This is a genomic window from Streptomyces sp. NPDC044704 (assembly GCF_056433525.1).
This window is the reverse complement of the sequence record NZ_JBWKGY010000022.1, coordinates 1-55598: the sequence shown is the minus strand read 5'-3', so window position 1 is coordinate 55598 and position 55598 is coordinate 1. Positions and strand designations below refer to the sequence as shown.

The window sequence follows — 55598 nt, the reverse complement described above, 5'->3', positions numbered from 1 at the left end:
GTACATCCGCAGCTCGGCCGACCGGTCCCTGCGCCACCTGGGCACCGACCACATCGACCTCTACTACCTCCACCGCATCGACCCGCAGGTCCCCGTGGAGGAGAGCGTCGGGGCCATGGCGGAGCTCGTCGCCGCCGGCAAGGTCCGCCACATCGGTCTGTGCGAGGCCGCGCCGGCGACCATCCGCCGCGCCCACGCCGTGCACCCCCTCGCCGCCGTGCAGACGGAGTACAGCCTCTTCGAGCGCGGCATCGAGCAGGACGGCGTCCGCGCCGCCCTCGACGAGCTGGGCATCGGACTCGTCGCCTACTCGCCGCTCGGCCGCGGCTTCCTCTCCGGCGCCGTCACCAGCCCCGAGGACTTCGCGGCCGACGACTTCCGCCGCACGGACCCCCGCTTCCAGGGTGAGAACTTCGACCGCAACCTGGCCGTGGTCGACCTGCTCCGCAGCCTCGCCGCCGAGAAGGGCGTCACCCCCTCGCAGCTCGCCCTGGCCTGGACGCTGCGCCAGGGCGCGGTGCCCATCCCGGGCACCAAGCGCCGCCGGTACCTGGAGGAGAACGTCGCCGCCACCGCCGTGGAGCTCTCCGACGCGGACCTCGCCCGCATCGACGCCGTGGCCCCGCTGGGCGTGGCCTCCGGCGACCGCTACGCCCCCGAGCTGATGAAGGGCCTGAACGGCTGACGGGTCCCGGGCGCACGGCGCGGACCGTACGGCCGATCAGGGGCGGAGCGGCACTCCTTCGAGGGAACCGCCCGCTCCGGGAGGGGCGGTGCGGCCGCATGCTGCCGATGAGAGGGAGACGGCCCCGGCTCGGGGCCGTGCGGCGCACCGGTGCGCCGTCACGGCAGTTGCGAGGAGATGTACGCGTGATGCGAGTGTGGAAGAGTGCGGGTCTCGCCCTGGTGGTCGGCATGGCGGTCCTGGGCGGTGCGTCGGCGGCGTCGGCCGACGCCAAGGCCGAGGGGATCGCGGCGGGCTCGCCCGGCGTCCTGTCGGGCAACCTGATCCAGATCCCGGTCCACGTACCGATCAACATCTGCGGCAACAGCGTGAACGTGATCGGCGCGCTGAACCCGGCGGCCGGCAACATCTGCTTCAACAGCTGAGACCCCCCGGCCCCGGCTCCTCCCGTCCGCCCCCGTCCGGGCGGGTCCGGGAGGAGCCGGGGCCTCCTCATGCCGTCACCCTTCCGTCATCCGGCCCGCCCGTAGCGGACGTTATTGCTCCAAATGCGTTCCAGTCGTACGCGGGTGCCCGGACGGGGCGCGTGCCAGATCTTGTCGTGGCCTGCGTAAATGCCCACGTGTTCCACGGTGGAGCCCTGCGGGAAGAACACCAGATCACCCAATGCGCGTTTGTCGCGGGAAACGTGTGAGGTGTGCTCGTACTGCTGCTCCGCGGTGCGTGGCAGCTTCTTTCCGGCTTTCCGGAAGGAATACAGCATCAGGCCCGAGCAGTCGAACCTTTTCGGTCCCGTCGCGCCGCGCGCATAAGGGGCACCTTCCTTGGAGGCGGCCACGGCCACGGCTTTCACGCCGTACGACGTGGCCGCTCCGGCCGGTGACACCGGGCCGGCGAGGGTGCCCGCGGTCAGCAGGCACAGGAGCAGAAAAAGGCGAGGGGGACGGAATCCGGCGGTGCGTCGGACAACTCGGAGAGCCTGTCGGGCTTTACGGGAGTCGTTCCTGCAGACGGACATCGTGATACCTCCGCGTTCGGATGGACTGACGGTCGATCGGATACCTGGGAAGGTCCTGCTTTCTCGGATGTGGATCCTGGCGCGCAACGGCCGACAGTTTTCTCCGAAGCCGTCCGGAATTCAGGTCCGGACATGGGTACAGATGTATCGGTTCTGCAACAAATTCGCGAACATATGGAAAAACAACTGGTGGCGGCTGTCATTCAGCCGCGCCGCGGCGGGGGAGCGGCGGGGCTTCGACGGCCGCTCGGCCGGGCCCGGACGGGGGTCTCGGCGACGCTCCGGGCGGCCCCGCCCGCCCCGCCCGACCCGCCCGCCCCGGCCCGGTCGACGTGCCCCGCCCTGCCCGATCCCGCATCCTTCTCGGGGAAGGTGCGGCCGCCCGGGACGAGCGCCCGCGCCCGGAAGGAGCCGCCACCGTGCCCGGACCGCGCTTCTCGGCCCGCCGCTTCGTGGTGCCGGGCTGGATGCGCACCTACACGCCGTTCCTCGGGCGGGTCCTGGAACAGTTCGCGCGGGTCAACGTCCTGGACTGCGCCACCCGGCTGGCCGCCCAGGCCTTCCTCGGGGCCATCCCCGCCCTCTTCGTCATCGGCGCGCTCGCCCCCGACTGGATGCGCCAGGAACTGATCAAGACGATCAGCACGACCCTGGGCATGACCGACACCGCCCTCGACCAGATCCGCGCGGTGTACGCCGCCGGCGACACGGCGGCCGTCGCCAGCACCGGCGGGATCGGGATCGTCGTCACGCTGCTGTCCGCCACCGCCTGCAGCCGCGCCCTGCAGACCACCTGCGAGCGGTCCTGGCACCTGCCCAAGGCCGGAGCGCGCCTCGCCGCCTGGCGGTGGCTCGCCTGGCTCGCGGTGTGGCTGACCGCCCTGCTCTTCCAGGGGCCGGTCCAGGAGGCGTTCGGCGCGGGCCGTGTCGTCGGCGCGCTCGTCGCCGTGATCAGCGGCACCCTGCTGTGGTGGTGGACCCAGCACCTGCTGCTCGGCGGCAGGGTGCCGTGGCTGCCCCTGCTGCCCGGCGCGGTCCTGGTCGGCGTCGCGGAGCAGATCGTCACCTGGGGATCGCGGTTCTACATGCCCCGCGCCATCGACCGCAGTCTGGAGCAGTTCGGCGGCCTGGGGCTGGTCTTCGCCATGCTGTCGTGGCTGATCGGGTTCTTCGTCGTCGTCACCGTCTGCATCGCCCTGGGCTACGTACTGGCCCACGAACGGGGCCCCGCCCGCAGGCTCGGGACCCCGGAAGACCCCCGGGGCGGAGCCGGGACCAGGCCCGGCCCCGCCCCGGGGGCCCGATGACGAGGGAAGGGTGCGAAGTCGTCAGTGCTTCCGGTGGCGGAAGATGTCCTTCATCTTCTCCTTGGCCTGACGGGCGTCGCCCTTCACCTGGTCCCTGCGGCCTTCCGCCGCCAGCCTGTCGTTGCCCACCGCACGGCCCGCCGCTTCCTTGAGCTTGCCGAGGGCCTGCTCGGCCTTGGCCCGGCTCTTCTGGTTGTCCGACACAGCTGATCACTCCCTAAGGGGGTGGGAACCACGTACGCCCCCTCGTGTGGCCAGGATCCCGGACCTCAAACCCCGCTGGAACCCGGAGGCCCCGCCGGTTGCGGCGGGGCCGTACGGGGGTACAGGGCGGATGGGTACAGGACCGGCCGGAGGAGGAACCGTGGAACGGGACGTCCAGGTGAGGCAGATCGTGGCCAGACGCAGCGGATGGGCGGCGGAGCGCCTGCGGCCCCAGACCGAGCTGGGGGAGGACCTCGGGCTCGACGACGCCGCCGTCATCGGCGTCCTCGCGGACCTGAAGGCCGCCGGGTTCCGCGTCCAGGAAGGGGTGGACCTCGGCAGCCTCACGACCGTGCAGGCACTGACCGACGCGGTGACCCGCGTGCCGTGACCCGTACGGGGTGATCCGTACGCGGTGACCGCGCACCGTGGTTCGCCCGCCGTGGTCCACGGGCCGCCGCAGCCCGCTCCGCGGGGGCGGGCCGGCGGACTCAGGTGATGTGATCATCGGGCCGCCGAAATATGATGAAGGCTGTTTTCGCGCCAGAGCCCTGGAGGCGGACGTACCCCGGAGCGGTCCATGACCCCCCATCGGTCCCCGCGGTCGGCGACCGCCGACGATTTGCTGACGAGGCTCGGGCGCCTGACGGCCCAGGCCCGGGAAGGGGCCGAACTCCAGCAGGCGCGGGTGGAACTGGCCGAGGCGCTCCAGCGCGAGATCCTCCCGGCCTCCCTCCCCGCCGTCCCCGGGCTGCGCACCGCCGCCCGGTACACGCCCGCCCGCCACGGTCTGAGCGTCGGCGGTGACTGGTACGACGGGTTCGCGCTGCCCGGGGGAGCCCTGGGGTTCTCCATCGGCGACGTGGAGGGCCACGACGTGGAGGCGGCCGCCTTCATGGGGCAGGTCCGCATCGCCGTACGGGCCGTCGCAGCGGCCGCCGCCGACCCGGGCGAGGTCCTCAGCCGGGCCAACGACCTGCTGCTCTCGGTGGACTGCGACCTGTTCGCGACCTGCACCTTCCTCCGCTTCGACCCGGTCACCTGGGAGATCCAGACGGCCCGCGCCGGCCACGTGCCCGGGGTGTGGGCCACCGTCGACGGCCGGTACGGAATCGTGGAGGACGAGGGGGGCCCGCCGCTCGGCATGCTGCCCGACGCCGAGTACCCCGTCACCCGGCGTCGGCTGACGACGGCGGGCTCGTACGTCCTGGTCACCGACGGGGTCGTCGAAGGACCCTCCTTCCCGATGGACGACGGACTCGCGCGGGTCGCCGGGGCCGCCCTGGCCGGCGCGGGCAGCGCCCCGGGGGACCTGGCCGCCGAGGTGATGAAGGTCGCCGACTCGACGGGCCACGAGGACGACGCCGCCGTCCTCGTCCTGCGCCACGAGGCCTTCGGAGCCGCCTCGGGCCACGACTCGCGCGACCCCTAGGCCGGCAGAGTCCTCTCTGCCCGGCGGGGTCCGGCACGCGGGACGACTTTGAGGACGCTTTCCAGCGCGTGTCACGCTCCGCCGACGGCCCCGGCTGTTGTCTGATGCAGTGATGCGCACCGAGGGCTTCCGACGTCCGTTCCTCGCCGTGCTCCGGATCCTCGCCGTCGCCGCCGCCTATTTCGCGGGCGGACGGATCGGGCTGCTCCAGCAGGTGGTGATCGACGGTGCGGTGGTCACCCCGCTGTGGCCGCCCACGGGCATCGCCCTCGCCTGCCTGATCTGGATGGGGCTCCGGGTCTGGCCCGGCATCGCGCTCGGCGCGTTCCTCGTCATCCAGTCGCTCAGCCCCTTCTCCGCGGTCGGGCTCGTGATCGTCGCGGGCAACACCCTCGCCCCCGTCCTCGCGGTCCTGATGCTCCGCCAGGTCGGATTCCGCCGGGAACTGGACCGGCTCCGCGACGGCGTGGCCCTGGTCGTCCTGGGCGGACTGGCACCGATGCTGATCAGCGCGACCGCCGGAACCTGGCTGCTGACCCTCACCGGCAGCCTGCCGGACAGCGGGTTCTGGACGGTGTGGTGGACGTGGTGGGCCGGCGACGCGATGGGCGTGCTCGTCCTGACGCCGCTGCTGCTGATCGTGCACAAGGTCCACGTGTCCCAGGACCCCTACCGGTGGGCCGAGGCCGCCGCCCTGCTGGTCGCGGCCGTCGCCGTGACCCTCCTGGCGACCAGGACCCACCTGGCCCTGCTCTTCCTCGTGTTCCCGCTCCTCATCTGGGCGGCACTGCGCTTCCAGCTGGCCGGGAGCGCGCCCTGCATGCTGCTCGTGTCCGTACTGGCGAACGCGGCGGCGATCGCCCAGGCCGGCCCCTTCGCCGGCCTCAGCATCGTCGAGGGCATGGTCAACCTCCAGGCGCTCAACGGCAGCGCGGCCCTGACCTCGCTGCTGCTGTCGGCGCTCGTCACCGAGCAGAACACCATCCGCCTGCGCATCGAACAGGCCTGCCTGGAACTGGCCGAGGTCGTGGACCAGCTCTCCTCCGGCAAGACGGCCCCCCGCTGGCCCGCCCCCGGCGCGGACGGATCCCGCGCGGACGGTCCGTAGCCCCGGCCCGTCCAAGGGCCTGGCCAAGGGCCCGGCCGGGAACGGCCCGGAACACGTTCAGAGCCCCCCGCCCAGTCGGGCGGGGGGCTCTGAACGTGAGAACGGTGCCCACGTGGAGGGTCCGGACCGGGGGATCCGGGGGTGGTACAAGCCGGGGCCCCGTGGGCACTCGCGCAGGCGTCGGAGGCCCCGGCTCGAAGATGGGGACCGGGTCAGCTGTTGGCCGACACGTTGCCCGAGAGGACCGGGATGTTGCTGAGGATGTGCGAGAGCGGCTCGTCACCCTTGGCCTGGGTGGAGTTCTCGGCGCACTGCTGGTTCTGCGGGTTGGCCAGGACATTGATGTCCTGGACACCGACGTTCAGCGCGGCGACGAGCGACTGGGCGTTGATCTTGGCCGGCAGGCCGATGCAGGGCTTGTTCAGCGTGCCCTGGACGAGGCCGAGCTGCGGGCTCTGGTCGCCGTGGGTCGCCTGGTTGCCGTAGATCTGGGAGGCACCGTTGCCGTTGACGGTGTTGATCCCGTTGTCGTTGCCGATGGCCATGGCCGGAGCGGCAACGGCGGCGCCCGCGCCGACGATGGATGCGGTGGCGGCGGCGGTGGCCATCATCTTCTTGATCATCATGGTCCTTCTGTTGCACGAGTGCACGGTGGTGAGCGCACTGATCAACGTCCGGACCTGCGGCAGGTTCCGGGGCTTCACCCGATCGGCCGCAGACCTCCCGCCGCGCCCCGGCCCGTACCGGAACCCGTACTCAAGCCGCCGGGACGACCGAAGCCCGTATCGCCGCGGCCCACTCCTCCAGCAGCGCCGCGTGGCGCACCCGCTCGTCGTCACGGAGGCGGCCCTCGGCGCGGGCGAACAGGCAGCGGATGTCCGCGTTGATCGCGGAGAGGGGGCGTCCAGGTGTCGCGGAGTCAGGGGTCGGGCTCATGTGATCAAGAGTAGGCGGGGGGTACGACAGCCGACGCCCGTGTCCGTCATGCGGACGCTCCCGTCCGGCCCGGTGATCCCCTTCCGGGCCGTGGCGCCCCGGGGCCGGGGCGCCACGGCCGCCGTCGGGCCTCCCGGCGCGCCGCGCCCGCGCCCGTACGCTGGGCCCATGAAGATCGTCGACCTCGAACCCGGCGACCCGCGGCTGACGCGGGACCTGCTGCCGGTCCTGCTCGAACTGCGGCCCCACCTCACCGAGGACCTGTTCCTGGCGGTCCTCGCCGAGGGGCGGGGCCAGGGGCTGCGCTTCACCGCCGCGTACGACGAGGACGGGGCGTGCGTGGGCGCGGCCGGCTGGCGGACCGTCGCCAACACCCACCTGATCCGCAAGCTCTACGTGGACGACCTCGTCACCGCCTCCGCCGCCCGCTCCACCGGGGTGGGCCACGCGCTCCTCGCCCACCTGGAGGAGCACGCGCGGGCCGCCTCCTGCACCGCGCTCACCCTCGACTCCGGCACCCAGCGGACCGACGCCCACCGCTTCTACTTCCGCGAGCGGCTGGCCGTGACCGCCTTCAGCTTCGAGAAGACGCTGCGCTGAGGTCCCCGCGGACTCCAGGGCCACCGGCCACCGGATCGGCCCCGAACCGGCTGAAAACCGTCAGCGCCGGGAGAGCGCGGGCGGGGAACCGGCGGGTTCCGCGCATCCCGACCCATCCGAATCCGGCCCGGCGGCGAAGCACAGGGTGACAGGCCGCGGCCGGGCGGCGCGACACCGCACACCGGCCGCGCACGCCCCAGCGACCGGAAGGCGCCACTCCGTGACCCTCTCGACGCCCCGTGCCACGCGTGAGGACCAAGCCGTCCCCGGCCCCCGCATCCCGGCCGACCCCGAGGCGTGGCCCGACGTGGCGCGCAGCCCCGACACCCCGGCCGCCCACACCGCCGTCGCACGCCACCTCCTCCGGCGCGCCTTCCCCCGCCTCCCGCTGCGCGTACGCCTCGGCGACCAGGCGCCGGCCGGCCACGGCCCCGGACTGACCGTGCACGACCCGGACGCCTTCTTCCGCCGGATCGCGGCGGACGGCCTCATCGGCTTCGGCGAGTCCTACATGGCCGGCGAATGGGACAGCGACGACCTGCCCGGCCTCCTGACCGTCCTCGCCGCCCACGTGGACGAGCTCGTCCCCGCCCCGCTGCGGCGCCTGCGCGCCGCCTGGGTGCGGCGCAGGCCCGACGCGCAGCTGGGCACCCCGGAAGGCGCCCGGGAGAACGTCCACCGCCACTACGACCTGTCGAACGAGCTCTTCGCCCTCTTCCTCGACCCGTCCATGACCTACTCCTCGGCCGTCTTCACCGCCTTCCCCGCCCGCCACGAATCCCTGGAGACCGCCCAGCACCGCAAGATCGACCGGCTCCTCGACCTGGCCGGCGTCGGTCCGGACCGGCGGGTCCTGGAGATCGGCACGGGCTGGGGCGAACTCGCCCTGCGCGCCGCCGCCCGGGGCGCCGAGGTGGTGACGCTCACCCTCTCCGCCGAACAACGGGACCTGGCCGAGCGGCGGATCGCCGAAGCCGGACTGGCCGACCGGGTCACCGTCCGGCTCCAGGACTACCGGGAGGCGGAGGGCACGTACGACGCCGTCGTCAGCGTGGAGATGGTCGAGGCGGTCGGCGCCGACTACTGGCCGGTCTACTTCCGCTCGCTGCGCGACGCCCTCGCACCGGGCGGACGCATCGCCCTCCAGGCCATCACCATGCCGCACACCCGGATGCTCCTCACCGCCCGCACCCACACCTGGATCAGCAAGTACGTCTTCCCCGGCGGCCTGATCCCCTCCCGGCGCGCCCTCACCGAACACGCCGCCCGCGCGGGCCTCGACACCGTCTCCGACGAGGGCTACGGCGAGCACTACGCGGAAACGCTCCGCCTGTGGCGCGAACGGTTCGCCTCCCGCGCCGACCAGGTGGCCGCCCTCGGCTTCGACCGAACCTTCCGCCGCATGTGGGAGCTCTACCTCGCCTACTCCGAAGCCGGGTTCCGCGCCCACTACCTCGACGTACGCCAGCTGCTCCTCATCGAAGGAGCCCGGTGAGCCCCGTGACCGGCAGCCCGGCCGGTCACACCCCGGGCACCCTCGGCGGCCGGCGCCGCCCGGCCGCCGCCGGCGGCACCCCGGCCGCGCTGCGCGTCCGGCGGGCACCGCCCCGGCCCGCCTGCGCGGTCCTCCTCCTCCACGGCGGCCGGGCGGACGGCATGGCGCCGCCCCCGCGCTTCGGCCTGCCGCGGCTGCGCATGCGGCCCTTCGGCACCGCCGTCCTGCGCGCCGCCCCCGCCGGCCGGATCCTGGTGGCCGACGTGCGCTACCGCCACCAGGGGTGGAACGGGGACCGGGCGGACCCCGTCCGGGACGCCCGGCGGGCCCTGCGGGAGCTGCGGCGCGCCGCCGGGCCCGTACCCGTCGTCCTGATCGGGCACTCCATGGGCGCCCGCGCCGCGCTCCGGGTCGCGGACGAGCCGCACGTCCGGGGCGTCGTCGCCCTCGCCCCGTGGTGTCCGCCGGGCGAACCGGTTGTCCACCTCCAGGACACCCGGATCGTCCTGCTCCACGACGAGCGGGACCGCGTCACCCGCGCCGAGGACACCTGGGAGTACCTGCGCCGCGCCCGCGCGTACGGCGTCAGGGCCGAGGGCGTCGCCATGTCCGGCGGAGGGCACGCCATGCTCCGCGGCGCCCGCGCCTGGCACCGCACCGCCACCACCGCGGCCCTCGCGTTCCTCGGCCCGGACGCCGCGCCGGTCACCGGCCGGTGACGAGCCCCGCCCATCCGTCCGGCGGTCAGGGCCGGATGCGTCCGGGCGGATCCGGCCCGGGCGCATCCGGTCGGCGGGCCAGCGCGGAAGTAGGGGCGGAAGCAGCCGTGCGGGCGGTCCCGCCGGAGGGACGGCGGAGCGGACGGAAGGACGGCGGCGCATGCGCGGAAACCGTGGAGGAAGCCGCTCCGTGATCGTGGTCGGCGCGGGGGCGGCGGGCCTCGCCTGCGCCGCGGACCTCGTCCGCGCCGGAGCCGAGGTGTCCGTGCTGGAGGCCTCCGACCGGGTCGGGGGCCGGATGCGCACCGACGTACGCGGCGGGTTCCTCCTGGACCGCGGCTTCCAGGTGTTCAACACCTCCTACCCCCAGGTGAAGCGCCGGCTCCGGCTCCGCGACCTGCGGCTGAGGCCGTTCACCCCCGGCGTGCTGGTCCACACCGGCACGAGACGCATCCGCTTCGGCGACCCGACCAGGCGGCCCGGCGAAGCCCTCGCCCTGCTGCGGGACGGCCGGCTGTCCCCGGCCGGCGCGGCCGCCGCGGGCGCGCTCGGCGCAGCCGGCCTGCTGCTGCCGGCCCGTCTCCTCAAGAGGCTCCCGGAGACCGGCACGCGCGCGGCCCTGCGCTCCTGGGGACTGCCCGACGGCCTGGTCGAAGAGGTACTGCGTCCGTTCCTCGCCGGGGTGTTCCTCGAAGACGGCCTGGAGACGTCGAGCCGGGTCTTCCAGCTGACCTGGCGAAGCTTCCTGCGCGGCACCCAGGCCCTTCCCGCCGCGGGCATCGGCGCCGTTCCGCGCCAACTCGCCGAGGCCGTCCCGGCGGACAGCCTGGAACTGGGCACCGCCGTCGCCCGGCTCGCCGAGGGCGGGGTGGTCCTCGCCGACGGCTCGTCGCGCGAGGCGGACGCCGTCGTCGTCGCCACCGACGCCGCCACCGCCGCGACCCTGCTGCCCGGGCACCCGGTGGCCCCGACCCGCACCGTGACCACGTACTACCACGCCACGCCCGCCTCCCCGCTGCGGGAACCGACCCTGCTGCTCGACGCGCGGCGCAGGTTCCTCAACAGCTGCGTCCTGACCGAGGTCGCCCCGTCCTACGCGAGCGACGGCCGCGCGCTGGTGTCCACCTCCGTCCTCGGTACGGGCGCCTCCGAGGCCCCCGCGGACCTGCTGGCGGCCCTGACGGAGGCCTACGGCACCGACGCGGGCGCCTGGGAGCCCGTCGCCGCGGTCACGGTGGCGGGAGCGCTGCCCGTCATGCGCCCGCCGTGGCCCCTCAGCCGGCCGACCCGCGTCGCCGACGGGCTCCACCTGTGCGGTGACCACCGCGCGACCGGTTCACTCCAGGGGGCCCTGGCGTCGGGCGCGCGCGCCGCCCGCGAAGTGCTCCGGGGCGCCTGACCCGTTCCGCCCGGATCCCGCCCCCCGCGACGGGCCGCACCCGGCGGGGGCAACGGGGCCCCGGCCCATCCTGGCCGTCGTGCGGGGTCGTGTCCATCCGTCATGACACCCATATCCCCGGCCTGTTCGCAGGTGGCAACATGAGGTCGCGCCGTGCCGGATCACCTGCCTGAATCCGCCGCGCGCCACACCGCCATCGCAAAGAACGAGAAGAAGGGGGATGGGTTGTGCCCGCTCCACGGATGCGCACGACGCCACTGCCCGGCATCGGCGTGCAGTACGACCTCACCACACGGGAACACCGCCACCTGTCGGTGATCGCACACCGGGACGGAACCCGGACGGTGAACGTCTACCGGGCGGACGACCCGGACGCGTGCGCCCAGTCGCTGCACCTGACCGGAGCGGAGACGACCTCGCTGATCGACGCCCTCATGCCCGCGCACCACAGCCCGAACCTGCTGCACACCACCGACCTGGGCCTGGTCGCCGAACGCATCGAGCTGTCGGCGCACTCGTACTGGAACGGCCGCGTGCTCGGCGAGACCCGGATGCGCACCGAGACCGGGGTGTCGGTGGTGGCCGTCCTGCGCCGGGCCGAGGCCCGGCCCTCGCCCGCGCCCGACTTCCGCCTCGCCGGCGGGGACACCCTCATCGTGATCGGCACCCGCGAGGGCGTCGACGCGGCCGCCTCGATACTCGGACGGGAGTGATCCGCGCGTGCATTCCGCAGTGTTCCTGATCGAATTCGGTGCGATCATCCTCGGCCTGGGCCTGCTCGGCAGGCTCGCCGGCCGTTTCCACTTCTCGCCGATACCCCTGTACCTCCTGGCGGGCCTCGCCTTCGGCACCGGCGGACTGCTGCCGCTGGGAGCGAGCGAGGAGTTCGTCGCCATCGGCGCCGAGATCGGCGTCATCCTGCTCCTGCTGATGCTGGGCCTCGAGTACACCGCCAGCGATCTGGTGTCGAACCTCAAGACCCAGTACCCCGCCGGTCTCGTCGACTTCACCCTCAACGCCGTTCCCGGCGCGCTCGCCGCGCTGCTGATGGGCTGGGGCCCCGTCGCCGCCGTCGTGCTGGCCGGAGTCACCTGGATCTCCTCCTCCGGAGTCATCGCCAAGGTCATGGGGGACCTGGGCCGGCTCGGCAACCGCGAGACCCCGGTGATCCTCAGCATCCTGGTCCTCGAGGACCTGGCCATGGCCGTCTACCTGCCGATCGTCACCGCGCTCCTCGCGGGCGTCGGCCTCGCCGCCGGAAGCCTCACCCTGGCCATCGCCCTCGGCGTCGCGGGCGCGGTGCTGTTCGTCGCGGTCCGCTACGGCCGCCTGATCTCCCGCTTCGTCTCCAGCGACGACCCGGAGAAGCTCCTCCTCGTCGTCCTCGGCCTGACCCTGCTGGTCGCCGGCCTCGCCCAACAGCTCCAGGTCTCCGCCGCCGTCGGGGCGTTCCTGGTGGGCATCGCCCTGTCCGGTGAGGTCGCCGAGGGGACGCACACCCTGCTCAGTCCGCTGCGCGACCTCTTCGCCGCCGTGTTCTTCGTCTTCTTCGGCCTGCACACCGACCCCGCCAGCATCCCGCCCGTGCTGCTGCCGGCGCTCGCACTCGCCCTGGTGACCGCGCTCACGAAGATCGCCACCGGTTACTGGGCGGCGAAGCGCGCCGGGGTCGGGGTCAAGGGCCGGTGGCGGGCCGGCGGCACGCTCGTCGCCCGCGGCGAGTTCTCCATCGTCATCGCGGGCCTCGCCGTCACCGCCGGGATCGAGCCGGCCCTGGGGCCGCTCGCCACCGCGTACGTCCTGATCCTCGTCGTGGTGGGACCGCTCACCGCCCGCTACACGCAGCCCCTGGCCGCCTGGATCACGGGACTCCGCACGCCGCGTGCGCGCGTACTGGCCGCGGTGCCCTCCCCGGCGAAGTCCCCGGAACCGGCGCGGGACGGGGAGGCGCTGACGGACCGGGAGGTGGCGGTGGACCAGGACCCGGCCGGGCGGGCCTGAGTCCGGCGGTCCCGGGGCAGGATGGGGCATGACCGTCTTCCGATGCGCCGGCTGCGGTAGGGACGTGACCGCCGACGTGCGCGAGGTGCCCCTGCCGCGGACCCCGGGCCCGCTGCCCTACGAGGCCGAGGGCGAGTGCCCGCCCCGCATCGCGCCGGGCGCCTTCGCCCGCGACCCGGAGCCCTCGGCCTTCGCCCGGACGCCCGAACCCTCGCGGACCTCGTACGGCCCGCCGGCCGGCGGGCCGCGCGGCGGCATCGTCATCGGCCACGGCGACGCCCGCGGGATGGTTCCCGTCGACGACCTCGGGCGCCGCGGCGGCTGTTGCGGCCCCGACGGCCTGGGCGGAGCGAACCTCGCCTGCGGGGGCTGCGCGGCGGAGCTGGCCATCGAGTCCGCCGACTGCTGGACGGTCCGGCAGATCGTCCTCGACCCGCGCCGCGTGATCGCCGGCCCCTGAGCCCCCGAACTCCGAGCCCGGGCACCGCGTACTGGTCCCCGGGCGTACTGGTCCCCGGGCATCGAGGTTAAGAATGCTTGACATCGTGTCGTGGCTCCTTGACACTCCGGGTGTCTGGTTTTCTTGACATGGGGTGGTGGTGTGCGGTGGCGGTGGAAGAGAAACGCGCCTGGATCATGCTGGTGACCGCGGTGGCGTCGTACGCGGTCTACCTGGCGGTCGTCCTGGACCGGCCGGCGGGGGCGGCCCTGGCGCAAGCGCCCTACGCGGCGGCCCTGTTGTGGACGGTCGGCCTGTCCATCGCCGCCTCCGTAGCGGGGCACGTCACGGTGGCCGCCCTCGCGTCGGCGGAGGACGGCACCAAGGACCAGCGCGACCGGGAGATCCACCGCTTCGGCGAGTACGTCGGCCAGTCGTTCGTCGTCATCGGCGCGGTGGCCGGACTCCTGCTGGCCCTGGCCGGGGCCGCGCCCTTCTGGATCGCCAACGCGATCTACCTGGCCTTCGTCCTGTCGTCGGCCCTCGGTTCGACGGTCAAGATCGTCTCCTACCGGTTCGGCTTCCACCCGTGGTGAGGCCGACGCGGGTCACCAACACCATCCGGGCCCAGCGCTTCGCCCACGGCGAGATGACCCAGGCCGAACTCGCGCGCCGCATCGGCGTCAGCCGGCAGACGGTCATCGCCATCGAACAGGGCCGCTACTCGCCCTCCCTGGAGATGGCCTTCCAGATCGCCGCGGTCTTCGGCGTCCCGCTCGACAGCGTCTTCCAGTACGCGGGCGGCGCGGCCGGTCCGGCCGCCCCCGCCACCGTCGCCCCCGTCACCCCAGCCCCTTCGGGCACCGAGGGAGAATCACCGTGAGAGCGATCGTCCACGACGTCTACGGGCCGCCCGGGGTACTGCGCCTCGACGACGTGCCCACGCCGGTGCCCGGCCCGGGCGAGGTGCTGCTGCGGGTCCACGCGGCCGGAGTCGACCAGGGGGTCTGGCACCTCATGGCGGGCCGGCCCTACCTGATCCGCGCGGCCGGCTTCGGCCTGCGGGCACCCAAGGACCGGATCAGGGGCCTCGACGTGGCCGGGCGGGTCGAGGCCGTCGGCCCCGGAGTCACCCGCTTCGCACCGGGTGACGAGGTGTACGGCATCTGCGCCGGCTCGTTCGCGGAGTACGCCTGCGCCAAGGAGGACCGCCTCGCCCACCGGCCCGCCGCCCTCACCGCCGAACAGGCGGCCGCCGTCCCGGTCTCCGCCGTCTCCGCCCTTCAGGCCCTGCGCGGAACCGGCCGGCTGCGCCCGGGTCAGAGCGTCCTGGTCATCGGGGCGGCGGGCGGCGTCGGGACGTACGCCGTCCAGCTCGCCAAGGCCCTCGGGGCCGCCCGAGTCACCGGCGTGTGCAGCGCCGCCAAGGCCGACCTCGTCCGCTCCCTCGGCGCCGACGAAACCGTCGACTACGCCACCGCCGATCCCGTGGACGGCTCCCGGCGCTACGACCTGGTCCTCGACATCGCCGGGAACCGCCCCCTGCGGAGCCTGCGCCGGGCCCTCACTCCGCGCGGCACCCTCGTCATCGTCGGGGGCGAGAGCGAGGGCCGCTGGATCGGCGGCAACGACCGCCAGCTGCGGGCCCTGCTGCTGTCCCCCTTCGTCCGGCACCGCCTGCGGGCACTGGCCTCCGCCGTCCGCGCCGACGACCTCCTCGCCCTCGCCGAGTTCATCGACTCCGGGGCGCTCGTCCCGGCCCTGGACCGGACCTACACCCTGGCCGAAGTCCCGGACGCCATACGCCGGCTGAGGGAAGGCCGGGTCCGCGGCAAGGCCGTCGTCCGGCTCTGAGCTTCCCGTTTGCCATTCCTAGGACCCCTAGGTTATATCTAGGGGCCCTAGGAGCATGGGAGGGTGCATGGCGAGGGCCGGGCTGACGGCGGAGCGGGTGACGATCGAGGGCGCCGCGCTGGCGGACGAGGTCGGGTTCGACCGGGTGACCATGTCGCAGGTGGCGCGGCGGCTCGGCGTGAAGGACGCGAGTCTCTACGCGCACGTCCGCAATCTGGAGGACCTGCGCGGACGGATCGCGCTGCTGGCGGCGGACGAGAAGACGATCCGCATCGCGGAGGCGACCGCCGGGCGGGCGGGCAAGGACGCGCTGGTCGCGTTCGCCGACGCCTGGCGGGAGTACGCCCACGCGCATCCGGGCCGCTACGCGGCGACGCAGACGGCGGTCCGGATCGACCCCGGGCTGGCCGCGAAGGCGGCCGGACCGCGGCGCGCGGTCGAGCTGACCTACGGCATGCTGCGCGGCTACGGACTGGCCGAACCCGACCTGACCGACGCCGTCCGGCTGCTGCGCAGCACGTTCCACGGGTTCGTCGCCCTGGAGGCCGCGGGCGGCTTCGCGCACGAGCGCTCACCGCAACTGTCCTGGCTCCGCGCCCTGGACGCCCTGCACGCCCTCCTGGAGCGCTGGCCCCCGTCCCGAGAAGGAGACTCCTCATGACCGGTCCGACCATCGGCAGCCTGCGCGTGAACGGCGCGACCCTGCACTACGAAGTACGCGGCCACGGCCCGCTCCTGCTGCTGATCCCCGGCGGGGCGGGCGGTGCGGCCTCCTTCGACGGCATCGCCGACGACCTGGCCGCCGCGTACACCGTCGCGACCTACGACCCGCGCGGCATGTCCCGGAGCACGCTGGACGACCCCGAGGCCGAGCAGCACGTGGCGGAGCACGCCGACGACGCGTTCCGGATGCTGGAACTGTTGTCGCCCGGCGAGCCCGCCCGGGTGTTCGGCGCCAGCTCGGGCGCGATCGCCGCCCTGCACCTGCTCACCGCCCATCCCGACCGCGTGGAACGCGTCGTGGCGCACGAGCCGCCGGTGGTGGAGGTCCTTCCGGACGCCTCCGAACACCGCGCGTTCGTCGCGCGCGTGCGGGAGACCTTCCGGGCGCAGGGGCTCATGCCGGCGATGGCCGTGTTCGCCGACGGTCTGAAGAAGGACGGCGACACCACCGGGCCGAAGGCCGGGACGGCACTTCCGCCGCAGGCGGCGGCGCGGGCCGGGCGGACCATGGCCAACCTGCCGTACTTCGTCGGGCGCATCGTGCCCGGCTTCATGTCCTACGCCCCGGACGTCCGCCGGCTGGAGGCGCTGTCGGACCGGCTCGTGCTCGCCTGCGGCCAGGAGTCGCGGGGCGAGCTGCCCTACCGCCCGGCCGCCTTCCTGGCCGAGCGCCTCGGCACGGAACTCCTGCACTTCCCCGGCGGACACACCGGCCTGACCACGCATCCTGCCGAGTACGGCGAAATCCTCCGGAAGGCCTTCCGGGTCTGAGCGGCCCGGCACCGGGCCAAACCGGGAGCTGTGGGGGCGTGGGGTGCTTTCGGGACAACCTTCGCGGGATTCCGGTCACGCTGGGATATCGCTCGGTCGCGCAGGGTAGTGCCGCGGTTGTCGTGGGGGCCGCCCCACGGCTGCCCCGCGAGCCGATGAGGACGAAGGAGTCACGTGCCCAGCCAGACCCAGCAAGTGGAAACGGCCTACGGAACGGTCGCCGGTCAGGTCGAGGACGGCATCGCCCGTTTCCTCGGCATCCCCTACGCCGCCGCCCCGGTCGGCGCCCTCAGGTTCGCCGCCCCCGCCCCGCCGGAGCCCTGGGAGGGCGTGCGGGACGCCTTCGCCTTCGGCCCGACGCCTCCCAAGCCCTCCGTCGAGGGCCAGTTGGGGGAGCTGATGCCCGACCCGTCCGTACCGGGCGACGAGTGGCTCAACCTCAACGTGTGGAGCCCCGACCTCGACCCCGACGCCGGACTCCCCGTCATGGTGTGGATCCACGGCGGCGCCTTCACCACCGGATCGTCGGCGGTCACCGCCTACGACGGGGCGACCTTCGCCCGGGACGGGGTCGTTTGCGTCACCCTCAACTACCGCCTGGGCGTGGACGGTTTCGGGTACATCCCCGACGCCCCGCTCCCGGCCAACCGCGGACTGCACGACCAGATCTTCGCCCTGCGCTGGGTCCGGGACAACATCGCCCGCTTCGGCGGGAACCCCGGCGACGTCACCGTCTTCGGCGAGTCCGCGGGCGCCATGAGCGTGCTCACCCTGCTCGCGCTCGACCTCGGCCTCTTCCACAAGGCCATCGCGCAGAGCGGCACCGCGCACATCACCCAGACCCCGCACGACGCCGCGCTGGTCCTGAACGCCATCGCCGCCGAGGCGGGCGTCCAGCCCACCGCCGAGGCCCTCGCCGCCCTGCCGCTCGCCAACCTCATCGCGGCCCAGAAGGCGGTCGGCGCCGACATCACCAACTCCGCGAACCCGGTGAAGTACGGGGAGACGACCATCGCCTCCTGCGGCATGTCGCTGATGCCCGTCATCGACGGAGAGCTGATCACGCAGCGCCCGATCGACGCGATCGCGGCCGGGAAGGGCAGCGACGTGCCCCTCCTCGCGGGCACCAACACCGAGGAGTTCAGGCTCTTCGTCGTGCCCACCCCGATGGTCTACTGGCTGGTTCCCCAGCAGTTCAAGAACCGCGTCGAGGCCTACGGCGTCCCCGCCGACTTCTACGACCAGTACAAGGCCAACAGCACGAGCGCCTACCCGCGCAACGCGCCCTCCGGGATCGCCGCGGCCGTCCTCACCGACCGGATGTTCCGGATCCCGACCTACCGGGTCGCCGAGGCCCGCGCCCAGTCGGGCGCCGCCACCTACCTGTACGAGTTCGGCTGGCGCTCGCCGGTCACGCCCAACACCATCCAGGTGAAACTGGGCGCGTGTCACAGCCTGGAGCTCCCCTTCGTGTGGAAGACCCTCGACGTCCCGGACACCCGCCCCATCACCGGCCCGAACCCGCCGCGGGACCTCGCCGAGGTGATGCACCGGCAGTGGGTCCAGTTCGCCGTGACCGGCCTGCCCGGCTGGGCCGCCTACGACACGGGCACCCGCCCGGTCATGACCTTCCGCCACGACAACGGAGAGGCCGACCGGGTCGTGGCCGACCCGCGCGAGGCCGAACGCAAACTGTGGGAGGGCGAACTCTCCGCCGGCTGACCCCGGCCGGGCTCCCCGGGCTTCCCGGGCTCCCCGGGGCCACCGGTCCTACGGCTGATCGAGCAGGCGGGCCGCCACCGCGCGCATCTCCACCTTGCGGATCTTCCCGGTCACGGTCATGGGGAACTCGTCCACGACGTGGACGTAGCGCGGGATCTTGAAGTGGGCGAGCCGTCCGTGGCAGTACGCGCGGACGGCTTCCGCGCTGAGCGGCTCGGCGCCCTCGCGCATCCGCACCCACGCCATCAGCTCCTCCCCGTACTTGGGATCGGGCACGCCGATGACCTGGACGTCCAGGACGTCGGGGTGGGAGTGGAGGAACTCCTCGATCTCGCGCGGGTACAGGTTCTCGCCGCCCCGGATCACCATGTCCTTGATCCGGCCGGTGATGGCGAGGTACCCCTCCCCGTCCATGACCGCCAGGTCGCCGGTGTGCATCCAGCCCTCCGGGTCGACGGCCTCCGCGGTCTTCTCCGGTTCCCCCCAGTAGCCGAGCATCACCGAGTAGCCCCGGGTGCACAGCTCGCCCGGGGTGCCGCGCGGCACGGTCCGGCCGGTCTCCGGATCGACCACCTTGACCTCCAGGTGCGGGCCCACCCGGCCCACCGTGGAGACCCTGCGCTCCACCGGATCGTCCGCACGGGTCTGTGTCGACACCGGAGAGGTCTCCGTCATCCCGTAGCAGATCGACACCTCCGTCATGCCCATGCGCCCGATGACCTCGTTCATCACCTCGACCGGGCACGGCGAACCGGCCATGATCCCGGTCCGCAGGCTCGACAGGTCGTACTCCTCGAAACCGGGTGCGGCCAGCTCGGCGATGAACATGGTGGGCACCCCGTACAGGGAGGTGCACCGCTGTGCCTCGACGGCCGCGAGGGTGGCCACCGGGTCGAAGGCGGGCGCCGGGATGACCATCGCGGCGCCGTGGCTGGTGCAGGCGAGGTTGCCCATGACCATGCCGAAGCAGTGGTAGAAGGGCACCGGGACGCACACCCGGTCCCGCTCCGTGTATCCGCACAACTCGCCCACGAAGAAGCCGTTGTTGAGGATGTTGCGGTGCGAAAGGGTGGCGCCCTTCGGGAAGCCCGTGGTGCCCGAGGTGTACTGGATGTTGATCGGCTCGTCCGGACTCAGGGCCGCCTGCGCCCGGACCAGCGCGGCGGGATCGGCCGCGCGCCCCCGGACGAACAGCGAGGTCCGCAGCGGCCCGTCCAGCAGGGCGACGAACTCCAGCCCGGCGCAGCGCGGCCGGACCTCCTCGATCATCGCGGCGTAGTCGGAGGTCTTGAAGCGCTCCGCCGCGACGAGCAGCCGGATCCCGGACTGGCCCAGCACGTACTCCAGCTCGTGCGAACGGTAGGCCGGGTTGACGGTGACGAGGACGGCCCCGATCTTCGCGGTGGCGTACTGCACCAGCGTCCACTCGGCCCGGTTGGGGGCCCAGATCCCGACCCGGTCGCCCTTGGCGATGCCGAGGTCCAGCAGCCCGAGCGCCAGGGCGTCCACGTCGGCCGCCAGCTCCGCGTACGTCCACGTGCGGCCCGCGGCCACGTCCACGAGGGCGTCGCGGTCCGGGAACCGCCGCACCGTACGGTCGAGGTCGTCCCCGATCGTGTCGTCCAGCAGCGGAACCTCCACGCTCCCGGACGCATAACTCGACGCGACGGACACACGTACCTCCTGGACTCGCTGCCGGCGTGCGCCCATGATCCTCTCCCGGACGCCCCGGGCCAACCCCCCGGCCCGCCGCGATCCCCTACAGGCCGAACCGGGCCGCGTAGGCCGCCGCTCCCGTCGCCGTGCCGCCCGCCCAGCCCACGTAGCCGTCGGGGCGGACGAGGAACACCCCGTCCCCGTAGGCCCCGTACGACGGGAACCGGACGGTGCGGACGCCGGGCAGCTCCGGCAGGGCGGTGCCGGCGCCGGCGCCGACGGCCAGCAGCGTCCACTGCGGGCCCCGGAACGAGTCGAAGAGCCGGACGCCGTCGCGCGAGCCGTCCGGGGCCCGGTCGCCGGCGCGCAGGGCGTCCTCGGGCAGCCCGGTGCGCGTCTCCACCGCCAGCGACGACTCCCGGTAGCCGAGGCCGAGCTGACGGGTGGCCTCGCCGCGCCGGGCCTCGCCGCGGTGGATCCGGGTGGACAGGCCGAGCATTCCGGCCGCGACGGGCAGGCGTTCCTCCTCGTACGAGTCGAGCAGCGAAGCGGGCGCGCCGTCCCGCAGGACGGCGCCCAGCTTCCAGCCCAGGTTGTACGCGTCCTGGACGCTGGTGTTGAGGCCCTGGCCGCCCGCCGGGGAGTGGACGTGCGCGGCGTCGCCGGCGAGGAAGACGCGGCCGGCGCGGAACCGGTCGGCCATCGCGGCCCGCGGCCTGAAGTCGGAGGCCCAGCGCACCTCGGTCACCTGGGCGGGTGCGAGGTGCGAGCGGGCGGCGACGGCCTCGCGGATGCCGGCGGGGGAGAGGTCGACCTCGGCGGCCTCGGGGAACTGCGCCACCACCTGGAAGAGGTCCGTACCGGGCAGCGGGCAGACCGCGAGGTAGCCCCCGCCGTCGGCCGGCGGGAAGAGGTGCCAGTGGTCGCGGTCGAGCCCGGTGACGCGGACGTCCGCCACCAGCACGGGGTGGGGGTCGACGGTCTCACCGGTCATGCCGATGCCCAGGGAGCGCCGCACCGTGGACCTGCCGCCGTCCGCGGCGACGGCGTACCGGGCGCGGACGGGCGCTCCGGAGGCGAACGTGGCCGTCACCCCGTCCGGGTCCTGCGTGAGAGAGGTGAGCTCCCGGCCGAACGCGACCTCGCCGCCCAGCTCCACGAGGCGGGCGAAGAGGACCTCCTGCGTCCGCCACTGGGGCACCAGCCAGGGAGCGCCGTACGGTGCGCCCTCGTCGGGCTCGGCCTCGTCGAACATCCGGTGCTCGCCCTGGCGGACACCGTCCTGCCAGACCATGCCGACCGGGTACGGGGCGCCGGCGGCCCGGACCGCGTCGTGCAGGCCGAGGTCGTCGAGCACCTCCAGGGTGCGGGGCTGGAGCCCCTTGCCGCGCGAGCCGGGGAAGAGGCCGCCGGCCCGCTCCACGACGAGGGCGCGGACCCCGCGCCGGGCGAGGTCGACGGCGAGTGCGAGCCCGGTGGGTCCGGCTCCGACGACGAGTACGTCCGTGTCCTGCCGCATGAAAATCTCCTTAACGCTGTTAAGTGCGATGCCCTCCGAGCGTGCGCTTAACGGTGTTAAGCTGTCAAGCGTGGCAACGAGGAGAACCCCCAAGCTGGACAAGAGGCAGGCCGTCGACACGGCGCTGCGGCTGCTGAACGAGGTCGGCCTCGACGGCCTGACCCTGCGCGCGATCGCCAAGGAGCTGGACGTCCAGGCGCCCGCCCTCTACTGGCACTTCAAGAACAAGCAGGAACTGCTCGACGAGATGGCCACGGAGATGTACCGCCGGATGGCCGCCGGGCGGCAGCCCTCCCCGGACGCCACCTGGCAGGAGCGGCTCACGGCCTCCGGGCTGGGCCTGCGCGCCGCCCTGACCGGCTACCGGGACGGGGCGAAGGTCTACAGCGGCTCCCGCTTCACCGGCACCGAGCACGCCGTGCGGATGGAGGAGCACCTCCGCGCCTTCGTCGACGCGGGGTTCACCCCGTCCCAGGCCGTCCGGGCCCTCACGACGGCCTACTTCTTCACCCTCGGCTTCGTCGCGGAGGAACAGGGCGTCGTTCCCCTGCCCGGTGAACGCCGCGAGGGCTACGACGTCGACGAACGCGCGGCCCGCATGGCCGCGTTCCCCCTCGCGGCGGCGGCCGGCGCCGAACTCTTCGAGGACTACGAGGCGGGGTTCGAGGAGGGCCTGCGCCTGCTGGTGGCGGGCATCGAGGCCCGCTACGGCATCGCCTGACCCCGCCGTGCGTCAGACGGCCCGGTCCGCGTCGGCCTCGCGGTGCATGCCCGTGCACAGGGCCCAGATGATCAGCAGGTTGACGGCGATCAGCACCAGCGCCCACAGCGGGTAGTAGGGGAGCCAGAGGAAGTTGGCGATCGCGCCCAGGCCGGCGATGGCCACGCCGAAGTACCGTGCCCACAGGGCTCCGGTGAGCACGGCGCAGCCCGCGACGACCAGGATGACGCCCAGGATCAGGTGGATCCAGCCCCAGGCCGTGAGGCTGAGCTCGAACACGTAGTGGCGCGTCATGAGGAACAGGCCGTCGCTGGCGATCGCCGAGATGCCCTCCAGGACGGCCATGATCCCGCCGAAGATCATCAGGGCTGCCGCGAGCATGGTCGTTCCGGAGACGGGCGCGTGCGTGGCGCTCGTGCGCGCGCGGCTTGCTTGGGGCCGGGTGGCGTCACTGGCCATATCGATCTCCTCGGGTGGCAGGGCCGGCCGAGCAGCCGGGACTGGCATGACCCCCCGATTCAGCGTTGCACAGGGGCTTTGCGTCGGCATTCCGGCCGGAAGCGGGCCCGCACCCGCACAGATAATCGCGCAGATGTTCGATTTCGAGGGTATCCTTAAGACATGCACGCGCTCCAGGGATCCCTCTTCGACCAGACCGACGAGATCCGGCTCGGCCCGCTCGCCGGAGTGCGGCGCACGCACCTGGGGGCCGGGGCCTGGGTGGACCGGCTGCCCGGCTGGCTCACCGGGGCCGACGCCCTCTTCGAACGGCTCGCCGCCGAAGTGCCCTGGCACGCCGAACGGCGCCAGATGTACGACCGCGAGGTCGAAGTGCCCCGGCTGCTCGCCTTCTACGGGGACGGCGAGACCCTGCCCCACCCCGTCCTCACCGAAGCCCGCACCGCCCTCGGCCGGCACTACGCCGCCGAACTCGGCGAGCCCTTCGTCACCGCCGGACTGTGCCTCTACCGCGACGGCCGCGACAGCGTCGCCTGGCACGGCGACCGCACCGGCCGCTCCTCCACCGAGGACACCATGGTCGCGATCCTCTCCGTCGGCGACCCGCGCGACCTCGTGCTGCGCCCCCGCGACGGAGGCGCCACCCTGCTCCGGCTGCCGCTCGGCCACGGCGACCTCGTCGTGATGGGCGGCTCCTGCCAGCGCACCATGGAGCACGCCGTCCCCAAGTCGGCCCGCGCCGTCGGCCCCCGGATCAGCGTCCAGTTCCGTACCCGAGGCGTCATGTGAGGACGCGGCGCGCCGCCCCGGGGGCCCCGCCGAGCTGAGGTGTCATGGGCGTGCGTCCGAACCGGCACCCCTCGAAGCGGAGGAACATGAGCCCCGTACCCGTCCGCGGCTGGTGGGCCGGACTCACGCCCGCCGCCGGGGCCGCCGTCATGGCCGCCGGCATCCTCTCCGTCGGCCTGGACCTCGTCGGCCGCACCTGGTTCTCCCTCGGCGTGCTGGCCGTCGCCGTCGTGCTGTGGCTCCTGCTGGCCGCCGACTTCGCGGTGCGGCTCGTCGCCGACCGGGGCCGCTTCAAAGCCGAGGCGTACACCCCGCCCGCCCTCACCGCCGTCGCCGCGACCGCCGTCATCGGCACCCGCGTCGCCCAACTCGGCCGGCCGGGCGCCGCCACCGCCCTGCTGGTGCTCGCCGCCGTCCTGTGGCCCGTACTGCTCTACACCGTCGTACGGCACTGGCGCCGGCGGATGCCCGGGGCCGCCTTCCTCGCCTGCGTCGCCACCCAGGGACTCGCCGTACTCGCCGCCACCCTGGCCGCCGAACAGCGCCTCGCCTGGCTCGCCCGGGCCGCCCTGGCCTGCTTCTGCCTCGGGCTGCTGCTCTACGCCCTCGCCCTGCCCCGCTTCGACTTCCGGGAGGTCGTCAGCGGGGCGGGCGACCACTGGGTGGCCGGCGGAGCCCTGTCCATCACCGCCCTCGCGGGGACGAAACTCACCGCCTCGCCCGTCTGGACCGGCCCCGCGCACACCGCCCTGCGCACGCTCACCCTGGCCTGCCTCGCCGTCTCCCTCGTCTGGTACGCCGTCCTCCTCGCCGCCGAAGTGCGCAGCCCCCGCCCGCACTACGACACCCGCCGCTGGTCCACCGTCTTCCCGCTCGGCATGACCGCCACCGCCTGCCTGTCCGCCGCGACCGCGACCGGCGTCGGCTGGCTGCGCCCCCTGGGGGAGGTCCTGCTGTGGATCGCGCTCGGCGCCTGCGCCCTCACCTGCGCGGCCTTCCTCCTGTCCCGCCGGCCGGCCCGCCCCCGCCCGCCCCACGGCTCCGGCCCGCCGCGGGACTCCGGTACCGCGGGCCGGTGACGCCGCACGGCCTTCCGGTGGCGGGCGGAAGGACCAGTCAGTAGGGTCCCCGGCATGGCGTACACGTTCCAGGTGGTCATCGACTCCAACGACCCGCACCCCCTCGCCGACTGGTGGGCGGACGCCCTCGGCTGGGAAGTGGAGCCCAGCGACGAACAGTTCATCCGCGGCATGATCGCGGCGGGCCACGCGACCGACGACGACACCACCACCCACCGCGGCACGCTCGTCTGGAAGATCGGAGCCGCGATCCGCCACCCCGAGGGACTGGAGCGGGCGCCCCGCCTCCTGTTCCAGCTGGTGCCCGAGGCCAAGACCGTGAAGAACCGGGTCCACCTGGACGTCCGCATCGGCGAGGACGACCCGCAGACCGTGATCGAACGCTTCCTCGCCAAGGGGGCCACCCGGCTCCACGAGGCCCACCAGGGCCCGTTCAACTGGACCACCCTCGCCGACCCCCAAGGCAACGAGCTCTGCGTCACGTACTGACGGGGACGTAAGCTGCCCGGCGTGAACGTCATCCTCTTCGGCGGAACCGGAATGATCGGGCGGGGCGTCCTGCGCGAGTGCCTGCGGGACGACGCCGTCACCGGCGTCCTGGCCGTCGGGCGCACCCCGCTGGGCGTCAGCCACCCCAAACTCCGCGAATCCGTCCAGCCGGACCCCACCGACCTGTCCGCCCTCACCGCCGAGCTCCCCGGCTACGACGCCTGCTTCTTCTGCCTCGGGGTCTCCTCCGTCGGCATGAAGGAGGAGGCCTACCGCCGCGTCACCCACGACCTGACGCTGGCCGCGGCCCGCCCGCTCGCCGCGGCGAACCCCCGGCTCACCTTCGTCTACGTCTCCGGCGAAGGCACCGACAGCACCGAGCAGGGGCGCTCCATGTGGGCCCGGGTCAAGGGCAAGACCGAGAACGACCTGCTGGAACTCCCCTTCCAGGCCTACATGTTCCGCCCCGGCATCGTCCAGCCCGTACGCGGCGTCCCCTCCAAGACCCGCCTCTACCGCACCCTGTACGCCGTCACCGGGCCGCTGATCACGCTGCTCCGGCGGATCGCGCCGAACCTCGTCACCACCACCGAGGACCTCGGCCGCGCGATGATCGCCGTCGCCACCCCCGGCACCGAACACCCCGGCCGCATCCTGCGCCCCCAGGACATCAACCGCCTCGGCGCCGCGACGACCAGGCATAATTGACTACCGGGCACCCCCTCCCGCACCCGAGAATGAACCATCTCAAACCGGGAGGAACCCATGAGCCAGGACCACCTGACTCTGCATGACCTGGTGCCCGCTCAGGCACTGGCCGAGTCGATCGCAGCCGGGTACGTGACCCGCAAGCCGCACCCCGAGCTGCCGCTGTCGATCTACACCTACACGCGGTCGGCCCAGTACGAGGGCGTCTGGGACCAGGTCACCACGCGCTGCCGCGGACTCGTCGCCGACGACACCACCGGCGCGGTCGTCGCCCTGCCGCTGCCGAAGTTCTTCAACGTCGGCGAGCACGAGGCGGGCATGCCGTACGCGCCCGCCCTCCCGGACGAGCCGTTCGAGGTGTACGACAAGGTCGACGGCAGCCTCGCCGTGGTCTTCCACTACGCGGACCGCTGGCGCGTCGCCTCCAAGGGTTCCTTCGTCAGCACCCAGGCCACCTGGGCCCAGCACCGCCTCGACGGCAAGGACACCTCCGCGCTGCGCCCGGGCGTCACCTACCTCGCGGAGATCCTCTACCCGCAGAACCGCATCGTCGTGAACTACGGCGACCGCCGCGACCTCGTCCTCCTCGCCGCCTTCGGCCCGGACGGCACCGAGGTCCCGCTCGCCGAGGCCGCGCCCGACTGGGAGGGCATCGGCTCCGTCGTCACGGTGTGGCCCGCCATGCCCCTCGACGAGCTGATCGCGCTGACCGAGTCCAACACCATGCCCGGCGGCGCCGCGGCGACGGGCACCGACGCGGAGGGCTTCGTCCTGCGCTTCGCCTCCGGCGTGCGCGCCAAGGCCAAGCTGTCCGAGTACGTACGGCTCCACCGGGTGCTCACCGGCGTCAACGAGCGCGACATCTGGCGCAGCCACGGCATCCAGCGGTTCGCCGGCCTGCCCGTCAACCGGCTCGCCCAGGGCCTCAACTGCACCGCCGCCGAGGTCGAGGCCTCGGGCGGCAAGCCGCTGGACGCGCTGCTGGAGCAGGTGCCCGACGAGTTCGACGCCTGGGTGCGCGAGGTCATCGCACGCCTGGAGGAGCGGGCCGCGGCACACGAACGCGCCATCGACGAGGCCTACGCGGGCCTCGCGCACCTGGCCGGCGACCGCGGAGCCTTCGCCCGCGCGGTGAAGGAACTGCCGGACCGGGAAGTCCGCCCGGCCATGTTCCTGCGGCTCGACGGCCGGCCGACCGAACTCACCACCTGGCGCCGGGTCCGGCCCGAGGTGGCCGACTCGTACGCCACCGACGAGGAGGGCGCGGACGAGCCCACGGGCACCCGCCGACCCGCGCCCGCGCCCGCACCGCGCGCCGCCGCACCGGCCGCGGTCCGCCCGGCGGCGCCCGTCGTACGGCAGCCCGCCGCCCGCGCGACCGGTCCCGGGGAAGCCGGGGACGGGGCTCCGGAGGCCGCGCTGCCCGTCGTACACGTCATGACGGGACTGCCCGCCTCCGGCAAGACGACCGCCGCGCGCGCCCTCCAGGCGCGGTCCGGCGGCCGCATGCGCCGGGTCAACCTGGACGACCTGCGGGCCATGCTCGACCTGCCGGACCCCGGGCGCCGTTCCCACGCGCACGAGCAGACCGTGCTGGAGATCCAGGACGCGGCGGTCCGCGCCGCCGTCGAGGGCGGCTTCGACGTGGTCGTCGACAACACCCACCTCACCAAGAACATCCCCAAGCGGCTCAAGGCGGCCGTGGGCGGCCTCGCCACCTTCGTCGTGCACGACTTCACCGACGTACCCCTGGAGGAGTGCCTGCGCCGGGACGCCGCCCGGGAACGCCAGGTCGGCGAGGAGATCATCCGGATCCTCGCGGACAAGCACCAGAAGGCCCGCAAGGGCGGCTGGCGGCTCACGGCGGAGTGGATGAACGGCGGCTCCGACGGCGCGGCCGTACCCGCCGTACGGACGTACGTCCCCGACCTGGCGCTGCCCCCGGCCGTGCTGTGCGACATCGACGGCACCCTCGCGCTGCTCGGCAACCGGGGCCCGTACGACTTCTCGCGCTGCGAACTCGACCTGATCAACGAGTCGGTACGGCACGCGCTGGACGCCTTCCGGCGCGCCGACGGCGACGCGATCGTGCTGCTGTCGGGGCGCAGCGAGGAGCACCGCCCGCAGACCGAATCCTGGCTGCGGACGCACCGGGTGCCCTACGACGAGCTGTGGATGCGGGCCGCCGGGGACTCGCGCCGCGACGACATCGTGAAGGCGGAGCTCTTCGACGCGCACGTCCGCGACCGCTACGCGGTCCGGATGTCGCTCGACGACCGGGACCGGGTGGTGGCGGTCTGGCGCCGGATGGGCCTGCCGACCTGGCAGGTCAACTACGGCGACTTCTGACGGGTGACGAAGCGATGACGGTCCTGATCGTGGACGCCGCGAACGTCGTGGGGTCGGTGCCGGACGGCTGGTGGCGGGACCGGCGCGGCGCCGCCGAGCGGCTGCGCGACCGGCTCGCGCTGCGGGACCGGGGCGAGGAGATCATCCTCGTGGTCGAGGGCGCCGCCCGCGGCGTCCCGTCCGTGCCCGGCGTACGGGTGGACGAGGCGCCCGGGAGCGGGGACGACCGGATCGTCGAGCTGGCCGCGGCCCATGCGGGCCGCGGCTGCGTCGTGGTCACGGCGGACCGGGAACTGCGCGAGCGGGTGCGGGCCCACGGCGCGGAGTGCGCCGGGCCCCGCAGCGTACGCCCGGAGGCGTGATCCGGAGGGTGCTCCGGACGTCCCGGAGGGTCAGAGGCGGCACCACTTCACGGGGGTGATGTCCTTGACGTACCGGGCGGAGACCCAGGCCCGCTTGCGCTTGGCGCGCACCCCGTCGCCGCTCGCCGAGTCGTCGCCGCCGTCGACGCCCTCGCGTCCGTCGTCGCCGTTGACGGGCTCGTTGCCGTTCATGTCCTCCTTGCGGTCCTTGCCGTCGAGGAGGTACCAGAGGTCGTTCCCGTCGACCTTCTCACCGCGCAGCTTGCACGCGAGCGCCAGCTTCTGGTTCGGGTACACCTTGCCCAGCTCGTACCCGCGCGTGCTCGGCTTGCTGCGCACCTTCAGCGGGCCGCGGGAGACGACCTTGCCCAGGGCGTGCCGCGGCTTGGGGTAGACGACGGGTCCGTTGAGCTCCGCGTCGTCGTGGACCGCGTGCTCCTGTGCGGGCCCGTCGGCGACCGGACCCTCGTCCGCGACGGCGGCGCCCGCACCGACCAGGCCGAGCACCAGGCTTCCGGCGGCGAGGGCGAGGACGGTCCTGGGGGGCTTCAGCATGAGCCGGCTCCTCTACGAAGACTTCCGCCCGGCCGCGACGCGCGGCCCGGGGCGGCAACCATGCGGCTGCCAGGGACGACTATGGCGAGGCGACCGCTCCGGGCCCCGCCGACGCACCGCCCTTTAGCCCGATATGCCCAATCCGCGCCCGCCGCCGCAGGGGCGGGGGCCGGTGGACCACCTCTGCCGCCCACCGGACAACTGGCCCTCCTACTCAGGTGATTGGGCTCACGTACTCAGGAAACCCGGCCCCCCGGTGGCTACCGTGTGAGCGACAGGGGGAACCACGGCGGTTCAGGGGGCGGACATGCGGCGTGCGCGGGCGATGACGGGGGCACTGGGCGGGACGCTGGCCGCGTCACTGTTCCTGGCCGGATGCGGCACGGACGCCGGCGGGACGGGACCGGGGCCCGGCCCCTCGGGGACGGCCGCCACCGCCCCGCCCGCCACGACGCCGGCACCGGCACCCTCCGGGTCGACGCCTCCCGGGACGCTGCCCACGGCGTACGCCTTCACCCCCGACCCGGCGCGCGTCCCGCGCACCGCCGAGGAGGCGCGGCGGTTCACCCGTGCGGCGGCACTGGACCCCGACTCCTGGTCGGCCGGCATGGTCCGGCACGAACCGTACGAGGGCGGCGGCGACTGGCCCGTCCTGTCCGCGGACTGCGCCTGGTCGCGCGGATCCCTGCCCGACGGCGTGCTCGACACCTACACCCGGAAGATCGACGTGCCCGCCAAGGACGGAAAGGGCCGCGTCCTCGGGTCGGTGACCCTCACCGTGCACCGCGACGCCGACGCCGCGGACCGCGACATGCAGGACACGGTGCAGCAGAGCTTCCGCTGCCCCGACCAGAACCTGGGCGGCGGCCAGAACCTCCGCGGCCTGATGTCCATGCACCAGCCCAAGGAGTCGGTCCTGAACGCCGACGCCTCGATGTTCGAGTCCGGGAAGTTCACCTCGGAGGAGGCGGGCGGCGCCGGCGCACCGCAGGGCTACGTGTGGACCAAGTCCCGGATCGGGCCGGTGGTGATGGCGCTGTCCGTCAAGGGCGCCCAGGGCTACGAGATCCGCGACCTCCTCCTGCTGGCCGCCGAGGGCGGAGCCAAGGCCCTGTACCGCGTCGAACTGGAGCTGAAGTGAGCACCGCCGACGCACGGGTCGGGAGCGCCCGCTGATGCAGCCGCTGCACGCCGCCGATCCCGCCCGGATCGGCGGCTACCGCATCCTCGGCCGCCTCGGCGCGGGCGGCATGGGCGTCGTCCTGCTCGGCCGCACCGCGGGCGGGGCCCTCGCCGCCGTCAAACTCGTCCGCGCCGAGTACGCCGACGACCCTGCCTTCCGGGTCCGCTTCCGCCGGGAGGTGGCCATCGCCCGCCGGGTGCGCAGCCCGTGGGCCGTACCGGTCGTCGACGCCGATACCGAGGCCCCGGCGCCCTGGCTGGCCACGGAGTTCGTGCCGGGGCCGCCGCTCAGCGACGCCGTCGCCCGGGCCGGCTGGCTGCCGCCCGACAGCGTGCGCTTCCTCGGAGCCCGGCTCGCGGAGGCCCTCGGCGCCGTCCACGGAGCCGGACTGGTGCACCGCGACGTCAAACCGGCGAACGTCCTGCTCGCCACCGACGGACCCCGGCTCATCGACTTCGGCATCGCCCGGGCCCTGGACGACACCGTGCTGACCGCCACCGACGTGGTCATCGGCTCCCCGGGCTTCCTGTCCCCGGAACAGGCCCAGGGGGGCCACATCGGTCCGCCCAGCGACATCTTCGCGCTGGGCTGCGTCCTGGCGTACGCGGCCACCGGGCGGCGGCCGTTCGGATCCGGCCCGGTCGAGGCCATGCTCTTCCGCACCGTCCACGACACCGCCGACACCACCGGGATCCCGCACGACCTGCTGCCCGTCATCGCCGCCTGCCTGGCCAAGGCCCCCGGCGACCGGCCCACGGCCGACGGACTCCGGCAGGCCCTGACCGGGGACGCTCCCGGCCCCTGGCTGCCCGCGCCCCTGCTCCAGCTGATCGCGGAACGCTCGGCGCGGATGCTGCAGCTGCCCGACATCGAACCGACCCGGCAGACGGCCCCCGTGACCACGCCGGGAACCGCCCCCGAGCCCCCGGCGGCGCCCGGGGGCGGGGCCCCGCCGGGAACCGCCCCCGCGGACCGCTCCCCGCGCCGCCGGGCCGTCCTCGGGGCGGCCGCCCTGACCCTGACGGCCGGCGGCGGCGCGGCGGCCTGGCTCGTAGGCCGCCGCTCCGACCCTCCCGAAGGGCGGGGCGCCCGCCCCGAGCGGCCCGTCCTGGCCATCGGCCTCCAGGCCGACCTGAGCGGCCCCGGCCGGGCCGTCGGCGAGGCCCAGCGCGACGGCGCCCGGCTGGCCGTGGCGGAACTCACCGCCCGCACCGAACTGCCCTTCGCCTTCCGGCTGTCGGAGGCCGACGACCGGGGCGCGGCCGGGCCGGCCGCCGAGGCGGCCGCGGGCTTCGCCGCCGACGCGTCGGTGGTGGCCGTGCTGGCGGCCACCGGCGGTCCGGCCGTCGCCGCCGTGCTGACCCGCTACGACCAGGCGGGGCTGCCCCTCCTCAGCGCCTCCGACGGGGACACCACCCACATCAACCGCGTCTTCACCTGCCTGCGGCCCAACGACGCCTACCAGATGCGGCCCGTCGTGGAGTACCTGACCGGCCGCGACCGGGGCACCACGCTGATCGTGGACGACGGCACCCCGTACGGCTGGCAGACCACCCGCGCCCTCAGCGAGGCACTGCGCGCCGGCAAACGCCCCGTGACCCCGGCGACGGTGGCCGCCGACGCCGACCACGCGGCGCTCGCGCGCGACGCGGTCCGGGCCGGGCCCGGCGCGGTGCTCTACGGCGGCGGCCCCGCCGGCGCGGCCCGCCTCGCCCGCGCCCTCGCCGGGGCCGGGTACGAGGGCCGGGTGATCGGCACCCGGGCGGTGCACGACCCGCGGTTCCTGACGGAGGCGGCCGGGAGCGCCGAGGGCTGGCTGCTGGTCTCCACCGCCGTCGACCCCGCCGCCTCGCCCGCGGCCCGTGCCTTCGACGTCGCCTTCCGGGCCCGGCACGGCGGCCCGGCCCCGCTGCACGCGGCCGAGGCGTACGACGCGGTGCACCTCCTGGCCCGGTGCGCGCAGGGGCTGGGCCGGAGCCGGGTGGGCCGCGGGGACCTGCTCGCGACGGTGCGCGGGACGACGTACGAGGGGGTGTCGAAGAAGTACGCCTTCGAGGCGGCGAACGGCACCTTCACCGGGGAGGGCGGCCTGTACTTCTACGAGGTGGCCTCCGGGCGGTTCCGGCTGCTGGGCGACCGCCCGACGGTCTGGCCCGCGTGAGGCGCCGGCCGGGGCGTGGAGTTCGAGCCGAAGCACGAGCACCCTTTCGGGGGACTCCCGTTCGCCCGGCGCGTGGCTAGCATTCTCGTAGGTGCTTGTCGTGCAATCCCATATGGGATTGCGTGATCATGCACGTCCGACGAGGAGGGGACGGACCATGCAGTTACGCAATGGGGTCGTGGCGAGCGAGATTCCCGACGTGACCTGGGTGAAGAGCAGCGCCAGCGTGGGCAATGGCAACTGCGTCGAAGTCGCCGCACTGGACGGCGGCGGCGTGGCCGTGCGGAATTCGCGTTTCCCCGACGGGCCGGCGCTGGTGTTCACGGCGGCCGAGATCGAGGCGTTCGTCGACGGAGTGAAACGGTCGGAATTCGATCAGCTGACTGGATGACGGCCAAATCCTAGGCCAAAGCTTGGAAGTGTGAGTGGCGAGACTCCATTCTGATGACCGGGACCTGTCTCAGTCGCATAGGAGTTCACATGCCCGCTCTCCCCGAGCCGCTGCCCGATCAGGTCGCTCCCGTACTGCCGTTGGGGAGAGAGCCGGGCCGGGCGGCGGCCGGCCGCGTACTGGGCCAGGCCCTCCGGGGGTTCCGTGAGGAGCGCGGCCTCACCCTGCGGGACGTGGCCCCGGTCATCCGCGGCTCCGTTTCGAAGATCAGCCGACTGGAGCGGGGCGAGAGTCCGCCCAAACCCAGGGACGTCCTCGACCTGGCCCGGCACTACGGGCTGGACGCCGAGGAGACGCGCACGCTGGAGCGGCTCCTGGAATTCGCCCAGGACTGCGAGTGGTACGAACAGTTCAGCGACGTGACACCCGGCTACCTCAGGCGCCTGATCCAGCTGGAAGGCGACGCCGAGGAGATCTGTCTCTACGAGAACCTCGTGGTCCCCGGCATCCTCCAGACCTCTGACTACGCGGCGCACATGGTCAGGGCCGTGATGCCGAGCGCCGCGCCCGAGGAGATCGTCCGCGTCGTGCAACTGCGGACCCAGCGCCGCCTGCGGCTCATGGAGGGCGACGTCCCGCGGCTGACCGTGCTCCTCGACCAGGGCGTGCTCAAGCGCCGCTGCGGCAACGCCGAGGTGATGCGCGAGCAGTTGACGTACCTGCTGAACGCCGGTGACACCGCCAAGGTCAACATCCGCATCCTGGACATGACCTCGGGCTACGTCGCCGCCCCGCCGTACCCGATCACCCACCTCAAGTTCCGGGACGGCGGCCCGGCCGAGCTCGCGTACGTCGAGCACATCAACGGCGCGAACTACGTGACCCGGCCGCGGGCCCTGGACGACCACCGCAACGCGCTGAGCAACCTGCGGGTCGCGGCGGCCTCCAGGGACCGGAGCCGGGAACTGATCGTCGAGGCGCTGGACGCCTTCCGCTGACCCGGGTCAGCGCAGGCGGCCCACTCCGCCCCACTCGACCCAGTCCTTCGGCCGGAGCCCGGCCGGGGGAGGGGTGCTGTCGGGACGCCAGTCGACCACGTCGACGAGGCGCGGTTCGAGGATGTCGAGACCGTCGAAGTACCGCTCCACCTCGTGGGTTTCACGTACCCGGCCCCAATGGCCGTGCGTGCTCACGTCCATGAGGCGGGTCACGTCCTCGCGCACGACGGGATCGTCACTGACGAGCTGGCAGATCACCATGAAGCTGCCCGGCGGCAGCATGGCCGCCGTCCGGCGCACGACCGCCGCGGGATCCCGCGCGTCGTCGGTGTCCGGGATGCAGTGCAGGACCGACACGAACAGGGCGGCGATCGGCGCCTGCCAGTCCAGGAACGGGTCCGTGAGCTGCCGGATCCGCTCGGTGTCGCGCATGTCCTGCGAGATGACGAGGGTGCCCGCGTTGTCGTGGAGGGTGGTCTGGGCGTGCGCGAGGACCATCGGGTCGTTGTCGACGTACGCGACCTTGCAGCCGGGGTCGACGCGCTGGGCCACCTCGTGGACGTTGTCCTGGGTGGGGAGGCCGGACCCGTGGTCGAGGAACTGCCGGATGCCGTAGTCCTCGACGAGGGTGCGCACGACCCGGGTGAGGAACGCCCGGTTGTTGCGGGCCAGGAGCTGGGTGCTGGGCGCGATCTCCAGCAGCTTGGCGCAGGCCGTGCGGTCGCTGTCGTAGTTCTCGACGCCGCCCAGGAGCCAGTCGTACATCCGCGCCACGCTCGGTGTGTGCATGTCGATCACGGGTGGCTGGGGGTTCTGCCCTAAGTCCATGTGCCCTCCTCGCGGCCCTCGCGGGCCTGTGCCGTGGAACCGGCCCATGGTAGGGAGCCCCCACCCCGCCTGCCAATCACCCGTGGAGACCCCCTCGGGACCGTGTGACGTGCGCAAATCGAACGAACGTGCTGTGGGGGGTGGCGGGTCTGCGGATGCGCCGGGCCGACGACGGCGCCAGAGTGGGCGCATGGGTATCGAAGACTACGGCGGCGGGCCCGGAGCCCAGCAGACCGGTGTACTGGTGGTCACGACCAACGACGTTCCCGGCTACCGGGTCGAGCAGGTCATCGGGGAGGTGTTCGGGCTCACCGTGCGCTCCCGGCACCTGGGCAGCCAGATCGGCGCGGGCCTGAAGTCCATGATCGGCGGCGAGCTGAAGGGTCTGACCAAGACCCTCGTCGAAACCCGCAACCAGGCCATGGACCGGCTCATCGAGCAGGCCAAGGCGCGCGGCGGCAACGCGGTGCTGATGATGCGCTTCGACGTCACCGAAGCCGCCGACGTCGGCACCGAGGTGTGCGCCTACGGAACGGCCGTCGTCCTGGTGCCCGCCTCCTGACCCGCCCCGCACCCCGGGATCACCGTGGGTCCGGGAACCGGAAGTCCAGGACGGCGACGCGCTTTGTCCATGGGCCCCGGGCCGTGCGGTCCGCAAGCTGACAGGTCAGTGAGCGGACCGCACGGCTCCGGCAGTCGTGCGCTCCTCCGCGCCAGGTCGCCAGGTGGACGGGGCCTGGGAAGCGCCGACTCCCGGAGGCCCGATGCCCACCCCCCTCTGGCCGGCCGCAGCCGCGGTCGCCGGCCTCGTCGCCACCCTGCTCGTCTCCCCGCCCGCGGCGGCCGCCCCGCCCGCCGCCGGCCCGGTGACGATCACCTCGGCCGAGCTGTCCGTCACCGTCGACAGCGCCTTCCCCCGCGTCGTCGGCTACACGCGGCGCGCCACCGGGGACGTCCTGCACGGCAACGAGGACCCGCTGAGCACGCTCCTCGTCAACGGGACCGCCCACACCCCCACGGTCACCTCCACCCCCTCGGCCTCCGCCGTGGACTACGTGCTGACCTTCTCCGGAGTCACCGTCAGGTCCCGCCTCTCGGTGACCGGGCCGGTCGTCGAGTTCAAGGTCACCGCCATCGAGGACACCCCCGCCCTGCGCGTGCGCAGCCTCGCCGTCCCCGACCACACCCTGGTCAGCGTCCGCAGCGACCAGCCGGGCGCCGCGCTGTCCACGGCGACCATGCACACCGCCACCACCGGCACCGGGGACACGTTCACCCCGGTCACCGGATCCACGCCGGTGGACCCCGCCGCCACCACCGTCATGTACGGGATGCTCAACACCGGCCGGCTGGCCGCCGCCATCGACTCCAACTCCCTCTACGACCAGCCGTCGGGCGGCACCGCCCGCGAGAACGGCCGCATCGCCAAACGGGTCACCGACAAGGGCTCCTACCGCCGCGCCGGCCTGTGGAGCGGCGCCTGGCTCCACCGGGCCCAGGGCGCCGCCGACGGCGACACCGAGCCCCTCCCGTACGCCAGGATCGCGATCACCGCCGACCGCAACGCGGACGCCGCCGTCGACTGGCAGGACGCGGCCATCGCCTACCGCGACATCTGGACCCCGCCCACCGGCTGGCAGGACACCGCGCGGCGGGCCGTCCAGCGCATCCCCTTCAACTTCGCCTCCCAGGCCACCCACCCCTTCGCGCAGACCCTCGACGAGACCAAGCGCGTCGCTCTCGCCACCGACGGCCTGGGCCAGTTCGTCCTGCTGAAGGGCTACGCCTCCGAGGGCCACGACTCGGCGCACATGGACTACAAGGACATCGGCGCCAAACTCGGCGGCGCCGCCGGCCTGGGCGCCCTCACCACCGCCGGGCAGGCCTACAACGCCGACTTCGGCGTCCACGTCAACGCCACCGAGGAGTACCCGGTCTCGGCGACCTTCGACCCCGCCCGCCACACCGGCGGCCTCGGCTGGGACTGGCTCGACCAGTCGTACTACGTCGACACCCGCGAGGACGGCCAGTCCGGCCGGCGCCTGGGGCGCCTGAAGGACCTCAAGGCGGCCGCGCCCGGACTCGACTTCCTCTACGTCGACGTCTGGTACGGCGACGGCTACGTCTCCCGCAAGCTCCAGCGCGAGATCTCCGGACTCGGCCTCCAGCTCGCCACCGAGTTCCCCCAGACCCTCACCGAACAGTCCCTCTGGCACCACTGGGCCACCGACGTCGACTACGGCGGCAGCGACCTGAAGGGCGTCAACTCCACCATCGCCCGGTTCGTCGCCAACCACGCCAAGGACGACTGGATCGCCCGCCACCCGCTGCTCGGCGGCGCCGAGATCACCGCCTACGAGGGCTGGCAGGGCGAGAAGGACTACCCCGCCTTCCTGAACACCACCTTCGGGGTGAACCTGCCGACCAAGTACCTCCAGGAGTCCCCGGTCGTGAAGTGGACCGCGGACACCGTCACCCTGGCCAACGGCACCGTCGTGACCACCGCGGGCGGCAAGCGCCGGATCACCACCGGCGGCCGCACCGTCCTCAGCGGCTCCGCCTACCTCCTGCCGCGCGACGGCAAGCTCTACCACTGGAACGACGCCGGCGGCTCCACCACCTGGACCCTCCCGGCCGGCTGGAGCGCCCCCAAGCTCTACCGGCTCACCGACACCGGCCGTCAGCTGGTCGGCGACCTCACCGTGGGTGCCGGAAACCAGGTCACCGTCAACGCGGCCGCCCGCACCGCCTACGTGGTCACCGCCGGCGCCGCACCCACCCAGCCCGCCCCGAACTGGGGCGAGGGCACCCCCGTCAAGGACCCCTCCTTCTACGCCGGCGACCTGAACGCCTGGACCGTCACCGGGACCGGCGCCTCCGTCGCCCGCAACGCCCACGGCCAGCAGGAGCTCACCTTCGCCTCCGGAGCCGCAGGCGCCGTCTCCCAGCGGCTCACCGGCCTCACCCCCGGCACCCACGCGGCCTCCGTGTGGGTCTCCACCCCCGCCGGGCGGGCCGCCACCCTCAGCGTCACCCCGGCCGGCGGCGGGCCCGCCGCCTCCGTGTACGCGGACTCCTCACCGCTCGTCAACACCCTGGGCGGCAGCGAGAAGAACGGTACGAGGATGCAGCGGATGAAGGTGTTCTTCGACGTCCCGGCCGGGCAGTCCACCGCCACCCTCGCCCTGTCCGCCGCCGCCGGATCCGGCACGGTGTACCTGGACGACGTACGCGTGGTGCGTTCCGCGCGCACCCCGCTGAACGGCCACTGGTTCGCCGAGGACTTCGAGAACGTCGACGCCGGCTGGGGCCCCTTCGTCTTCGGCGGCGCCGGCGGTTCGGCCACCGATCCCCGCACGCACATCGCGCAGCGCAACACGCCTTACACGCAGGCGGGATGGAACGGGAAGCTCGTCGACGACGTGATCAGCGGCCGGAACTCCCTCAAGTCGCACGAGGAGCGGACCGGCCTGGTGTACCGCACCCTGCCGCAGACGCTCCGCCTCACCCAGGGGCGTTCGTACAAGGTGACGTTCACTTACGAGAACGGCTTCGCCGGCGACTACCAGTTCGTCACCGGCGCGGGTACGGCCGAGAACGTCACCGCGCTCGGCCAGGCCCGCACCCCGACCACCTTCACCAGGACCTTCACGGCCGGGGCCGACGCCTGGATCGGCGTACGCAAGATCACCCCGGAAGCCTCCCACAACGAGGCCGACCTCGTCCTCGACGACCTGACCGTCGACGACCTCGGCCCGGCCGGCGGCGAACTCCTCGTCCCGCAGAGCCAGATGCGCGTCAGCTCCGTCGACAGCCAGGAGACCGCCGGAGAGGACGGCAGCGCCGCCCACGTCCTCGACGGCGACGCCGCCACCATCTGGCACACCCAGTGGTACGCGACGACCGCCCCGATGCCGCACGAGATCACCCTCGACCTCGGCGCCCCGTACAACGTCTCCGCGCTGCACTGCCTGCCCCGGCAGACGCAGAGCAACGGACGCATCGCCGACTACCAGGTGTTCACCTCCACCGACGGGGTGAACTGGGGAACGCCCGCGGCCTCCGGCACCTTCGCCGACGGCGCCGCCCAGCAGGACGTCACCTTCGCCCCGAGGACCGCGCGCCACGTCCGCCTCAAGGCCACGCGGGAGGTGGGCGGCAACCCCTGGACCTCCCTCGCCGAACTCAACGTCGGCCACCGGCCCTGAGGAAGGCGCCCGGCCGGCCCCCGCCCCCAGTACGGTGAACTCCCGACACGAGGAGGCGCCATGACCCGACGCGAGTCAGCGGCAGAGGTGTTCGACGCACTGGGGGAGCGGTACGAGGACCTGTTCGGACAGGTGCCCGGCCAGCTCGAAGCCCTCGACCGGCTCGTGGAGCGGCTTCCCGCCGGTGCCCGCGTCCTGGACGTCGGCAGCGGCACCGGCCGGCCCACCGCCGAGCGGCTCGCCCGGGCCGGCCACGCCGTGACCGGCATCGACGTCTCGGCGGCCATGGTCGAAACGGCCCGCGCCCGGGTCCCGGGGGCCCACTTCGAACAGGCCGACGTACGCACCTACGCGCCGGAGCCGGCCGGGTACGACGCCGTGTGCTCCTTCTTCCCGCTGCTGGTCATGGACCAGCCGGACGTCGCCGCCGCGCTCGGCCGCATGGCGTCGTGGGTCGCGCCGGGCGGGTACTTCGTGATGGCCACGGTGCCGGGGGACATCAGGGGCCTGGACATCGAGTGGATGGGCCATCCGGTCACCGTGAGCAGCCTCTCCACCGAGGAGCACCTCAGGCTGCTCGCGGAAGCGGGCCTGGAGGTACTGCGCCACCACACCGCGTCGTTCACACCCGCCGACCCCCTCGCGGGACCCGAGGAGCACCTGTTCTGCTTCGCCCGGCGGCCCGCCTGAGCGAGGGACCGTAGTGGTCAGGGAAGCGGGGGCCGGACGGACTGCTGGGCGCGGAAGCGGACCGGCGCCATGCCGACGCGGCGGCTGAACAGGCGGCTGAAGTACGCGGGGTCCTCGTAGCCCACGCGCCGGGCGATGCCGGCCACCGGCAGGTCGGTGCGGGCCAGGAGTTCCTTCGCGCGGCTCAGCCGGATGCCGAGGAGGTACTCCTTGACCCCCTCGCCGGTGGTGCGGCGGACCGCCCCGCGCAGTTCGGGCAGGGAGATGCCCAGCCGCGCGGCGTGTTCCGCGACCGGGATCGGCAGCAGCGCGTCCCGGGTCAGGGCCTCCATCACCGCGTCACCGTGCCGCGACACCCCCGCGCTCGCGTACCGCAGGGCCACCAGCAGGGCGTGCACGGCCGCCGCGGCCTCCACCTCCAGCAGCGGGCCGCCGCGCCGGGCCGCCCGTACGATCCCGTCGACCACGTGACGCACCCCGGCCGTCCCGCTCAGCGGCACCAGCGGCCGGTCGGGGGTCACGTAACCGAGGTCGGTGTACGCCTCCACGCCGGGGCCCGCGAAGTCCACGAAGCACTCGTCCCAGCCGCCGCTGCCGGGGCCGTAGTGGTGCTCGACGCCCGGTACCAGCCAGAGCAGGGCGGGCGCGGTCACCGGCTGCGGCGGGCGACCGGCGTGCGCGAACCACCCCCGCCCGCGGGTGACGACGACGGCCACGTGATGGTCCAGCGCCCGGGGGCCCACCACCGGAAGCTCCCCCTCCTGCACCCCCACGCCGAGACAGACCAGGCCGAGCCGGCGATGGCCCGCGGTCGGCGAGAAGTACCGCATCCAACTGCTGTACGGGGGCGTCGGCATCTGCGGATTGTGATCCACGGGGCCTGTGTGCTCAAGGGGCACCCGGGCGCCTCCCCGCGTCCGGTCGGAGGGCTTCGCCCTGCCGGGCACGCTCCTGCGGGAGCTCCCGCACGGTCAGCCACATGATCATCGGCGTTGACAACGGCCGCCCGCCTGCGTGTAATGGGGACCGGTGTCGCGTGACTCCGGCCAAAGAGCAGTGGGCCGGCCGGTGATCGGGCGAACACCCCCACCCCTGAGGAAGCGCCTTGAGTCAGAACTCCGCGCCCCGCAGCTGACGTCGTACGGCCGCACGCCGGCCCCACGTCACTCCCGCACACCTGCGCCCGGCACGCGCCGCGGCCCCGCCGCGCCGTCCGGTGCCACCCCCCGCGTCTCTTCCGCACGCCCCGCCCCCGCCCCCGGCCGTCCCGCCGGGCCGGGCGGCGTGCCGTGCCCTGCCCCGAGAGGGAAACACAGTCGTGCCCACGTCGTTCAACCAGTCCGTCATCGAGGAGTTCCGCGCCCGCCGGGGGAAGGTGGGAGGCCCCTTCGAGGGCTCGGACCTGCTCCTGCTGACCACCACCGGAGCCCGGTCGGGAGCCGAACGGACCACCCCGCTCGGCTACGTCCGCCACGGAGACGGGCTGCTGGTCGTCGCCTCCAACCTCGGCGCCCCCCACCACCCCGACTGGTACCACAACCTCCTCGCCCACCCCCAGGTCCGGGTGGAGCTCGGCGCCGACACCTTCGAAGCCCTCGCGGTCCCGGCCGAGGGGGCCCGGCGCGACGAACTCTTCGCCCACGTCCTCGAAGCCGAACCCGGATACGGCGAGTACCGGGACCGGACCGACCGGACCCTGCCCGTCGTGGTCCTCGGCCCGGCCGACCCCGACGGGTGGCAGGCTCCCGGAGAGGTCCGCGACCTCGCGGGCAAGATCATGGAGGTCCACACCTGGCTGCGGGCCCAGCTGCGCCACGTGAGCGCCGAAACCGACGCCCACTTCGCCGCCCGGGCCTCGCACACCGGCCCGGGCGAACCGCCGCCGCCGGGGCTCGGCCTGCAGATCCGCCAGCGCTGCCTGGCGTTCTGCCGGGCCCTGGAGTTCCACCACGTCAGCGAGGACGACCACCTGTTCCCCGGGATGGCCCCCCACCACCCGCACCTGGCCGGCACGTTCGCACGCCTGCGGGAGGAACACCGGAAGCTCGCGGTCGTCCAGGGCGAGCTCGTGGGCCTGCTGGACGGCCTCCACATCGCGGAACCGGAGCGGTTCCGCGCCGAACTGGCCCGGATGACGGCCGAACTGACCGCGCACCTCGACCACGAGGAGGCGGAACTCGTCCCGCTGCTGGCCGAGGTCCCCTGGCCGCCGCAGCCGCCGGGCCGCGGCTGAACGGAGCCGGACGGGGAGCGGGGAACCCCTCGCGGGTCCGCGCGAAAAGTTTTTCGGAAACAGTGGCAACCGATCGCGCACTCGCGCGTCGTGCGGGGGTGAAGGGCGAAGTTCCGCGCCCTCGACCCGACCGTGGAGAACCACTGTGAAGAACCTCAAGCGCGTCCCCCTCTCCGCCCGCCGGGCGGCCCTCGTCGTCGCGGCCGCCACGGGCGCGGCCGTCGTCCTCGGCGGGCCGGCCGTCGCCGCGCAGGGGGCGGCCGTCGCCGCGGCGCCCGCCGCCACCGCGACGCCGAGCGCCGCGCCCAGCGCCCAGCCGACCGCTCCGTCGAGCGCCAAGCCGAGCCCGGCCCCGACCAGCCCGGCGGGCGCCAAGCCGAGCGCGGTCCCGGCGAGCCCGTCGACCGCCAAGCCGACCCCGGTCCCGACGAGCCCGGCGGGCGCGAAGCCGACCCCGGTCCCGACGAGCCCGGCGGGCGCCCAGCCGAGCGCGGAGCCCTCCGCCGCCCCCGGCGGATCCGAGCTCGCGCATACTGGCTCCTCGGCGACCACCGTCGCCCTCGGCGCCGGCGCGGCCGGGCTCATCGCCGTCGGCGGGGGAGCCCTGTACGCCGTGCGGCGCCGCGCCGCCAACTGAGGACACCCGTGCTCGACCTCGCACCATCCATCAGCCCCCTCACGCCCGGGTTCGCCCGGGCGTGGCGGGGCTTGTGGTGGTGGCTCTCGCGCCGCGAGCGTTCCGCCCCGCCGGCCGGTCCCGGCACGCGCCCGTACGCGTACACGTACGGCGGCGCCCGGACCTTCGGCGACGACGGGACGCCCGGCGCGGAGGAGCCGCCGCCCCCGCCCACCGTCAGCGAGCTGTACCACGCGCACCGGCTGGGCATGGTCCGGCTGGCGGTGCTCCTCGTCGACGACCCGGCCACCGCCGAGGACGTGGTCCAGGACGCCTTCACCGCCCTGTACCGCCGGTACGGGGAACAGATCACGGAGGTGGACAACGCGCTGGGCTACCTGCGCACCGCCGTGGTGAACACCTCGCGCTCCGTGCTGCGCCGCAGGCGCACCGCCCGGGCCTGGGTGCCGCCGGTGACGGCCGACGTGCCCTCCGCCGAGGCCTCCGTCGTGCTGGGCGAGGCGCACCGGGAGGTGCTGGCCGCGCTCGGCAAGCTGTCCCCGCGCCGCCGCCAGGTGCTGGTGCTGCGCTACTGGGCCGATCTGAGCGAGGCGGAGATCGCCACCACCCTCGGCATCAGCCGGGGAGCGGTGAAGTCGAACGCCAGCCGTGGTCTGGACGCGCTGGAGAAGGTTCTGGAGGGCCGGGTATGACGGGTACGACGGACGGGGAGCAGCGCCGCGGCGAACGTCCCGTGGAGCACCGCCTGCGACAGGCACTGGCCGCGCGGGCGGACGAGGTGACCGTCGTCGGGCTGCGGCCCGCCGATCCGCCGGGTCCGCACCTGCGGCGGCTGTCCGTGCGCGCGCTGTGGCGGCGCCGCTCGGTCTGGGCCTTCGCGGGGCTGTCCGGGCTGGCCGCGGCGGCCCTGGCCGGCTACCTCGTACTCGGACCCGACCAGCTGCCGCCCCGGCCGGTGCCGCCCGCGGCGCCCCCCGAGCTCACCACGCCGACGCCGACCCCGACGCCGACCCCGGCGCCGGGCCTGCCGTCGGGATCCCCCCTGCCGAGTCCGGCCCCGTCGAGCCCCGCGTCGCCCGCGGGGAGCGCCACGCCGTCCAGGCCCCCGTCGACCGCCGCCGGGGTGCCCGCCCCCACGCCGACCCCGTCCCGGCCCCCCGCGACCACCCCGGTGAGGTCGGCGCCGCCCGCCGGCGCCACACCGCTGCCGGGTGGACCGTCGGCGGCCGTGAGCGCCCCGGCCCCGTGACCGGCTGAAACGGACGGAAACCGTCAGGCGCGGATCGTGCCCGTGTCCTCGATCGCCTTGACCAGCGGGGCCAGTTCGGGATGGCCGGCCGCCTCGTCGAGGGCCTCGCGCAGGGCCGCGTCGTTGGTCGGCCGGGCCCGGGCCAGCAGGGCCAGGCCCGCTTCGCTGACGTCGGTGTAGATGCCCCGGCGGTCGGTGTCGCAGATGTAGCGGTTGAGCAGCCCGCGGTCCTCCAGCCTGCTGACCAGCCGGGTCGTCGCGCTCTGGCTGAGCACGACCGAGTCCGCGACCTGGTGCATGCGCAGGTGCCCGCCGGGGCCGCTGTGCTGCCGGCTGAGCACGTCCAGCAGCGAGTACTCGCGCACGCTCAGCCCGTGGCCCGACTGGAGCGCCCGCTCGATGTGCGCCTCGATGCGGCCGTGGAGGAGGGAGAGGGCGCACCAGCCCTGGGCGAGGGCGGTCAGTGCGCTGTCCGTGGCCGTCATGGCTCCTCCGTCGTTGCCGGTGGCGTCGTCTCGTCGCCGCGTACCGCCAGGATAGGCCACCGACGCAATAGCCCGCGCTTGCAAATATCCCGCGTCTGCAATTAATGTGGACGAAGGCAAACGGCGAACGCAAGATCCACCGTCGTCCGCCGCCCCGCGCCACGAGCGCCCCGCCCCCACCCCCCACTCGAACCCTGAAGGGCACCTCCCTCATGCCTCTCGCGCTCCTCGCCCTCGCCATCGGGGCCTTCGGGATCGGCACCACCGAATTCGTGATCATGGGCCTGCTCCCCGAGGTCGCCGCCGGCTACGGCGTCACGATCCCCACCGCGGGCCTGCTGGTCACCGGCTACGCCCTCGGCGTCGTCCTCGGCGCCCCGCTGATGACCGTCCTCGGCACCCGCCTCCCCCGCAAGCGCATGCTGATGCTGCTCATGGGCCTGTTCGTCGTCGGCAACGTGCTCTCCGCCCTCGCCCCCGCCTTCGGCGTGATGCTCGCCGGGCGCGTGGTCGCCTCCCTGGCACACGGCGCCTTCTTCGGCATCGGCTCGGTGGTCGCCGCCGGACTCGTCGCCCCCGAGAAGAAGGCCGGCGCCATCGCCATGATGTTCACCGGCCTCACCGTCGCCAACGTCGTCGGCGTCCCCCTCGGCACCCTCGTCGGACAGCACCTCGGCTGGCGCGTCACCTTCCTGATCGTCGCCGCCCTCGGCGTGGTCGGCCTGCTCGGCATCGCCCGCCTCGTCCCCGAACTGCCGCGCCCCGAGGGCGTGCGGATCCGCCACGAACTGGCCGCGTTCCGCAACGTCCAGGTCCTGCTCGCCATGGCGATGACCGTCCTCGGCTTCGGCGGAGTCTTCGCCGCCATCACCTACATCACCCCGATGATGACGAACGTCGCCGGCTTCGCCGACACCTCCGTCACCTGGCTCCTCGTCCTCTTCGGCCTCGGCATGGTCGCCGGGAACCTCGTCGGCGGCCGTTTCGCCGACCGCGCGCTGATGCCGATGCTGTACGTGTCCCTGGGCGCGCTGGCCGTCGTACTGGCCCTGTTCACCCTCACCGCCCACACCAAGGCGGGCGCCGCGGCCACCATCGTCCTCATCGGCGCCCTCGGCTTCGCGACCGTACCCCCGCTGCAGAAGCGGGTCCTGGACCAGGCCGCCGGCGCCCCCACCCTGGCCTCCGCCGTCAACATCGGCGCCTTCAACCTGGGCAACGCCCTCGCCGCCTGGCTCGGCGGGCTCGTCATCGCCGCGGGCCTCGGCTGGACCGCGCCCAACTGGGTCGGCGCCGCCCTCGCCGCCTCCGCCCTCGTCCTCGCCGTCCTCTCCGGAGCCCTGGAGCGCCGCACGGCACTCCGCGCGCCGGCGGACACCGGCCGCGCCGCACCGGCCGCAGCCCCCGCGCCCGTCCCCGCCCACCACTGACCCACCCGCACCCCCCTTCCCCCCAGGAGTCCCGCATGTCCAGCACCGCCACCCGCACCGCCGTCACCCCCCTGACCAGCGAGGACGCCGACCTGCTCGTCGCCGCCGCCCGTACCGCCGCCGAAACGGCCGGGGTCGCCGTCAGCGTCACCGTCCTCGACGCGGGCGGCCACCTGCTGGCCTTCCGCCGCGACGACCGCGCCGTACTGATCTCCGGCGAGACCAGCACCCGCAAGGCCTTCACCGCCCTCCAGCTCGACGCCCCCACCGCCGACCTCGTCGACGCCGTCCAGCCCGGCGGGCTCTTCCACACCCTGCCCACCGCCCTCGACCGGCCGCTGCTCTTCATCGCGGGCGGCCTGCCCGTCCACCGCGACGGCCGCCTCATCGGGGCCGTCGGCGTCGGCGGCGGCGCCCCCGACCAGGACCACGGCTTCGCCGCCACCGCGCTCGCCGCACTGGTCTGAACCCCCCGGCTCGCGCGCCCGTGTCTCCCGTGCCAGGTTGGTACGGGGGACACGGGCACACCATGAGACAGACGAGCGGCACGTTCGGGAGAGGCAGGACCATCGCGACGGCAACGGCCGCCGCCCTGGTCACCCTCGCCGTGCCCGCCTGCTCCGCTTCCACCGGAGCCGCGCCCGCGGCCCCCAGCCCCAGCCCGGCCGTCTCCACGGGCGGCCCGGCCGCCACCACCCCGGCGAGCGAAGCCCCCACCCCGCCGCCCCCGCCGCCCGCCTCGTACCCGCTGTCCACCGCTCCGAGCACCGTCCCGGCCGTACGGGAACACGTGCCCGCGCGGGGGCCCGGCTGGAAACCGGCCGCCGGCGCGCGGGTGGTCGTGAACCCCGCCGACAGCGCGGCCCTGTCCGACGAGGGAAAGCTCCTCGCCGGTGAACTGCGCCTGGGATACACCGAGTCCGACGAGGCGAAGCCCGGTGACGTCGAACTCGACCTCGCCGCCAAGGGGTCCGGCCCTGCGGAGTCCTACACCCTCACCGTCCAGAACGGACGCGTCCGGATCACCGGACCCGACGAGGCGGGCGTCTTCTACGGCACCCGCACCCTCAAACAGGCGATACGCGGAGCCGGTTCGGCCCCCGAGGGCACCGTCAAGGACGCCCCCGCCAAACCGCAGCGCGGCCTCAACCTCGACATCGCGCGCAAGCACTTCGCCCCCGAGTGGATAGAGGACCGGCTGCGGGAGATGGCCGACCTGAAGCTCAACCAGCTCGGCCTGCACTTCTCCGACGACCAGGCCTTCCGGATCCAGTCCGACAGCCATCCCGAGATCGTCTCCACCCCGCACCTCACCAAGGCCGAGGTCCGCCGGATCACCGCGCTCGCCGCCCGGCTGCACATCGCCGTCGTCCCCGAGATCGACTCGCCGGGCCACCTCGGCGCCGTCCTGCGCGCCCACCCCGGCCTGCAACTGCGCGACGTACAGGGACGGGCCGTCAAGGGAGCCGTCGACATATCCGACCCGGCGGCGGCCAAACTGGTGGACGAACTGCTGCGCGAGTTCATCCCGCTGTTCCCCGCCGGAGCCTGGCACCTGGGGGCCGACGAGTACCAGGCCCTGGTCGTCCGCGACCCGCAGGCCTCCTTCCCCCAGCTCGCGGCGGCCGCCCGGCAGCGCTACGGACCGTCCGCCCAGGTCCAGGACCTGGCGACGGGCTGGCTGAACGACCGGGCCGCGGTGGTCCGCCCGTCGGGCAAGGCCCTCAAGGCGTGGAACGACGGATTCTTCAGCGGGGGAGTGGTCGCGGCGGCGCCCGACATCCAGGCCGAGTACTGGACGGGCAAGGAGATCGGCGCGCGGCCGCCGCTGGCGTACCTCGACGCGGGCCGCAAGGTCGTCAACCTCAACGACGAGTACCTGTACTACGTGCTCGGCGAACCGAACCAGTTCACGTACCCCACAGGCCGCCGCATCTACGAACAGTGGACCCCCCTGGTCCTGCGCGGCACCACGGCCGTCCCCGCCCGCTACGACGCGCAGGTCCTCGGCGCCCGGCTGGCCGTCTGGGCCGACCTGGCCGGATCGCAGACACCGGCCCAGGTCGCCGCCGGCATCCGGCTCCCGCTGGCGGCCCTCTCCCAGAAGGTGTGGGACTCCCGTCCCCCGCAGCGGCCCTGGCCCGAGTTCCAGTCCCTCGCCGAGCGCCTCCGGACTCCTTAGGGGGCGCCGCCGTCCCGGGCGGCCTCCGTCTCTTCCCCGGGATCGGGCGCTCATGCGTCCTCCGGTCGGATTCAGTCGAACGGGGGAGGCGTGCGGTGCGGGGGGCGCGGGCGCCTCGCTAGCGTGGGCCGCCGGATCTCAACGGAGGCGCGCGTGGACGCAGGGGACCTGTCGACGGGAGCCACAGACGCCGGCCGGGGCGGGCGGGCGCCGGGCCCGGCCGCGGACTTCGGCGCGGCCCTGCGTCAGGTCAGGACCGAACGCGGGCTGTCGCTGTCCGCGCTGGCGCGGCTCATGCACTACAGCAAGGGCTACCTCAGCAAGATCGAGAACGGTACGAAGCCGCCCACGGCCGATCTGGCCCAACGCTGCGACGAGGCCCTCGGCGCGGGCGGCGCGCTGGCCCGCCTGGTGCCGGACGCGGTACCGCAGGCGCGGCGGCCGGAGGCCGCGGCGGCGGCCTGCCCGTACCGGGGGCTGGCGGCGTTCGGCACCGGGGACGCCGACTGGTTCTTCGGCCGGGAGCGGGCCGCCTCGGCGCTGCTGGACCGGCTGGCCGGGCAGGCGGGCAAAGGCCCGCTGGCGGTGGTGGCCCCTTCGGGCGCGGGCAAGTCCTCGCTGCTGCGGGCCGGTCTGGTACCGGCCCTGCGCGGGGGCGGTGGAGGCCCGTTCGGCGCCGCCCCCCGGGTCGTACTGTGCACGCCGACCGCCCACCCGATGCGGGAACTCCAACGCGTCCTGACCCCGCCCACCCAGCCCCCGCCAGCCCCACCGACCCCTGACGAAGCCCCGGCCCAGGCCCAGGCCCAGGCCCAGGCCCCGGCTTCGGCTTCGGCTTCGGCTCCGGCTCCGGCTCCGGGCTCGGGCTCGGCTTCGGGCCCGGCTCCGGCTCCGGGTTCGGCCCAGGCCCAGGGTTCGGGTTCGGCCCAGGCCCAGGCCCCGGCCCAGGCTCCGGGCCCGGCCCCGGCTCCGGGCCCGGCCCAGGCCCCGGCCCCGGGCCGGGGCTCGGCTCCGGGCATGGCTTCGGGCTCGGCTCCAGCCCCGGGCTCGGGCTCTGCTCAGGGGGCGGCTCCGACCCACGACCAGGGCCTGGCCCCGACCCAAGTCCCGGCCCAAGGCCAGGGCTCGGCCCCGCCCCAGGTCCCTGGGTCAGCCCCGGGCCCGGCGGCGCCCCAAGCTCCGCCTCACCCCCCGGGCTCAGCCCTGGATCCGGGCCCGGCCACGACCTCGGCTCCGGCCCAGGCCCCGGCCCATGGCCCGGGCGCGCCCCCGACCCGGGACCTGGGCTCAGCCTCGGATCCGGGCCCGGCCCCGGCCCCGGCTCAGGACTCGGCCCCCACCCAGGCCCCGGCCCGGGGTCCGGCCCATGCGCCGGGTCAGGGTCGAGGGCAGGGCTGGGATCCGGCTCGGGGCCAAGGCCGGGCCCAGGCCCCAACCCAGGCCCAGGGCCCGGCCCATGCTCCGACGTCGGCCCCCACCCCCGCCGCCGTACCGGAACCGCGGCCGGGGGCCGGAGCCCGGCCACCGGAAGTGCCGTTCCGGCCCGACGGGCAGGTCGGGTCGGTGAAGGGGGCAACGCCGGACGGCCGCGACGCGCGTCCCGGATCGCTCGTACGTGACGGACAGGCCGGATCGGATGCGTCGGTCGGATCGGAGGATCCCACCGTCACTGCCGGACCCGCCGGACCCGTCGGACCCGGTGGCCCCGCTGGAATCGCCGGACCCGCTGGAAACGCACGACCCGCCGGCCCAGCCGGAACCGGTGAGCCTGTTGGCCCCGCCGGCCCTGTTGGCCCCGCTGGCCCCGCCGGCACCGCTGGACCCGCCGGAATCGCCGGACCCGCCCGAACCGGTGGACCTGTTGGCCCCGCCGTACCCGCCGGACCCGGTGGACCTGCTGGCCCCGCCGTACCCGCTGGAACTGCCGTACCTGCCGGAACTGCCGTACCCGCCGGCCCCGCCGGCCCCGCTGGACCAGGTAGCCCCGCTGCGCCCGGTGGCACCGCTGGCACCGGACGGGTGGGCGGAGGTGCTGGGGTGGGTGGTGGTGGGGTCGGGGAGGGGCGGATCGTGCTGGTGGTCGACCAGTTCGAGGAGGTGTTCACGCTGTGCCGCGACGAGGCCGACCGGCGGGCCTTCATCGCGGCGCTCACCGAGCTCTCCGGCGGCAGCGCCGACACCCCCGCGCTGGTGGTGCTGGGCCTGCGGGCGGACTTCAGCGGCCGCTGCCTGGCCTACCCCGAGCTGGCCGACGTGTTCGCGCACGGCCTGTTCGTCCTCGCCCCCATGACCCCGGAGGAGCTCCGCGCGGCCATCACCCGCCCCGCCGAGCGGGCCGGGCTGCTGCTCGAACCGGGGCTGGTGGAGCTGCTGGCGCGCGACGCCGGGGCGGAGGACGGGACCCCGGCGGGATCGGCGGGGGCCCTGCCGCTGCTGTCGCACGCGCTGCTGGTGACCTGGGGCGCCCGCTCCGGCCGCACCCTCACCGTCGCCGGGTACGAGGCGACGGGCGGCCTGCGCGGCGCGGTGGCGCGCACGGCCGAGGACGTGTTCACCGGCCTGGACGCGGCCGGGCAGGAGGCGGCCCGTCGCGTCCTGCTGCGGCTGGTGCAGTTCGGGGACGGGGACGGGGACGTGGAGACCCGGCGCAGGGTCGCGCCCGACCGGCTGCTGGCCGGCCTGCGGGACTCGCGCTCGGCCGGCTCCGCCCTGGACGCCTTCGTACGGGCCCGCCTCGTGACGGCCGGGGCGACGGCCGGTGAGTCCGCGGTACGGATCACCCACGAGGCCCTCTTGCGGGCGTGGCCGCGGTTGCGCGAGTGGATCCACTCGGACCGGGCGGGGCTGCTGCTGCGCCAGCAGCTCGCCGACGCGGCGGCGGCCTGGGTCCGCGGCGGCAGGGACGCGGAACTCCTCTACCGGGGCGGCCGGCTGGCGGCGGCGGAGGAATGGGCGGAGCGGCAGGACGGCCGTGATCCGCCGGGCCCCTGGGAGGGGGAGTTCCTCGCGGCGAGCCGAGCCGAGGAACGCGGCCGGCGGCTGCGCTCCCGGCGGCGGGCGAGGACCCGGCGCCGGCTGCAGGCGGCGTTGGGCGTCCTGCTGGTCGTGGCGCTGGGCGCCGGCGGCCTGGCCTTCCACCAGTGGTCGCGGGCGGTGGAGGAACAGCGGACCGCGCAGTCGCGGGAGCTGGCGGTTCGGTCCGGGGCGATGGCCTCCGGGCAGCCGGAGGCGTCGATGCTGCTCGCGGCGGAGGCGTACCGGACCGCGCCCACGACGGAGGCGCGCGGCGCGCTGCTCAGTACGCAGGCGCAGGCCTTCACCGGCCGGCTGTCCGGGCACACCGGCCCGGTGAACGGCGTGGCCTTCGCGCCCGACGGCCGGCTGCTCGCGACGGCCAGCACCGACGGCACCGTACGGCTGTGGGGCGGAGCCGGCCACCGGTCGGCGGTGGCGACGCTCACCGGGCACGGCGCGCCGGTGCTGGGGGTGGCCTTCGCCCCGGACGGCCGGCTGCTGGCGTCGGCGGGCGCGGACGGGGCCGTACGGCTGTGGCGGCTGCCCGAGCGCCAGCTGGCGGGCACGCTCTACGGGCACGGCGGCGGCGTCCGCTCGGTGGCCTTCTCACCCGACGGAACGACCCTCGTCTCCGGGGGCGTCGACGCGACGGTACGCCTGTGGGACACGGCGACCGGGCGGCTCGGGAGCACGCTGCGCGGACACACCGACGCGGTGCACGGGGTCGCGTTCTCCCCGGACGGGCGGCGGGTCGTCTCGGGCGCCGCCGACCGCACCGTCCGGCTGTGGGAGGTGGCCGACGGGGGCGAGGCCGCCCCTGCGGAGGTACTCGAAGGCCACGGCGACGGGGTCCTCGGGGTCGCGTTCGCACCGGACGGCCGCAGCGTCGCCTCGGGCGGCGCGGACCGGACCGTCCGGATCTGGGACGTCTCCGGGCCGGGCCGGCCCACCGGGACCGAGGTGCTGCGCGGGCACAGCGACGACGTCAACGCCGTCGCCTACACGCGGGACGGCACCACGGTCGTCAGCACGAGCGGCGACGGGACGGCCAAACTGTGGGACACGGCCGGCCACCGGATCACCCAGGTCCTCGCGGGGCACACCGACTACGTGCTCGCCGTGGCGGTCGGCCCCGACGGCCTGCTGGCCACCGGGGGCTTCGACCAGTCCGCGGTGGTGTGGGACCCGGGCCGGACCTCGCTGGTGGTCCGGCCCTTCGCCGAGGTGTGGCAGGCGGCCTTCGCCCCGGGCGGGCGGCTGCTCGCCTCGGCGGGCGCGGACCGGGCCGTCCGCCTGTGGGACCCCCGCCAGCGCCGGCTCGTCGGGACGCTGACGGGCCACCAGGGGGCCGTCTTCGCGGTCGCGTTCTCCCCCGACGGGAGGCTCGTGGCCTCGGCGGGCGCGGACCGCACCGTCAGACTGTGGGACTGCGCCCGGCGCACGCTCCTCGCCACGCTCACCGGGCACGGCGGGTCCGTGTTCGCGGTGGCCTTCTCACCGGACGGCCGCACCCTCGCCTCCGCCAGCGCGGACCGGACGGTGAAACTGTGGGACACCGCCCGCCACGTGCAGCTCAGCACCCTGACCGCGCATCAGGACTTCGTCAACGCGGTCGCGTTCAGCCCCGACGGCCGGCTCCTGGCCTCCGGGAGCGACGACCTGACCGTGCGGCTGTGGGACGTCGCCGCGCGCTCGGCGCGGTCGGTCCTGCACGGGCACGCGGGCGCCGTGCGGAGCGTCTCGTTCAGCCCGGACGGGCGGCGGCTCGCGAGCAGCGCCAACGACGGCACGGTCCGGGTATGGGATCCGGCGTCGGGACGTCCGGCCGCCACCCTCACCGGACACACCGGCGCGGTCCGCGCCGTGTCCTTCGGCCCGGACGGCAGGGTGCTGGCCTCCGGTGGCATCGACGGCACCGTGCGGCTGTGGGACGCGGTCGGGTTCCGGCCGGTCGCCACCCTCGCGGGACACGGCGGGGCCGTGTGGGGAGTGGCCTACGACCCGTCCAGCGGCCGTCCGGCGAGCAGCGGGACGGACGGCACGGTCCGCTTCTGGTCCGTCGACCCGGGCGAACGCACGGCCGCGATCTGCACCCTGATCGGCGATCCGACGCCGGCCCGGTGGCGCTCCCTGCTGCCCGGACGCCCGTACCGGCCGCCTTGCGCCGCTGCAGCGGCCGCCGCCGCGCCGCGGGGCTGACGGCCGCTCAAAACGCCTGGTGGGAGGGGGTTTCCCGGGGGTTTCCCGTTTCCCGTCGAGGTGGGCGACCCGTGGTTCCTCGACATGCGGGGGTGGCGGGGCACAGTCTCGGAGTGCCCGCTGGACGGCCGGTCCGTGCTCACGAGGACGAGCACGACGAGGAGTACGCCGGCGAGCGGCACGACGAGTACGCGGCACGACGAGTACCAAGACGAGCACCTCGACGAACACGACGACACCGCGGGACACCGCGACGGGGACGGGGGAAGGGACATGGGGATGCGGAGAACGAGGGGGGCGGCGGTGGCGGCGGTGGCCCTCCTGGCCGTGTGGGGAGGTGCTTCCGGCGCCCCGGCGGCCGCGGCGCCGCCGTCGAAGGCGGCGGCGGGGTCCTGCGGGGTGCTCGCGCCGGGGGCCGCCGCGGTGGCGGAAGGGGCCGTACGGGCCGCCTGCGAGCAGATCGGCGTCTGGTACACGTGGGGCGGCGGTCACGGACCCCAGCCGGGGCCGACGTACGGTCAGGTCGACCCGAGCGACCCGGACAGCGCGCACGATCCGGAACGGCTGGGCTTCGACTGCTCCGGACTGGTCCGGTACGCCTACGCCCGCGCCGCCGGCGGCGACCCGCTGGCCGGCAACTCGTACCACCAGTTCCACTCGCCGCAGGTGAAGCAGCGTTTCACGGCTGCCCAGGGGACCGCGCCGCTGCTGCCGGGGGACCTGCTGGCCTGGGGGTCCGGGGGTTCCGTCCACCACATCGCGATCTACCTGGGCGCGGGGAAGATGGTCGAGGCCCGGGAGTCGGGCACCCGGATCACTGTCAGCGACGTACGGCTGGGCGGGGACTACGCGGGAGCCGTCCGCATCGCCGCGGCGGCGGCACCAGGCACCTTCAGCACCTGGGGCACCGATGTGTGGACCCACGAGGAGCCTTCCACGACGAGTGCGCGGGTGCACAAGTTCCCCGGCCCGACCACCGTGCGCATCGAGTGCCAGAAGCACGCCCAACCGGTGACGGCGGAGGGCTACACGAACGACGCCTGGTCCTACCTGCCCGAGTACGCGTCGTGGATCACCAACATCTACATCAAGGGCCCCGCCTGGCTGGACGGCGTACGCACCTGCCCCTGAGCACCGCTCACGCCCCCGACCACGCACGCCCTGTCCGTGCACACGACTGACCGCGCACGCGACCGACCGCGCACACCCATCACCCGGCTCCCGAGGGAGCCCTTTCGAGGAGGAAGCATGTCCGCACGCAAGAAGATCGCCCTGGGTCTCGCCGCCGCCGCACTGGCGGGCGGCATGGCCACCGTGACCGGCCCCGCCGCGGCGACGCCCGCCACCGGGACGAGCACGGCCGCCGAATGCGGCGTCCGCTCCGACGCCAAGCTGTGGTGTGGCAACCGCGTCGGCGCCAAGGGGTACGCCCACCGCCGGTACAACACCAACGAGGTACGGGGGCCGCTGAACACCGGCTTCAGCTGGTTCCAGTGCTGGGGCCGCGGCGACCAGCACGCCGGCGGCAACAACGTCTGGTACTGGACCAAGCTGGACAACGGCCAGTGGGGCAACGTCCCGGCCGTGGACGTCCACACGTCGGTCGACCCCGCCCCGGGCCTGAACCAGTGCTGACGCTCTGAACGGCCGCCCCTCCCCGCCAGGAGGGGCGGCCTTCGCGCGTCGCCCGCGGGCGGCGGTGTCACGGAGGTCCGGGACGGGCAACGGCTCGATCCCGGGTCGGTGACGAACGGGATCGGGCCATCGCCCTGGCCGGATCCCCGCGCTACGTTGACGCGACGCTTCAGCGCGGCAGAGGGAGACGACGATGCGAGCAGGACGAGGACGGCGGACGGTCCTGGGTGCCCTGGCCCTGTGCGGGGTGCTGGCGCTCACCGGCTGCCAGGGCGACGACGGCGACGACGGCACGTCGCCCGGTACGCCCCCCACCGCCCCCGCGGCGCCCTCCGCCACCGCCTCGAAGCCCGCCGGCAGCCCGGCGGCGGCGCCGAAGCCGGCAGCGACCCCGACCACCACCGCGACCGCCTCCACCGGGGCGACGCCGCCCGGTGCGGGGGCCACGCCCGCCAAGAAGCCGGGGTCCCCGGCCCCCGGGGCCGGCTGCGACCACAAGATGCCGATCTCCCCTGACGAGGTGGCCGTGAACCGGTACACCCCCGAGGGCGGCTTCCACAGCCTGATCGTCAAGCACGGCAACTGGGGCTGCGGCGCACCCGGCACCGACGGGGCGCCCTTCGAGACCGTGGGCAAGGAGACCTTCATCCCGATCGCCTCCGACGCCAAGATCACCGCCGTCACGCCGATCGTCGCGAGCACCGAGAACCAGAAGATCACCCTTCAGCAGCTCATCGACTGGCTCGTGGCCCACCCCGACCAGGGCCTGGTCTTCCGCTACCACCTGGGAGCCGACGTGAGCTCCGGCGAAGGGCCCGCGATCGACACCCTGGACCAGGTCTTCACCCCCTGAACGGGAGACGGCGCGGCGGTGCCCCCGGCCCGGGCCGGGGGCGGTGCCGAAGTCGCCGTGGCTCTTGGCCCAGACGTGCTCGCGGTTCCAGTCGTTGACCCCGCCGCCGTTGGTGGCCTTGG

55 protein-coding genes and 1 pseudogene (1 of these 56 running past the window's edge) are annotated in these 55598 nt (G+C 74.2%); 45 read left to right on the top strand and 11 right to left on the bottom strand.

From position 1 onward, the window contains the following. Nucleotides 1-685, top strand: the 3' portion of a protein-coding gene (locus AC07B0_RS34525; RefSeq protein WP_356877016.1) for an aldo/keto reductase. It extends 299 nt beyond the left edge of the window; 685 of the gene's 984 nt are visible here — the last part of the coding sequence; its start codon lies off the left edge, out of view; its stop codon occupies nucleotides 683-685. A 188-nt stretch (nucleotides 686-873) separates the two neighbouring features. Further along, on the top strand, nucleotides 874-1110 hold the full coding sequence (locus AC07B0_RS34520; protein ID WP_356877014.1) for a chaplin: 237 nt from the start codon (nucleotides 874-876) through the stop codon (nucleotides 1108-1110). Nucleotides 1111-1196: 86 nt separating this feature from the next. Here the strand turns inward: AC07B0_RS34520 and AC07B0_RS34515 are convergent, their stop codons facing one another. Then, nucleotides 1197-1703 carry a C40 family peptidase gene (locus tag AC07B0_RS34515; protein WP_356877012.1) on the bottom strand — a complete coding sequence of 169 codons (507 nt, stop codon included), beginning with the start codon at nucleotides 1701-1703 and terminating at the stop codon, nucleotides 1197-1199. Between the two features lie 419 nt (nucleotides 1704-2122). On the opposite strand from AC07B0_RS34515, the gene AC07B0_RS34510 reads away from it, so the two are divergent. Continuing rightward, nucleotides 2123-3010: a YhjD/YihY/BrkB family envelope integrity protein gene (locus AC07B0_RS34510; protein WP_356877010.1), complete on the top strand. Its 888-nt coding sequence runs from the start codon at nucleotides 2123-2125 to the stop codon at nucleotides 3008-3010. 21 nt (nucleotides 3011-3031) lie between these two features. Here AC07B0_RS34510 and AC07B0_RS34505 read toward each other — a convergent pair whose 3' ends face one another. Further along, nucleotides 3032-3214 (bottom strand): CsbD family protein, encoded by a 183-nt coding sequence (locus tag AC07B0_RS34505; protein WP_356877008.1) that lies wholly within the window; start codon nucleotides 3212-3214, stop codon nucleotides 3032-3034. Between the two features lie 160 nt (nucleotides 3215-3374). Here AC07B0_RS34505 and AC07B0_RS34500 point away from each other — a divergent pair, with 160 nt between their 5' ends. From AC07B0_RS34500 to AC07B0_RS34490, 3 genes are all read left to right on the top strand, one after another. Further along, nucleotides 3375-3605, top strand: a complete 231-nt coding sequence (locus tag AC07B0_RS34500; RefSeq protein ID WP_356877006.1) for a phosphopantetheine-binding protein — start codon at nucleotides 3375-3377, stop codon at nucleotides 3603-3605. A 189-nt stretch (nucleotides 3606-3794) separates the two neighbouring features. Then, the gene (locus tag AC07B0_RS34495) at nucleotides 3795-4646 is read left to right on the top strand and encodes a PP2C family protein-serine/threonine phosphatase (protein ID WP_469381901.1); all 852 of its coding nucleotides are present in this window, start codon (nucleotides 3795-3797) and stop codon (nucleotides 4644-4646) included. Between the two features lie 109 nt (nucleotides 4647-4755). Then, nucleotides 4756-5754, top strand: a complete 999-nt coding sequence (locus AC07B0_RS34490) for an MASE1 domain-containing protein (RefSeq protein WP_356877116.1) — start codon at nucleotides 4756-4758, stop codon at nucleotides 5752-5754. Between the two features lie 212 nt (nucleotides 5755-5966). Here the strand turns inward: AC07B0_RS34490 and AC07B0_RS34485 are convergent, their stop codons facing one another. Next, nucleotides 5967-6377, bottom strand: a complete 411-nt coding sequence (locus tag AC07B0_RS34485) for a rodlin (RefSeq protein WP_356877114.1) — start codon at nucleotides 6375-6377, stop codon at nucleotides 5967-5969. A gap of 133 nt (nucleotides 6378-6510) precedes the next feature. Continuing rightward, the gene (locus AC07B0_RS34480) at nucleotides 6511-6690 is read right to left on the bottom strand and encodes a hypothetical protein (RefSeq protein WP_356877002.1); all 180 of its coding nucleotides are present in this window, start codon (nucleotides 6688-6690) and stop codon (nucleotides 6511-6513) included. 168 nt (nucleotides 6691-6858) lie between these two features. On the opposite strand from AC07B0_RS34480, the gene AC07B0_RS34475 reads away from it, so the two are divergent. The 13 genes from AC07B0_RS34475 (at nucleotide 6859) to AC07B0_RS34415 (ending at nucleotide 18413) form a co-directional block, all read left to right on the top strand. Then, entirely contained in the window at nucleotides 6859-7290 is a 432-nt protein-coding gene (locus AC07B0_RS34475) for a GNAT family N-acetyltransferase (protein ID WP_356877000.1), read from the top strand. Between the two features lie 220 nt (nucleotides 7291-7510). After that, nucleotides 7511-8785, top strand: a complete 1275-nt coding sequence (locus AC07B0_RS34470) for a class I SAM-dependent methyltransferase (protein WP_478899887.1) — start codon at nucleotides 7511-7513, stop codon at nucleotides 8783-8785. Further along, nucleotides 8782-9504 carry an alpha/beta fold hydrolase gene (locus tag AC07B0_RS34465; RefSeq protein ID WP_478899885.1) on the top strand — a complete coding sequence of 241 codons (723 nt, stop codon included), beginning with the start codon at nucleotides 8782-8784 and terminating at the stop codon, nucleotides 9502-9504. The genes AC07B0_RS34470 and AC07B0_RS34465 overlap by 4 nt, the downstream gene beginning before the upstream one ends. A 160-nt stretch (nucleotides 9505-9664) precedes the next feature. Continuing rightward, nucleotides 9665-10903, top strand: a complete 1239-nt coding sequence (locus AC07B0_RS34460) for an FAD-dependent oxidoreductase (RefSeq protein WP_478899883.1) — start codon at nucleotides 9665-9667, stop codon at nucleotides 10901-10903. A 242-nt stretch (nucleotides 10904-11145) separates the two neighbouring features. Next, nucleotides 11146-11616 (top strand): cation:proton antiporter regulatory subunit, encoded by a 471-nt coding sequence (locus AC07B0_RS34455; RefSeq protein ID WP_356876992.1) that lies wholly within the window; start codon nucleotides 11146-11148, stop codon nucleotides 11614-11616. A gap of 7 nt (nucleotides 11617-11623) precedes the next feature. Next, on the top strand, nucleotides 11624-12904 hold the full coding sequence (locus AC07B0_RS34450) for a cation:proton antiporter (protein WP_356876990.1): 1281 nt from the start codon (nucleotides 11624-11626) through the stop codon (nucleotides 12902-12904). A 28-nt stretch (nucleotides 12905-12932) separates the two neighbouring features. Beyond that, a complete protein-coding gene (locus AC07B0_RS34445; protein WP_478899882.1) occupies nucleotides 12933-13364 on the top strand; it encodes a hypothetical protein in 432 nt (143 codons plus the stop codon). 152 nt (nucleotides 13365-13516) lie between these two features. Then, a complete protein-coding gene (locus tag AC07B0_RS34440) occupies nucleotides 13517-13939 on the top strand; it encodes a hypothetical protein (RefSeq protein WP_356876986.1) in 423 nt (140 codons plus the stop codon). Further along, the gene (locus AC07B0_RS34435; RefSeq protein ID WP_478899880.1) at nucleotides 13933-14226 is read left to right on the top strand and encodes a helix-turn-helix transcriptional regulator; all 294 of its coding nucleotides are present in this window, start codon (nucleotides 13933-13935) and stop codon (nucleotides 14224-14226) included. The genes AC07B0_RS34440 and AC07B0_RS34435 overlap by 7 nt, the downstream gene beginning before the upstream one ends. Next, nucleotides 14223-15197 carry an NAD(P)-dependent alcohol dehydrogenase gene (locus AC07B0_RS34430; RefSeq protein WP_478899878.1) on the top strand — a complete coding sequence of 325 codons (975 nt, stop codon included), beginning with the start codon at nucleotides 14223-14225 and terminating at the stop codon, nucleotides 15195-15197. The genes AC07B0_RS34435 and AC07B0_RS34430 overlap by 4 nt, the downstream gene beginning before the upstream one ends. A gap of 67 nt (nucleotides 15198-15264) precedes the next feature. After that, nucleotides 15265-15858 (top strand): TetR/AcrR family transcriptional regulator, encoded by a 594-nt coding sequence (locus AC07B0_RS34425; RefSeq protein WP_478899877.1) that lies wholly within the window; start codon nucleotides 15265-15267, stop codon nucleotides 15856-15858. Continuing rightward, nucleotides 15855-16691 (top strand): alpha/beta fold hydrolase, encoded by an 837-nt coding sequence (locus tag AC07B0_RS34420; protein ID WP_356876980.1) that lies wholly within the window; start codon nucleotides 15855-15857, stop codon nucleotides 16689-16691. Before AC07B0_RS34425 ends, AC07B0_RS34420 begins: the two co-directional genes overlap by 4 nt. A 174-nt stretch (nucleotides 16692-16865) precedes the next feature. After that, nucleotides 16866-18413 (top strand): carboxylesterase/lipase family protein, encoded by a 1548-nt coding sequence (locus AC07B0_RS34415; protein ID WP_478899875.1) that lies wholly within the window; start codon nucleotides 16866-16868, stop codon nucleotides 18411-18413. Between the two features lie 48 nt (nucleotides 18414-18461). Here the strand turns inward: AC07B0_RS34415 and AC07B0_RS34410 are convergent, their stop codons facing one another. Together AC07B0_RS34410 and AC07B0_RS34405 are read right to left on the bottom strand one after the other, a co-directional pair. Next, nucleotides 18462-20123, bottom strand: coding sequence for an AMP-binding protein (locus tag AC07B0_RS34410; RefSeq protein ID WP_478899873.1), 1662 nt, complete (start codon nucleotides 20121-20123; stop codon nucleotides 18462-18464). Nucleotides 20124-20172: 49 nt separating this feature from the next. Next, a complete protein-coding gene (locus tag AC07B0_RS34405; protein ID WP_478899872.1) occupies nucleotides 20173-21588 on the bottom strand; it encodes an FAD-dependent monooxygenase in 1416 nt (471 codons plus the stop codon). Nucleotides 21589-21658: 70 nt separating this feature from the next. On the opposite strand from AC07B0_RS34405, the gene AC07B0_RS34400 reads away from it, so the two are divergent. Continuing rightward, complete coding sequence (locus AC07B0_RS34400) at nucleotides 21659-22309, top strand: TetR/AcrR family transcriptional regulator C-terminal domain-containing protein (protein ID WP_478899871.1); 651 nt, start codon at nucleotides 21659-21661, stop codon at nucleotides 22307-22309. Between the two features lie 12 nt (nucleotides 22310-22321). Here AC07B0_RS34400 and AC07B0_RS34395 read toward each other — a convergent pair whose 3' ends face one another. Then, nucleotides 22322-22768: a DUF7144 family membrane protein gene (locus AC07B0_RS34395; RefSeq protein ID WP_478899870.1), complete on the bottom strand. Its 447-nt coding sequence runs from the start codon at nucleotides 22766-22768 to the stop codon at nucleotides 22322-22324. Nucleotides 22769-22930: 162 nt separating this feature from the next. Here AC07B0_RS34395 and AC07B0_RS34390 point away from each other — a divergent pair, with 162 nt between their 5' ends. The 6 genes from AC07B0_RS34390 (at nucleotide 22931) to AC07B0_RS34365 (ending at nucleotide 28544) form a co-directional block, all read left to right on the top strand. Then, complete coding sequence (locus AC07B0_RS34390; protein ID WP_478899868.1) at nucleotides 22931-23557, top strand: alpha-ketoglutarate-dependent dioxygenase AlkB; 627 nt, start codon at nucleotides 22931-22933, stop codon at nucleotides 23555-23557. Between the two features lie 86 nt (nucleotides 23558-23643). Further along, complete coding sequence (locus AC07B0_RS34385) at nucleotides 23644-24636, top strand: tellurite resistance/C4-dicarboxylate transporter family protein (RefSeq protein WP_478899867.1); 993 nt, start codon at nucleotides 23644-23646, stop codon at nucleotides 24634-24636. A 54-nt stretch (nucleotides 24637-24690) separates the two neighbouring features. Next, complete coding sequence (locus tag AC07B0_RS34380) at nucleotides 24691-25125, top strand: VOC family protein (RefSeq protein WP_356876964.1); 435 nt, start codon at nucleotides 24691-24693, stop codon at nucleotides 25123-25125. Between the two features lie 21 nt (nucleotides 25126-25146). After that, entirely contained in the window at nucleotides 25147-25833 is a 687-nt protein-coding gene (locus AC07B0_RS34375) for a Rossmann-fold NAD(P)-binding domain-containing protein (protein WP_478899866.1), read from the top strand. Nucleotides 25834-25890: 57 nt separating this feature from the next. Beyond that, nucleotides 25891-28182 (top strand): phosphatase domain-containing protein, encoded by a 2292-nt coding sequence (locus AC07B0_RS34370; protein ID WP_478899864.1) that lies wholly within the window; start codon nucleotides 25891-25893, stop codon nucleotides 28180-28182. Nucleotides 28183-28196: 14 nt separating this feature from the next. Next, entirely contained in the window at nucleotides 28197-28544 is a 348-nt protein-coding gene (locus tag AC07B0_RS34365; protein WP_478866244.1) for an NYN domain-containing protein, read from the top strand. A 30-nt stretch (nucleotides 28545-28574) separates the two neighbouring features. Here AC07B0_RS34365 and AC07B0_RS34360 read toward each other — a convergent pair whose 3' ends face one another. Beyond that, nucleotides 28575-29099 (bottom strand): hypothetical protein, encoded by a 525-nt coding sequence (locus AC07B0_RS34360; RefSeq protein WP_467291724.1) that lies wholly within the window; start codon nucleotides 29097-29099, stop codon nucleotides 28575-28577. Nucleotides 29100-29406: 307 nt separating this feature from the next. On the opposite strand from AC07B0_RS34360, the gene AC07B0_RS34355 reads away from it, so the two are divergent. The 4 genes from AC07B0_RS34355 to AC07B0_RS34340 all read left to right on the top strand — a co-directional run bounded on the left by AC07B0_RS34355 (nucleotide 29407) and on the right by AC07B0_RS34340 (nucleotide 33832). Then, nucleotides 29407-30240 carry a hypothetical protein gene (locus AC07B0_RS34355; protein WP_478899863.1) on the top strand — a complete coding sequence of 278 codons (834 nt, stop codon included), beginning with the start codon at nucleotides 29407-29409 and terminating at the stop codon, nucleotides 30238-30240. A 34-nt stretch (nucleotides 30241-30274) separates the two neighbouring features. Next, on the top strand, nucleotides 30275-32443 hold the full coding sequence (locus tag AC07B0_RS34350) for a bifunctional serine/threonine-protein kinase/ABC transporter substrate-binding protein (protein WP_478899861.1): 2169 nt from the start codon (nucleotides 30275-30277) through the stop codon (nucleotides 32441-32443). A gap of 157 nt (nucleotides 32444-32600) precedes the next feature. Beyond that, nucleotides 32601-32834 (top strand): DUF397 domain-containing protein, encoded by a 234-nt coding sequence (locus tag AC07B0_RS34345; RefSeq protein WP_356876950.1) that lies wholly within the window; start codon nucleotides 32601-32603, stop codon nucleotides 32832-32834. A gap of 89 nt (nucleotides 32835-32923) precedes the next feature. Then, the gene (locus tag AC07B0_RS34340; RefSeq protein ID WP_356876948.1) at nucleotides 32924-33832 is read left to right on the top strand and encodes a helix-turn-helix domain-containing protein; all 909 of its coding nucleotides are present in this window, start codon (nucleotides 32924-32926) and stop codon (nucleotides 33830-33832) included. Nucleotides 33833-33838: 6 nt separating this feature from the next. On the opposite strand, the gene AC07B0_RS34335 is transcribed toward AC07B0_RS34340, so the two are convergent. Continuing rightward, the gene (locus AC07B0_RS34335) at nucleotides 33839-34660 is read right to left on the bottom strand and encodes an SAM-dependent methyltransferase (protein WP_356876946.1); all 822 of its coding nucleotides are present in this window, start codon (nucleotides 34658-34660) and stop codon (nucleotides 33839-33841) included. A 190-nt stretch (nucleotides 34661-34850) separates the two neighbouring features. Between AC07B0_RS34335 and AC07B0_RS34330 the strand changes: the two genes are divergently transcribed. The 3 genes from AC07B0_RS34330 (at nucleotide 34851) to AC07B0_RS34320 (ending at nucleotide 39558) form a co-directional block, all read left to right on the top strand. After that, nucleotides 34851-35222, top strand: coding sequence for a YbjQ family protein (locus tag AC07B0_RS34330; RefSeq protein WP_356876944.1), 372 nt, complete (start codon nucleotides 34851-34853; stop codon nucleotides 35220-35222). A gap of 202 nt (nucleotides 35223-35424) precedes the next feature. Beyond that, a complete protein-coding gene (locus tag AC07B0_RS34325) occupies nucleotides 35425-38868 on the top strand; it encodes an endo-alpha-N-acetylgalactosaminidase family protein (RefSeq protein ID WP_478899859.1) in 3444 nt (1147 codons plus the stop codon). Between the two features lie 60 nt (nucleotides 38869-38928). Then, a complete protein-coding gene (locus AC07B0_RS34320) occupies nucleotides 38929-39558 on the top strand; it encodes a class I SAM-dependent methyltransferase (RefSeq protein WP_356876940.1) in 630 nt (209 codons plus the stop codon). 17 nt (nucleotides 39559-39575) lie between these two features. On the opposite strand, the gene AC07B0_RS34315 is transcribed toward AC07B0_RS34320, so the two are convergent. Next, nucleotides 39576-40415, bottom strand: coding sequence for a helix-turn-helix domain-containing protein (locus AC07B0_RS34315; protein WP_467291736.1), 840 nt, complete (start codon nucleotides 40413-40415; stop codon nucleotides 39576-39578). Nucleotides 40416-40876: 461 nt separating this feature from the next. Here AC07B0_RS34315 and AC07B0_RS34310 point away from each other — a divergent pair, with 461 nt between their 5' ends. The 4 genes from AC07B0_RS34310 (at nucleotide 40877) to AC07B0_RS34295 (ending at nucleotide 43677) form a co-directional block, all read left to right on the top strand. Beyond that, nucleotides 40877-41791 carry a nitroreductase/quinone reductase family protein gene (locus AC07B0_RS34310; RefSeq protein WP_356876936.1) on the top strand — a complete coding sequence of 305 codons (915 nt, stop codon included), beginning with the start codon at nucleotides 40877-40879 and terminating at the stop codon, nucleotides 41789-41791. A 145-nt stretch (nucleotides 41792-41936) separates the two neighbouring features. Further along, complete coding sequence (locus tag AC07B0_RS34305; RefSeq protein ID WP_478899858.1) at nucleotides 41937-42428, top strand: LAETG motif-containing sortase-dependent surface protein; 492 nt, start codon at nucleotides 41937-41939, stop codon at nucleotides 42426-42428. Nucleotides 42429-42436: 8 nt separating this feature from the next. Then, complete coding sequence (locus AC07B0_RS34300) at nucleotides 42437-43120, top strand: RNA polymerase sigma factor (protein ID WP_469381953.1); 684 nt, start codon at nucleotides 42437-42439, stop codon at nucleotides 43118-43120. After that, the gene (locus tag AC07B0_RS34295; protein WP_478899856.1) at nucleotides 43117-43677 is read left to right on the top strand and encodes a hypothetical protein; all 561 of its coding nucleotides are present in this window, start codon (nucleotides 43117-43119) and stop codon (nucleotides 43675-43677) included. Before AC07B0_RS34300 ends, AC07B0_RS34295 begins: the two co-directional genes overlap by 4 nt. 23 nt (nucleotides 43678-43700) lie before the next feature. Here AC07B0_RS34295 and AC07B0_RS34290 read toward each other — a convergent pair whose 3' ends face one another. Further along, nucleotides 43701-44162, bottom strand: a complete 462-nt coding sequence (locus AC07B0_RS34290; RefSeq protein ID WP_356876928.1) for a MarR family winged helix-turn-helix transcriptional regulator — start codon at nucleotides 44160-44162, stop codon at nucleotides 43701-43703. A 212-nt stretch (nucleotides 44163-44374) separates the two neighbouring features. Between AC07B0_RS34290 and AC07B0_RS34285 the strand changes: the two genes are divergently transcribed. The 8 genes and pseudogenes from AC07B0_RS34285 (at nucleotide 44375) to AC07B0_RS34250 (ending at nucleotide 55476) form a co-directional block, all read left to right on the top strand. Next, nucleotides 44375-45592 carry an MFS transporter gene (locus AC07B0_RS34285; RefSeq protein WP_469381956.1) on the top strand — a complete coding sequence of 406 codons (1218 nt, stop codon included), beginning with the start codon at nucleotides 44375-44377 and terminating at the stop codon, nucleotides 45590-45592. A gap of 35 nt (nucleotides 45593-45627) precedes the next feature. Beyond that, complete coding sequence (locus tag AC07B0_RS34280) at nucleotides 45628-46059, top strand: GlcG/HbpS family heme-binding protein (RefSeq protein WP_356876924.1); 432 nt, start codon at nucleotides 45628-45630, stop codon at nucleotides 46057-46059. A gap of 62 nt (nucleotides 46060-46121) precedes the next feature. Then, complete coding sequence (locus AC07B0_RS34275; RefSeq protein WP_478899855.1) at nucleotides 46122-47774, top strand: beta-N-acetylhexosaminidase; 1653 nt, start codon at nucleotides 46122-46124, stop codon at nucleotides 47772-47774. Between the two features lie 90 nt (nucleotides 47775-47864). Beyond that, a pseudogene (locus tag AC07B0_RS34270) lies at nucleotides 47865-48557 on the top strand (helix-turn-helix domain-containing protein); the annotation flags it as partial. A 1254-nt stretch (nucleotides 48558-49811) separates the two neighbouring features. Then, nucleotides 49812-52988 carry an nSTAND1 domain-containing NTPase gene (locus AC07B0_RS34265; RefSeq protein WP_478899924.1) on the top strand — a complete coding sequence of 1059 codons (3177 nt, stop codon included), beginning with the start codon at nucleotides 49812-49814 and terminating at the stop codon, nucleotides 52986-52988. A gap of 279 nt (nucleotides 52989-53267) precedes the next feature. Continuing rightward, complete coding sequence (locus AC07B0_RS34260; protein WP_356876920.1) at nucleotides 53268-54119, top strand: C40 family peptidase; 852 nt, start codon at nucleotides 53268-53270, stop codon at nucleotides 54117-54119. Between the two features lie 117 nt (nucleotides 54120-54236). Then, the gene (locus AC07B0_RS34255; RefSeq protein WP_356876918.1) at nucleotides 54237-54623 is read left to right on the top strand and encodes a hypothetical protein; all 387 of its coding nucleotides are present in this window, start codon (nucleotides 54237-54239) and stop codon (nucleotides 54621-54623) included. 193 nt (nucleotides 54624-54816) lie between these two features. Continuing rightward, a complete protein-coding gene (locus AC07B0_RS34250; protein ID WP_478899853.1) occupies nucleotides 54817-55476 on the top strand; it encodes a hypothetical protein in 660 nt (219 codons plus the stop codon). Nucleotides 55477-55598: the final 122 nt, after the last annotated feature.

What these genes read in the sequence shown, in the direction of transcription:
- AC07B0_RS34360 (WP_467291724.1), bottom strand. Translation starts at nt 29,099, where the DNA reads ATGCTGAAGCCCCCCAGGACCGTCCTCGCCCTCGCCGCCGGAAGCCTG.
- AC07B0_RS34380 (WP_356876964.1), top strand. Translation starts at nt 24,691, where the DNA reads ATGGCGTACACGTTCCAGGTGGTCATCGACTCCAACGACCCGCACCCC.
- AC07B0_RS34495 (WP_469381901.1), top strand. Translation starts at nt 3,795, where the DNA reads ATGACCCCCCATCGGTCCCCGCGGTCGGCGACCGCCGACGATTTGCTG.
- AC07B0_RS34295 (WP_478899856.1), top strand. Translation starts at nt 43,117, where the DNA reads ATGACGGGTACGACGGACGGGGAGCAGCGCCGCGGCGAACGTCCCGTG.
- AC07B0_RS34355 (WP_478899863.1), top strand. Translation starts at nt 29,407, where the DNA reads ATGCGGCGTGCGCGGGCGATGACGGGGGCACTGGGCGGGACGCTGGCC.
- AC07B0_RS34460 (WP_478899883.1), top strand. Translation starts at nt 9,665, where the DNA reads ATGCGCGGAAACCGTGGAGGAAGCCGCTCCGTGATCGTGGTCGGCGCG.
- AC07B0_RS34455 (WP_356876992.1), top strand. Translation starts at nt 11,146, where the DNA reads ATGCGCACGACGCCACTGCCCGGCATCGGCGTGCAGTACGACCTCACC.
- AC07B0_RS34385 (WP_478899867.1), top strand. Translation starts at nt 23,644, where the DNA reads ATGAGCCCCGTACCCGTCCGCGGCTGGTGGGCCGGACTCACGCCCGCC.
- AC07B0_RS34250 (WP_478899853.1), top strand. Translation starts at nt 54,817, where the DNA reads ATGCGAGCAGGACGAGGACGGCGGACGGTCCTGGGTGCCCTGGCCCTG.
- AC07B0_RS34345 (WP_356876950.1), top strand. Translation starts at nt 32,601, where the DNA reads ATGCAGTTACGCAATGGGGTCGTGGCGAGCGAGATTCCCGACGTGACC.
- AC07B0_RS34260 (WP_356876920.1), top strand. Translation starts at nt 53,268, where the DNA reads ATGCGGAGAACGAGGGGGGCGGCGGTGGCGGCGGTGGCCCTCCTGGCC.
- AC07B0_RS34410 (WP_478899873.1), bottom strand. Translation starts at nt 20,123, where the DNA reads ATGGGCGCACGCCGGCAGCGAGTCCAGGAGGTACGTGTGTCCGTCGCG.
- AC07B0_RS34485 (WP_356877114.1), bottom strand. Translation starts at nt 6,377, where the DNA reads ATGATCAAGAAGATGATGGCCACCGCCGCCGCCACCGCATCCATCGTC.
- AC07B0_RS34335 (WP_356876946.1), bottom strand. Translation starts at nt 34,660, where the DNA reads ATGGACTTAGGGCAGAACCCCCAGCCACCCGTGATCGACATGCACACA.
- AC07B0_RS34325 (WP_478899859.1), top strand. Translation starts at nt 35,425, where the DNA reads ATGCCCACCCCCCTCTGGCCGGCCGCAGCCGCGGTCGCCGGCCTCGTC.
- AC07B0_RS34520 (WP_356877014.1), top strand. Translation starts at nt 874, where the DNA reads ATGCGAGTGTGGAAGAGTGCGGGTCTCGCCCTGGTGGTCGGCATGGCG.
- AC07B0_RS34425 (WP_478899877.1), top strand. Translation starts at nt 15,265, where the DNA reads ATGGCGAGGGCCGGGCTGACGGCGGAGCGGGTGACGATCGAGGGCGCC.
- AC07B0_RS34390 (WP_478899868.1), top strand. Translation starts at nt 22,931, where the DNA reads ATGCACGCGCTCCAGGGATCCCTCTTCGACCAGACCGACGAGATCCGG.
- AC07B0_RS34255 (WP_356876918.1), top strand. Translation starts at nt 54,237, where the DNA reads ATGTCCGCACGCAAGAAGATCGCCCTGGGTCTCGCCGCCGCCGCACTG.
- AC07B0_RS34365 (WP_478866244.1), top strand. Translation starts at nt 28,197, where the DNA reads ATGACGGTCCTGATCGTGGACGCCGCGAACGTCGTGGGGTCGGTGCCG.
- AC07B0_RS34285 (WP_469381956.1), top strand. Translation starts at nt 44,375, where the DNA reads ATGCCTCTCGCGCTCCTCGCCCTCGCCATCGGGGCCTTCGGGATCGGC.
- AC07B0_RS34445 (WP_478899882.1), top strand. Translation starts at nt 12,933, where the DNA reads ATGACCGTCTTCCGATGCGCCGGCTGCGGTAGGGACGTGACCGCCGAC.
- AC07B0_RS34340 (WP_356876948.1), top strand. Translation starts at nt 32,924, where the DNA reads ATGCCCGCTCTCCCCGAGCCGCTGCCCGATCAGGTCGCTCCCGTACTG.
- AC07B0_RS34370 (WP_478899864.1), top strand. Translation starts at nt 25,891, where the DNA reads ATGAGCCAGGACCACCTGACTCTGCATGACCTGGTGCCCGCTCAGGCA.
- AC07B0_RS34515 (WP_356877012.1), bottom strand. Translation starts at nt 1,703, where the DNA reads ATGTCCGTCTGCAGGAACGACTCCCGTAAAGCCCGACAGGCTCTCCGA.
- AC07B0_RS34350 (WP_478899861.1), top strand. Translation starts at nt 30,275, where the DNA reads ATGCAGCCGCTGCACGCCGCCGATCCCGCCCGGATCGGCGGCTACCGC.
- AC07B0_RS34395 (WP_478899870.1), bottom strand. Translation starts at nt 22,768, where the DNA reads ATGGCCAGTGACGCCACCCGGCCCCAAGCAAGCCGCGCGCGCACGAGC.
- AC07B0_RS34290 (WP_356876928.1), bottom strand. Translation starts at nt 44,162, where the DNA reads ATGACGGCCACGGACAGCGCACTGACCGCCCTCGCCCAGGGCTGGTGC.
- AC07B0_RS34405 (WP_478899872.1), bottom strand. Translation starts at nt 21,588, where the DNA reads ATGCGGCAGGACACGGACGTACTCGTCGTCGGAGCCGGACCCACCGGG.
- AC07B0_RS34480 (WP_356877002.1), bottom strand. Translation starts at nt 6,690, where the DNA reads ATGAGCCCGACCCCTGACTCCGCGACACCTGGACGCCCCCTCTCCGCG.
- AC07B0_RS34320 (WP_356876940.1), top strand. Translation starts at nt 38,929, where the DNA reads ATGACCCGACGCGAGTCAGCGGCAGAGGTGTTCGACGCACTGGGGGAG.
- AC07B0_RS34280 (WP_356876924.1), top strand. Translation starts at nt 45,628, where the DNA reads ATGTCCAGCACCGCCACCCGCACCGCCGTCACCCCCCTGACCAGCGAG.
- AC07B0_RS34275 (WP_478899855.1), top strand. Translation starts at nt 46,122, where the DNA reads ATGAGACAGACGAGCGGCACGTTCGGGAGAGGCAGGACCATCGCGACG.
- AC07B0_RS34475 (WP_356877000.1), top strand. Translation starts at nt 6,859, where the DNA reads ATGAAGATCGTCGACCTCGAACCCGGCGACCCGCGGCTGACGCGGGAC.
- AC07B0_RS34420 (WP_356876980.1), top strand. Translation starts at nt 15,855, where the DNA reads ATGACCGGTCCGACCATCGGCAGCCTGCGCGTGAACGGCGCGACCCTG.
- AC07B0_RS34330 (WP_356876944.1), top strand. Translation starts at nt 34,851, where the DNA reads ATGGGTATCGAAGACTACGGCGGCGGGCCCGGAGCCCAGCAGACCGGT.
- AC07B0_RS34315 (WP_467291736.1), bottom strand. Translation starts at nt 40,415, where the DNA reads ATGCCGACGCCCCCGTACAGCAGTTGGATGCGGTACTTCTCGCCGACC.